Consider the following 51,018-nt stretch of genomic DNA (forward strand, 5'->3'; position numbering starts at 1 on the left):
CAGCCGTATCGAGCTGTCCGCATTCCAGTCCGACGGGTCGCTGCGGGGTTTCGTCGTCTCGGGCAGATGGCCCGCGACCACCCGTGAATGGGCCCAGGTGCTGGCGATGACGGTGCGGATCGCGTCGCTGCCGGGACTGCTGCCCACCTCGACCGTGTTCGGGGTGAAGGAGGAACTGCCCGAGAACCCCGAACCCGGGACCGTGGGTCTCGTCGTCGCAGAAGGTCCGGTGCTCGGTGAGCGCGCCGTCTCGGCCTCGAGCATCGCGCGGCGTGGGTCGAGGCCGAACCGGACGGCACGGTGACGGCGCTGGTCAGCAAGGTGGGAGTGGATCCGGGCAACGATCCCGACACCGCGATTCTGGCCATGCTGCTCGCTTCGTGAGGCCGCCCTGAAAATGAGAGTTCGGTTCTCCGAAAGTTAGCATTGCCTTTACAGAATTCGGTTTGCCGAGCTAACGTTGTCGTCGGCGAAGGGGAGTAGCCCCCAATCGCAGGGTCGACATACTGGCGGCGCCCGACACGGCGACGCCCGGCCCCGCGGACCGGACCATCTTCCGGTGGGCGAGACCTTCGGCCGCCCGACGCACCGTGCGTCCGGCGTCCGGAGGAAGCCCCGTTTCCTCCCTACGAAAGGAGGAGACACATATGTGGTCCGCACTCGTCCTGTCCTTCGCGGTCGTCTTCATCGCCGAACTCGGCGACAAATCCCAGCTCATGGCGATGACCTTCGCCCTGCGATATCGCTGGTGGGTCGTCCTGTCCGGGATCCTGTTCGCCACCACCGCGGTCCATCTCGTCTCGGTGGCCGTCGGGCACTATCTGGGCGTGGCGATCCCCGCGACCGCCATCGCGATCGTCGGCGGCCTCGCCTTCCTGATCTTCGGTGCGTGGACGCTGCGCGGCGACTCTCTCGACGACGACGAGCAGTCGAAGGCCGGACGCGTCGCGCGGTCCGCCTTCCTCGCGGTGACCTCGGCGTTCTTCCTCGCCGAACTCGGCGACAAGACGATGCTCGCCACCATCACCCTCGCGACCGACAACAACTGGGCCGGGGTGTGGATCGGATCGACGGTCGGCATGGTCGCCGCCGACGCGCTGGCCATCATCGCCGGCGCCGTGCTGGGCCGGCACCTGCCCGAGAATGCCATCCGTTTCGGCGCTGCCGCACTGTTCTTCGGCTTCGGTGCGTGGATGCTCGGCGACGGACTGTTCCCGGAGACCGGCGCCGTGGGACCGATCGCCGGAGCGGTGGCCCTGCTGCTGTCCGTCGGCGTGATCGCGGCGATGCGCCTGCGGGCTCGTCGCGCTGCCGAGGACGAGTCCCCCGCCCTGATGCGGCCCTGATCACCCCCTCCGAACAGTGTTCTTCCTCCCCGTACAGGAGTATGCTTGCCGATAGGCAAATAAATTCGGAGGTGGTTCCATGTCTGATCTCTCAGGCAGCGCCCCTCGATCCGGAACTCTCCCGTTCGACGCGGAAGACGTCCACCGTCTGCGTATCGCGATCGGACGGATCTCCCGCCGCATGGGCATGTTCGCCTCGGAGGAAGGGCTGACGCGCTCGCAGTCGACCCTCCTCACGACCGTCGCCCGCCACGAGACGATCGGAGTCCGCGACCTCGCGGAGATCGAAGGGCTCAACCCCACCATGTGCTCGCGCATGGTGGGCAAACTCGAAGACGACGGGTTGCTCACCCGGTCCCCCGACGCCGACGACAAGCGCGTCGTCCGCGTCCACATCACTCCCGCCGGTGCCGCACTCTCGGCGGAACTGCGCGACCGCCGCACCGCCCTGTTCGCCCGTCACCTCGCCGAACTGGACGACCGGCACCTCGCTGCTCTGCACGGCGCGCTGCCCGCCCTCGAGGCACTCTCGCAGCGCGTCGCCGATTCACCGCGCCCCTCCGCCGAGGGGGGTCGCCCGTGACGGTGCTCGCCGACATCAGAGGACAGACCTTCGCCGCCCTGCGCGGGCCCAACTTCCGCCTCTACATCAGCGGCCAGGCGATCTCGCTCGTCGGCACGTGGATGCAGACGGTCGCGCAGTCGTGGCTCGTCCTGCAGCTCACCGGCTCCGCGACCGCCATCGGCATCGTGCTCGCGCTGCAGACCGTGCCGATGCTGCTGCTCGGCCCCTACGGCGGCGTGGTCGCCGACCGATCCGACAAACGCCGGCTCATGATCGGGTTGCAGACCCTCATGGGTGTGCAGGCCCTGATCCTGGGGTTGCTCGTCGTCACCGACACCATCGCCCTGTGGCACGTCTACGTCCTGGCGGTCGCGCTCGGCCTCAACCAGTGCTTCGAGAACCCCGCCCGACAGTCGTTCATGCTCGAACTGGTCGGTCCGGAGGATCTGCGCAACGCCGTGAGCCTGCAGTCGGTCCTCGCCTCGTGCTCCCGCATGATCGGCCCGGCCGTCGCCGGCCTGGTCATCGCCGCGGGCGGACTCGGCGTGTGCTTCCTGCTCAACGCCGCGAGCTTCGTCGCCGTCGTCACCTCGTTGCTGCGACTCGACGTCTCCCGGCTCCAGCGCTCCCCCGCCGCCGCCCGCGCGAAGGGACAGCTGCGCGAGGGTTTCGCCTACGTCCGCAGCACGTCCGACCTGGCCGTCCCGCTGCTGATGATGGCGCTCGTCGGATGTCTGGCCTTCGAGTTCCAGGTGGTTCTGCCGGTCCTGGCCGACCACACCTTCGCTGCCGGTGCCGGGGCCTACGGCTTCCTCACCGCCGCAATGGGCGCCGGGTCCGTCGTGGGCGGGCTTGTCGTCGCCACTTGGGGCCGGACCGGAACCCGGCCACTCATCGTCACCTCACTCGCGTTCGGCATCGCCCTGGCGGTCGCCGCGGCGGCCCCGAACCTCACCACGCTCATCGTGGTCATGGTGATCGTGGGTGCCCTGAGCGTGACCTTCACATCCACCACCAACAGTTCGCTGCAGCTCGCCGCCGCTCCGACGATGCGCGGCCGGGTGATGGCCCTGTGGTCGGTCGCCTTCCTCGGCTCGACGGCCATCGGTGGTCCCATCGCCGGATGGGTCAGCGAGCAATGGGGTGGCCGGGCCGGACTGGTGCTCGGCGCCGTCGCCTGTCTGGTGGCCGCAGCGATGGGTATCGTCGCGCTGCGCCGCAGGGCCTCCACCCCCGCGGAGGTCACGACGGTCACCGGCTAGGGTTCGTGACGAAGGACACTGACGAGCCCTACAGCTCGAGACAGGAGATACGAACAGTGGAGATTCAGGGATCCGCCGCGCTGGTGACCGGTGCCGCATCCGGTCTCGGCGCCGCAACCGCGCGCCGCCTCGCCGACGCCGGAGCTACCGTCTTCGGCCTCGACCTGCAGCAGTCCATCGACCGCGTCGGCGATTCCGCCCCCGCGGGCGTCACGCTCCTCGCCACCGATGTGACGAGCGGCGACGAGGTCCAGGCGGCCGTCGATCGCATCGTCGAATCCGGTGTTCCGTTGCGCATCGTCGTCAACTGCGCCGGTGTCGGCTGGGCCGGCCGCATCCTGTCGAAGAACGGCCCGCACGACCTGGAGCTGTTCCGCACGGTCATCACCGTCAACCTGCTCGGCACGTTCAACGTCATGCGCCTGGCGGCCGACGCCATCTCCAAGACCGGGACGGTCGACGAGTCGGGTCAGCGCGGCGTCATCATCAACACCGCCTCGGTGGCGGCCTTCGAGGGCCAGATCGGCCAGATCGCGTACTCCGCGTCGAAGGGTGGCGTGCACGGTATGACCGTCCCCGCCGCGCGCGATCTCGCGCAGTTCGGCATCCGCGTCAACACGATCGCCCCCGGCATCGTCGACACCCCGATGCTCGCCGGGGTCACCGAGGAGTACCGCAAGGGCCTCGAGGCCGGCGTGCCGTTCCCCTCGCGGCTCGCTCAGCCCGCCGAGTACGCGCAGCTCGCGCAGATGATCGTCGAGCACGACTATCTCAACGGCGAGACCATCCGTATGGACGGCGCCCTGCGCATGGCGCCGCGCTAGGCGGCTTCGCCACCCGTGCGCGTTTCCGGTGGTTCCCGCTACCGGAAACGCGCACGTGCGCTGGACTGGTCACATGCGGATCGTTCTCGCCGTGCTGCTCGTCGGCGTGCTCGTCGGCGTCGCCGGGTGGGCGCTGCAACGACGCCTGATCTATCTGCCCGACACCACCGCTCCCCCGTCCGCCGCGACCGTCCTGCCGGGTGCCGAGGATGTCGTGCTCAGGACGTCGGACGGTCTCGAGCTCGACGCCTGGTTCGTGCCCGGCCGAAAACCCGAGGGTGCCGGGCACGAATTCACCGTCCTGCTCGCCGCCGGTAACGGCGGCAACCGCCTCGGTCGCGCCGATACCGCCGCCGACCTCGCCGCGGCGGGTTTCTCGACGCTGCTGCTCGATTACCGCGGTTACGGCGGCAACCCCGGCAGCCCGACCGAGGAGGGTCTCGCCGCCGATGCCCGCGCGGCACTGGACCATCTCCGCTCGCGCGACGACGTCGACCCCACCCGGCTGCTGTATTTCGGGGAGAGCCTCGGTTGCGCGGTCGTCACCGCACTCGCCGTCGACGAACCTCCGGCGGGAATGCTGCTGCGCTCGCCGTTCACCGATCTCGCCGCCGTGGCCCGGCACCACTATCCGTTCGTCCCCGCCGCCGTGCTGAAGGACGAGTTCCCGGTCGCCGAGCTCGCCGCCCGCATCGACGTGCCGATCACGGTCGTCTACGGCACCGCCGACACCATCGTCCCGCCGGCACAGAGCGCGGCGGTCGCCGATGCCGCCCGGCAGTTGTCCGAGCGGGTGCAGCTCGCCGGTCTCGAACACAACGACCCGCCGATGTTCGGCGCTCCCGTGGTGGAGGCGCTGATCCGGCTCACAGCAGGCCTGTGAGCCGCGCCGCGCCGGCGTGATCGCTCGTGCGCGGAGCGCCCCTACAGGTCCTCGAGGTACGGGATGTCGAGCACCGCACGATCACTCATCCACTCGCGCAGCACCTTCGTCGCGATCACGTCGTCCTCGTTGTACTCGAGCAACCGCAGGCGCTGCGCCGGATCGGGCTCGCCCGCCATGCCCACGGCTTCGCGGTACCAGCTCATCGACGCCTCTCCCCCGGCCTCGGCGTCGCGCCAGTGATGCCCCGCGATCGGCGCGATCTTCTTCAGTCCCTTGCCGTTCGGGCACACGAACTGGTCGGTGACGGCCTGGAAGATGTCGACCCACTCGTTCGAGCCGATGAACGCCTTGATCTCCGCGAGCTCCGGCACACCCGGGAAACCGTGGAACCGCCGTGCCGACGACAACAACCACTTGTCCTCCGCCGACCGCGAATAGCAGTAGGCCGCAAAGGTCTTCCCCCGCCGTTCGGCGGCGCGCCGCTGATCCGACAGCCAGCGCCAGAACTCGGCGAACGAACGTGCCTCGTCGTCGGTCGGCACGGGCTCCCACGTCGCGAACGGGATGTACTCGGACGACGAGCCCGCATTGAGCAGCGTGCCCCACAGATAGGCGCCGTGCTCGTGGTAGCTCTCCATGTCGATGTCGACCTCGACGTCGGCGCGGTGGACGTGCACGTGCCGGTACCGACGCACGAGCGGCGCACCGGCGAGCCAGGCCCGCGCCGTGACGATCGCGTCCTCGAACGAGCCCTGCGGCCACGCCTCGGGTTCCTCACCCTCCCACCGGGCGAGTCCGTCGATGGTGTGGACGTCGAGTTCACGCAGCACGGCGGCGCGTTGCCCCGGCGCGACCAGCGACACGTCGCGGCTCACCGTGAGTTCGGCGCGGCAGCGATCCCACCACGGGCAGGTCTTGCACTCGCCGATCTGCGACGGGGAGGTCGGGGTGCGGCCCCGGGCGATCTCGAGACGGTCGGTCAGACGGGCGTCGTAGTCGTCGAGGATCGGGTCGAGATCGTGCACGAGGATGCAGTCGCCGCCGTACCCGATCGCGCCGGCGACCTTCGCGGAGCTTGCGAGCCCGTGCCGCTCGAGCATGCGGTACAGGTGCGCGAGCCGCATCTGGTCGCGCACCTGACTGCGCACCTTGCGGGTCTCGTCCACAGCGGGTGCCCACGCGAACAGATCGGTGGTGAGCGCGCCGCGTCCGGGATCGGTGACCTTGTGGTTGACGACGATCACCGGGATGTACCCACCGTGCTCGGCGTCGCGCAGCAGGACCTCCGACCGTCCGCGGCGTCCGGTGTCAGGTTCGCTCGGTAGTACCGCACCCCAGATCCGGTCGGCGCCCGCGCGGCACGCATCGAGCGTGCGTTCGGCGCGCTGCCGCATCGGTCCTTCGGGAGCGACGAGCACCCACCCCTCCGGGTCGGCGTCGAACAGCTTCTGACGGATCGCCTCGCGGTGCGCAGCCGCTGCCTCCTGACGTTGCCGAGCACCGGGATTCTCGGGTGCACCTGCGAGTTCGTCGGGGAAGGTGGCGTCGAGATAGACCCGGTGGCGGCACCTCGTCAGCGCAGCGGCCTCGAGGGCGACGACTGTGCGCTGTGACACTCCGCGTTCGGGCCGCGGTAGTTCTCCGGTTGCGTCCACGACATTCCAGGGTATTCCCTGCACAGGCGACGGCTCGCAGCACCGTCACGTTAGGCTGACGCGGGGCGCCGGAGCGTCGTGTCGTACCGAATGGAGGGTGCTGTTCGATGGGGTTGTTCACACGGAAGCGTCGCGCGACTCGCAGGGCGGAAGCGAAGGCCTTGCGGACCAAGGCGAAGCTCGAGGCCAGACTGGTCGCGAAGAATCGGCTCAAGAACGACCGGCGGGCGGCGAAGGTCAGAACGAAGATCGACAAGAAACTTGCGAAGTCGCAGGTCAAGCTCGATCAGGAACTCGTGAAGTCGCAGGCCAAGCTCGAGAAGGAACAGATCGCGACGCTCAAGGCGCAGAAGAAGGCCGCCGAGAGCCAGGGTCTCACCGCGGCGAAGGTGCGCCGTTATCTCGGCGTCGCACGCCTGCTCGCGCCGGTGCTCGTCCCGATCGTCTACCAGGCCGTCACGGCGCTGCGCGGTCAGCTCGACGCTCGTCGCGCGCAGCAGCTCGGGGTGCCGATCGACGAGCTCGGTTCGTTCACCGGTCACGGTGCTCGTCTCAGTGCCCGCATCGCGGGGGCGGAGCACTCGCTCGCGAAGGTCGAGCAGCGCAACCCCAAGGACGCGGAGACGCAGAAGTTCGCCGCCGCGACCCGCGAACGGCTCACCGACCTGACCGCGGCGGTGCAGACGGCCGAGCAGATGCCGACCGCACGCCGGAAGTCGGCGCACGCGGCGATTGCCTCGGAACTCGACGGCATCGAAGCGGATCTCCTCGCACGCCTCGGCGTGCGCTGACCGAGCGGGATCGAGCACGACTGCAGTGACCAGGTACCCGACCGTTCTCGGCACCACCGCAGGCATCACCACCGCGGTGCTGGCGGTGGCCGCCCACGGCACCGCCGGCGGTGGTGTGCCGACGGGACCGGTCGCGGTACTGCTGGTCGCGGTCGCGGCGATCGTCGGGATCCTCGGCGCGCACCAGCCGTCGCTGCCTCCGCTGGTGCTCCTCGCCGGCGGACAGGCGGCCACACACGTCACGCTCACCGTGGTGGCTCCGGGCCACGAGCACATGTCGGTGTCCATGCTGGCCGCACACATGATCGCCGTGGTGGTGTGCGCCGTACTGCTCACCGCCGCGGTCCGCGTGTACGCGGCGTGCGGCACCGTGCTCCGGACGGTCCTGATGCGCGGTCCCGGTGTCGACGCGCCCGCCGTGCTCGCGCCGACCTCCTCGACCGACCGTCTCGTATGGGGACGCGCGCCTCCCGCCATCTCGAGGAGAGGACCACCGCTCGCCGCGACCGTGTCGTGACGATCGATCCTCTTACTACGAGAAAGACCCCATACATGTTCGAGTTCTCCCGTCGCGCCCTCGTGGGCGCGACAACGACCGCTGCGCTGATGGTCGTGGGCGCCGGCATCGCCTCCGCCCACGTCACCGTCGTCGCACCCGGCGCCGAGCAGGGCGGCTACTCCGTTCTGACCTTCCGGGTCCCCACCGAATCCGAGACCGCCGGCACCACGGCCGTCACCGTGGAACTTCCGGGCCTGCGCTCGGCGCGCACCGAGCCGCTGCCCGGCTGGACCGCGACCGTCGAGAAGGATCCCGAGTCGCAGCTCGCAACCTCCGTGACGTGGACGGCCGGACCCGACGTGCAGGTCGGGCCGGGGCAGTTCCAGCAGTTCGTCCTGTCCGCCGGTCCGCTGCCCGAGGAGGACGAGGTCGCCTTCCCCGCGATCCAGACCTACAGCGACGGTGAGGTCGTGACGTGGGACGAGATCGCGACCGGCGACGCGGAGCCCGAGCGCCCTGCTCCGACCCTGACCCTCGCCGCGAGCAGCGGTGACGGCCACGGCGGCGGCAGTGGTGACACGCACGCCACCGACACCGGGCAGACCGCCGGCGCAGCGGAGACCGGCAGCACCGACAGCACCGCGCGCTGGCTCGGTGGTATCGGCCTGGTGCTCGGCGCGCTCGGTGCCGCACTCGGCCTCGGCGCCGTGATCCGGGGGCGGCGGGCATGAAGCGCATCCTCGTTCTCCTCGCCGCGCTCACCGCGGCGCTGACCCTGTCCGTCGGTTCCGCGGCCGCCCATTCGGTGGTGCTGTCGAGTTCGCCCGAGGACGGCGAACAGATCGCCGAGGCACCCGATCGGGTGACCGTGACGTTCAACGAGAACCTGCAGGAGCAGTTCGCGGCCCTGACCGTCGTCGGGCCCGACGGCAACCTGTGGTCGAAGAGCGACCCGATCATCGAGGGTGCGACCGCGGCCGTCGAACTCGACGGTCTCGGACCCGTGGGCGAGTACACCATCGCCTACCGGGTGACCTCCGCCGACGGGCATCCCGTCAGCGGAACCCGCACCTTCACGCTCACCCGGGAAGGAAGCGGAACGCCCGGTGCTGCGGCGTCCGGTGACGCAGCGTCCGGCGAGACCGGCTCGGAGTCGGGCGAGGGCGACGGCAGCGGACCCGCCGTGTGGTGGTTCGTCGTCGCGGGTGCCGTGGTGGTCGCCGCAGGTCTCGCCTTCGCGTTGCGCAAGCCGAAGGCCTGACCCGCATGATCCCGGAACGCCGGCAGTGGCTCGTCGTGGCCGCTGCCGGCGTCGCTTTCGGAACCGTCGCGGGTATCGCCGTGGCGGGTTCCCTCGCCCTGCCCGCCCCCTCGAGTTCGGTCCGGGCCGTCGGACTGTGTGTCGGCTCCACCGTGCTCGGACTCGCGGTGCTCGCCGTCCTGGTGCAACGGCAACGTCGGCCCTCGGTCACCCCCGAGACACTGTGGCGGACGATCGCCGCGCTCGGCGGTGTCTGGCTCGCGCTCGCGAGCGTCGACCTCGCCTGGGCCGCAGCCGCGGCGGCCGACGTTCCTGCCGCGGAACTGGACGTGGGACGCTTCGGGCAGTTCCTCGGCACCCCCACGGGACGCGTGGATGCGGCGGCGTGGGTGTGTATCGCCGCGATCGTCGCCGTCGCCGCGGTGGCGTACCGCCGGTCGGCGTCGTGGTCCACCCTGCCGGTGCTCGTCGCCGCGGCGCTCGCGCTGATCGCCCGGCCCGTCACGGGCCACATGGCGCAGCAGCCGCTGGGGTCGCTGTTCAACGCGGTGCACGTGCTCGCCGCCGCGGTGTGGTTCGGGGTGCTCGTGGCGCTGGCCGTGACCGTCCGGGGCCGCGGAGCGTGGGCGGAGCTGCTGCCGCGCTACTCGCACCTGGCCCTGCGATGCGTGGTGGCGTTGGTGGTGACCGGCGTGATCGACGCGGCGGTGCGGCTCGGTTCCGTCTCGGCGCTGCTGGGCACCGGTTACGGACGCATCGTGCTCGCGAAGGCGATCGTGCTGTGCGCCCTGCTGGGACTCGCGTGGAACTGGCGACGGAACTGGATTCCCGCTGCCGCGTCCCACCGTCTCCCGGAGGAGGAGTCGCTGCGCAACGCCGTCCTCGAGGTGTGCGCGATGTCGGTCGCGCTCGGGCTCGCGGCCGGGCTCGCGACCACCGGCTGAGCCGTCACAATGTGGCCGCGCGTTCCAGATCGTGTACGAACGAGCGGAACATGTCGTCGCGTTGCGATTTCGCCCGCAGTACCGCCGACGGGTGCACGGTGACGACCACCGCCGGATCGCACGACCCGCACAGCTCCTCGGGCAGGTGCAGGACCTCCCCGCGGTGCTGTGTGAGCTTGAAATCCTTGCCGAGCAGCGACTGCGCCGCCGTGGCACCGAGACACACCACGACGTCGGGACGAACGGCGTCGAGTTCGGCCTCGAGCCACGGCCGGCACGCGGCGACCTGACCCCCCGACGGTTTCTTGTGGATCCGCCTGCGGCCGTTGGCGGATCGGTCGAAACGGAAGTGTTTGACGGCGTTGGTCACGTACACCGTCCCGCGGTCGATCCCTGCGCGTTCGAGAGCCTTGTCGAACAGATGCCCGGCCGGGCCGACGAACGGCTCTCCCGCGATGTCCTCCTCGTTGCCCGGTTGCTCGCCGACGAACAGGATGCGCGCGTCGCGCACTCCGGCGCCGAATACGGTGCGTTCGGCCGCCTTGTAGAGATCGCATCCCCGGCACCCCGCGGACGCGGCGGCGAGGTCGGCGAGGTCGCGGCTGTCGGGTACGTACTGCTGCGCGCCGGGATAGGTCACCATGGCTGTCGCATACCCGGCTTCACCGCTGTTGCACCAGTCGCGCGATCCAGGTGCGGCTGTCGGCGGGATCGATGACGTCGTCGAGTTCGAAGCTCGTCGCCGCCTGCAGCGCCTTTCCCTGCCGGTAGGCGAGGGCGACGAGCCGGTCGAACAGTTCCTCGCGTTCCCGGGGTGTCTCCGCGGCGTCGAGTTCCTTGCGGAATCCGAGCCGCACGGCCCCTTCGAGTCCCATCCCGCCGATCTCGCCCGTCGGCCAGGCGACGGTGAATTCGGGTGCGTGGAAGGATCCGCCGGCCATCGCCATCGCGCCGAGCCCGTAGCCCTTGCGGAGGATGATCATGCCGAACGGGACGGTCAGGCGTGCGCCGGCGACGAAGAAGCGCCCGAAGCGGCGCACGGTGGCGTCCTTCTCCGATTCGGGGCCGACCATGAATCCCGGTGTGTCGCACAGACTCACCACGGGAAGCCGGTGCGATTCGCACAGTTCCAGGAAGTCCGCGGCCTTGTCGGCGGCCTCCGCGTCGATCGCTCCGCCGAGATGGGCGCTACTGTTGGCGAGGACGCCGTAGGAAGCACCCTCCACTCGCATCAGGGCGGTGACGATGCCGACGCCGTAGTCCGGCCGCAGCTCCAGCACCGATCCGACATCGGCGATCGCGTCGATCGCCGACCGCACGTCGTAGGCGCGGAGACGGTTCTCCGGCACCACATGTCGCGCGAGACGCGGGTCGGGTGCCTGCCGGTCCTCGTGCGGCGCGGTGAAATAGGCGAGATATCTCCGGGCGACGTCCACGGCATGTGCCTCGTCGCGTGCTGCGACGTGCACGACGCCGTTGCGGCGTTGCACGTCGACGGGTCCGATGTCCTCGGGGCGGTGCACGCCGAGTCCTCCGCCCTCGATCATCGCGGGACCGCCCATGCCGATGTTGGCGTCGGGGGTCGCGACGAGCACGTCGCACACTCCGGCGAGCGCGGCGTTGCCCGCGAAGCAACGGCCGGAGACGACCGCGACGGTGGGCACGCGTCCGCGCAGCGACGCCATCGAGCGGAAGGTGGGCAGTTCGAGGCCCGCACCGGGACCGGCGTCGACGTCCCCGGGTCGTCCGCCGCCGCCCTCGGCGAACAGCACGAGCGGCACCCGCCGCCGGGCGGCGAGTTCGAGCAGCCGATCGGTCTTGCGGTGGTTGTTCCGGCCCTGGGTTCCCGCGAGAACGGTGTAGTCGTAGGACATCACGACCACCTCGGCCCCACCGATCCGCGCGGTGCCGCCGACGAGTCCGTCCGCCGGGGTGTTCGCGATCAGGTCCTCCTCGCTGCGGCGGCTGCGCTGGGCCGCGAGGACGAGTGGCCCGTACTCGACGAACGTGCCGTCGTCGACGAGATCGGCGATGTTCTCCCGTGCCGTGCGCCGGCCCTGCCGGTGCCGTCTCGCGATCACGTCCGGCCGCGCCGCGTCGGCAGTGGCCTCGTGACGGCGACGGATCTCGTCGAGATCGTCACGGTCGGTGCCGGGATCGACGGCGACACCGTCCGTCGCGGTGTCCGCGTCGAGTACGCGGACCACCGCGAGCACCGTGCCCGGGTCGACCGTGCGGCCCGGTTCGACGAGTACGCGTTCGACCACGGCGTTGCCCGGCGCCCGGATCTCGTGCTGCATCTTCATCGCATCGAGCACGGCGATCGGCGCACCCGCCGGAGTCGTGTCGCCGGTGCGGGCGATCTCCACGACGGTGCCGACCATCTCGGCGCGTACCGCGTGTTCGTCGGCGCGCAGATCCGTGTACCCCACCGGAGTTGTCGTGGTGGTGTCGACGAAATCCGGGAGTCGCTCCCCCAGCCACGTGGTGTGGACAGCATCGGACCGGAACTCCTTGTCGTCCACTATCTTCCGCAGAAGGTCGCGGTTGGTGCCGACACCGTCGACGACGAACTCGCCGAGCGCCGTCGACACCTTGCGCAGGACCGCCGCCCGATCGCCGGAGCGCACGTACGCCACGACCTTGGCGAGCAGCGAATCGTAGCGGCCGGTCACTTCGAGCCCGGGTCGCCCGTGGGTGTCGACGCGGATCCCCGGACCGGTGGGTGGCGTGAACGCGGTGAGCGTGCCCGCGGTGGGCAGGGCGATCCCGTCGGCGCGCGGCGTCTCGGCATTGACACGCACCTGCACCGCGATGCCGTGTGCCGCAGCGGGACACCCTGCGATGGTGTTGCTGTCGAGAGTGATTCCCGCCGGCAGACCGAGTTCCTCGAATGCCGCCCCACGGGCGATCGCCAGCTGGATCGCCACGAGGTCGACGCCCGTCACCTCCTCGGTAACGGTGTGCTCCACCTGGATTCGCGGGTTGACCTCGAGGAACACGAATCCGTCGTCGTGGACGAGGAATTCGACGGTGGACAGTCCGTGGCAGCCGACGTGCCCGATCAGCCTGACGGCCGCGCCGTGCAGCGCCTCGCGCAACGACTCCGGCAGGTCGGGCGCAGGCGCGATCTCCACCAGCTTCTGGTGCCGGCGCTGCACACTGCAGTCGCGGTCGCCGAGTGCGACCGCGCGAGTACCCGATTCCGATTCGGCGGCCACGACCTGCACCTCGACGTGCCGGGCACGCTCGACGAGCCCCTCCGCGTACAGCCTGTCGTCTCCGAAGGCAGCCAGTGCTTCGGCCGCGGCGAGCCGCAGCGCCTCGTCGAGGTCGGCGGCGTCGCGGACCACGCGCATGCCGCGACCGCCACCACCCGAGAGCGCCTTGACGACGATCCCGTTCGGATGGTCGAGCAGGAACGCCCGCACGGAATCCGGATCCCTGGCCTCGACGGCGGCGATCACCGGGATGCCGAGTTCGTCCGCCACCTCACGGGCGGCGCGCTTGTCGCCGAGGACGCGCAGCGCCTGCGGGGACGGTCCGACGAAGGTGAGCCCGGCATCCGCGCAGGTCTGCGCGAAGGCGGCGTTCTCGCTGAGGAATCCGTAACCCGGGTGCACGAGCGTGCACCCGGTCGCCCGGGCGACGCCGACGATCGCGTCGGGGTCGAGATAGGCGGAGGGACCGGTGCCCGGAAGGGCCTCGGCTCGCGTGGCGGCGCGAACGTGCGGAGCGTCGGCGTCGTCCGTGGCATGAACGGCGACCGTGTCGAGTCCGAGGTCTCCGGCGGTGCGGACGATCCGCAACGCGATCTCACCCCGGTTGGCTACGAGCAACATCGACGATCCTTCCCTCGGCAGCGGCTGCCTCCACAATTACTACCGAGTTCGGAAAGGGCAAGATCATCGATCGACGGTACTCGAGCCGGTGGCGCCGATACAGGCATTCAGCGACGGCCTTCTGCCCTTCGTCGGTACGATTCGAGCCGGTTCGTTGCGCGGGCCGAGGCGAGATCACGGTCAGCGGTGACAGATTCCGCATCTCACGTCCCACCTCGTCGTCGGAGAGCACCACGTGCCGGATCCAGTCGAGATCACCCGTTCGCGACAGGTGCACGACGATGCGTCTCACGCGACGACCACGGGACGGTACCGCAGGGCGCGGCCGAGACCGAGCGCCATCGATACGGACGTGATCGAGGCCGTCGCCATGATCGCGGCGAGCACCACCACTTGGAACCGTCCGGCCTCGACCGGTGACAGCCCGCCGAAGATCGCGCCGACGAAGGCTCCGGGCAGGGTCACCAGACCGGTGGTCCTCGTCTGATCGGTCGACGGGATCATCGCCGCGTGCACGGCGAACCGGGCGGGTGAGAGCGTCGCCTGCCGCATGGTCGCGCCGAGCGCGAGCCAGCCCTCCACCTCGGACCAGTGGTCGTCGACGGTGTCGTGGAAGCGGCGACCGGCGAGGGTCGCGACCGTCATCGTGTTGCCGATGATGATGCCGCCGAGCGCGAGCGCGTAACGCGGGGTGGCCTCCACCGCGCCGGTGGCGAAGACGACACCCGCCGAGACGAGCACGCCGGTCAGCATCGCGGCGGCCGTCACCCCGCGCACGACGGCGTCGCTCCCGATGCGTCGGCAGGCCGTCCACCACGCGACGGTGAACATCACCACGAGCACCACGGCGACCCAGCGGGCGTCGGCGATGACACCGGAGAGCACGACGCTGATGAGCGCGAGCTGGACCGCGCCGCGGGCGATGGCACCGACCGGCGCGAATCGGTGCGGGGCGCGGAACGCCCACAGGACCGCCGTCGAGATCGCAGCAAGGGCGAGGACACCGACGATCGTGCGGATCAGGACGGACGGGTCGATCACGGGGTCGACGTTAACGACCCCGTTCGCCGGATGCCGCCCTATCGACGCTCGGGCGCGGCGTGCGGAAGATCCGCGGCGGACGCCACCGGCCAGCGCCGCGGATCGGGACCGAGCTCCCGGAGCTGCTCGACCTGCTCGCGGCACCACACCGACACCTCACGGCGTCCCTCGACGACGTCCTCGGAGAACTCCCCCCAGTCGACCCATTCGGTGTCGTGCACCTCCGACGGCTCGGGGGTGGGCTCCGGTCCGTCGTACAGCACCCGGAAGACGGGGCAGATCTCGTTCTCCACGATGCCGTTGTCCATCACCGCCCGGTATCGGAAGGACGGCAGGACGACCTCGATGTCGTGCACCTCGAGTCCGAGTTCCTGACCCAGCCGGCGGCGCACGGCCTCGGTGAGCGGCTCGTCCGGAGCCGGGTGGCCGCAGCAGCTGTTCGTCAGGACACCGGGGAAGGTCGACTTGTCCAGGGCCCGCCGGGTGAGCAGAACGTGTCCGTGGGGATCGAAGACGTACGACGAGAAGGCGAGGTGCAGCGGGGTGTCGGTGGTGTGCACCGTCGCCTTCGGCTCGATTCCGACCGCGCGGCCTGCGTCGTCGAGCAGCACGACCTGTTCCATGTGATGTCCTGTTCTGTATTCGTGTCCGAATGCCGGCTCGGCCGGGCAGGTGTCACCGGTCCTGCGGCGCGGTGACCACTCCCAGTCTCGACCGTGTGCGCAGTGTGGTCCAACCGGCCGAGGCCAGCTGGGGTGCCGCCACCGACAGGCGCCGGCGCCGCGACACGCGTGCGCGCTGGTGGAGTACCCGGTATCCGCTCTCCTCCACCGCTCTCAGGATGTCGCCGTAGAGCACGAAGGCGGTGCGCATCGCGGGCCGCACCTCGGGGTCGAGCAGGTCGATGCCCGGTTCGGCCACACGGTAGATCGAGCGGGTGTGCGCGATCAGATGCGCCAGGGCGCGCTCGAGCCGCACGTCGCGCTGCCCCGTCCTGCGGCAGTGCCACAGCAGGTCCTCGTCCACGTCGAAGGCGGCGAGTGTGTCGGTGGGCAGGTAGATGCGGTCGCGGTCGAGGTCCTCCCCCATGTCGCGGATGAAATTGGTGAGCTGGAAGGCCTCACCGAGTGCGGCGGCGGGAGCCTCGGCCCGCTCGCGTTCCGTCTCGGTCCCCAGGATGGGCAGCATCTGCAGTCCGATGACGGCAGCCGAGCCGTACATGTACTCCGACAGCTCGTCCATCGTGCGGTACCGCGAACGGAACAGCTCGGTGCCGGGGATGTCCATCCGCATCGAGCGAAGGAAGGCGTAGTAGTACTCGTGCGGGATGTCGTACCGCTGCGTGGTGTCGACGAGCGCTCGTAATACGAGACCGAATTCGTCGTAGGTCGGCGGTCGGCCGCCGAGCGCATCGGTGAGCCGGCGTTCGAGCGCGTCGAGAACCGGTGCCGCGTCGACCGGTTTCACGTCGACGATGTCGTCGACCATCCGCGCGAATCCGTAGAGCGCATGCACCCCGGCACGTTTGGACGCCGGGAAGACACGGGTCGCGAGGAAGTAGGTCTTGCCGTGGCGCCGGTTGAGCTCACGGCACAGCCGGTACGCCTCGTGCAGGCCGGGATCGATTGCGTCGAGTTCACCCATGAGCCGTCGCACCCATTTCCATCGGGACCGGCACCGGCGTGGAACCGGTGGAGTTGCTACCCGAGATACGTTTCGCGGCAAGCCGACCCGAGATGATCACGGTCGGGACGCCGACTCCGGGCGTGGTGCCCGACCCGGCGAGAACGAGATTGTCGACCCCGGGCACGAGGTTGGGTCGGCGGAAGGGACCGGTCTGACGGAAGAGGTGTGCCGCCGAGAACGGGCTGCCGTCGAGCATCCCCTTGTCCGCCCAGGTCTGCGGGGTGTCGAGATGGTCGATGCGCATGGCACTCGTCAGATTCCGGTAGCCGCGACGCTCGAGGACCTGCTGGATCTCCCGCATGTACGGCCTTCCCAGACGGCCCCAGTCGAGAGGCGCGGACGCGAGATTCGGGCACGGCGCCAGCACCGAGACCGGCTCGCACTCGACGCCGCTCCGCACGACCCGCAGGGACGGATCGGTCACGGCGGGTCGCGTGATGAGCAGCGACGGATCCGCCATCAACCGGCCGTGACCGCGCGGCGCCGTGATCCGGGCGAAGGTCTCCGACCACTCGGCACCGAAATCGATGGTGTGGTGGGAGTCCGACGGCCAGGCCCGGGTCACGTCGGTGGGCACCGTGCCGTGGAAGACGACGGCGGACGGCGACGCGACCGTCGCGCTCCGGCTGCGTCGGCGTGGCAGGACCCCGGCACGGAGGAGCAGATCGTCCACCACGGGCAGATCCGCGGTGAGGACGAAGGCGTCGGCGGTGAAGTACCGGCCGTCCGCGGATCGCACGCTTTCCGCGTGGCCGTCCTCGACGCGCAGTTCCGCCACGTCGATCCCGGTGTGCACCGTGCCGCCGTTACGTATCAGGGCGTCCGCCATGGCAGCGGCGATGGCGGACATGCCGCCCTTCGGGAAGTAGACGCCGAGCGAGGTGTCCATGTGGGCGATGGCGCCGTAGACCGCGAGGGCCGTCGCCGGGGCGGTTCCCGCATAGAGCGCCTGGAAGGTGAAGATCCGCCGGAGCCGGTCGTCCTTCACGAAGGACCCGACGCGTGCTCCGAGGCGACCGAAGCCGCCGAGCCGGACCAGGTTCGCGGTGTCCCGCAGCGCCGCGGGCGTCGATACCAGGTCGAGCGGCGAGTCGAAGTTGGAGTCGATGTAGCGGTCGAACTCGGCGTCGAAGATCGACGCGAGCCAGCGGCGCAGCCGCCGGTATCCGCCGGCTTCGTCGGGGCCGCACACCCGCGCGATCTCGGCGGTCATCTCGTCCGGATCGGCGTACACGTTCAGGGCGGTGCCGTCGGCGAAGCGCGCGTGGTAGCCGGGTGCGAGCGGGGTGAGGGCGAGCGCCGGGGCGGTCGAGTCGAAGGATTCACCGACGGCGGCGAGCGCGTCGGCGATCAGGTCCGGCATCGTCAGGACACTGGCCCCGTTGTCGATGTCGTAGAGATGCCGGCCGTCCTCGAAGACCGGGTACGTACCGACGCGACCGCCCACCGTGTTCTCGCGTTCGAGGACGGTGACGCGCTTGCCGGCTCCGGTGAGATGGAGCGCTGCGGACAACCCCGCGAGGCCCGCCCCCACCACGACGACGGACTCGGCGGGGCCACTGACGGATCTCATGCCTTCCCTCCCTGTACGCGTGGCGTCACCTGCTCCACGCGGGTGCGCGCTTCCATGAACAACTGGAGAAAACCTACGGACGGATGCGGGTGCCGGTTGTCGTCGGGCCGGGCTTCGGATGGGTGCATGTCGGTGTTCCTCTGGTCGCCGCCGGAGCTGTTCGGGTGTCGTATCGGTTCTTCTCGGTCGGTTCGGGTGACGGCCCTCACGCCGCCTCGTCCCGTATTCGGAGCCGGGTGGCGGGCGGATGGGTTCGGTTCCCGGATCTCTGCTCGACCGGTCCGGTCCCTTCCTTCGAACGGCGCGATACGGTCGACATATGGCTGCCCGCAAGACCGCTGTGCTCCGACGCCCACCGGAGACCGACGACTATCTCTACGAACCCACCGAGCGCCGGATCAGGGGTGAGTGGTTCGGCCGGACCGTGGTCGACAGCAGCCGGGCCGTACTGGTGTGGGCACCGGGCAAACCCGTTCCGTTCTATGCCTTCCCCCGTGAGCACGTCCGGCTCGACCTGATCTCGGCCTCCGTGTCGCCCAGCCGATCCCGGCAGGACGTGTGGCAGTGGTACGACATCGTCGTCGGCGACCGGCGGGCCTATTCACCCGTCTGCCAGCTCGACGTCGACGGGCTCGACGACCGCCTCGTCTTCCAGTGGTTCCGGTGGGGTGAGACGGGGCCGGGCGAGGACCTCGACGAGGGCGAGCGGTGGTTCGAGGAGGAGACCGAAGTGTTCACCCATCCGCGCGATCCCTTTCACCGAGTCGACGCATTACGCAGCTCGCGCCACGTGCGCGTGACCATCGGCGACGTCGTGGTCGGCGAGACCCGCAATCCTGTGCTCGTGTTCGAGACCGGCCTGCCGACCCGCTACTACCTGCCGCCCGAGGACGTCGACTTCTCGGTGCTCGAGGAATCGGAATGGCGGACGAGCTGCCCCTACAAGGGCATCGCCCGGTACTGGTCGTTCTCCGGCACGCCGCCCGAGGACAACGTCGCATGGTCGTATCCCGAGCCGTTCCCCGGCATGGAGTTCATCGAGGGATACGTGTGCTTCTACGACGACGCCGCGGAGATCACGGTCGAGGAGTGAGTGCGTGAACAACCTCATCCGCGCAACAGGTGTGTGACCAGACGGCCACCTTCCTCGAGCGACATGTGCGGCAGATAGGCACGACCGACCGCGATCCCGATGGCCGGCAGCGCCGCCGGGTCCGGGAACACCATGTACAGCGGCCGGTAGCGGGGCTGGAACTTCGCCTTGAACGCGAGCAACGAGCGGAATCCGTAGACGGGTTCGAGAGTGCGGCCGAGCAGATCGAGCAGGGCGTCGAAGGCCCCACGGTCGAGTCCGGACGCACCGTCCACGCTCGCGAGCGGGGCACCCGACAAACTCAGGAATTCGAGGCCCTCCTCTGCGGCGGAGCGTGCCGCGGAGGCGATGAGGAATTCCATCGCGGGCCTGAACCCGTCCGAACGGCGCCGCATGAAGTCCAGTGTCAGACCCACAGCCTCCCCGTCCCGGTAGACCGGCATCCACGACGTGACGGCATGGACGTGCTCGTTCGCGTCGACCGCGAGCAGCAACCGGACTTCGGGGTCCCGCAGTTCGGCGAGTCCTCCGAGCGTGAATCCCATCTCCGGCAGTCCCTTGTCGGCCACCCATTCCTCGGAGATGTCGACGATCTGCTCGGTCACCGACAGCGGCGCGGTGGCGAAGGTGGTCCACTTCGCTTCGATCCCGTCCTTGGCGGCACGGTTGAGCGCGGTGCGTACGTCCTGGAACTTCTTGCCCTTGAAGGCGAGATCCGCGAGATCGACGACGGTCTCCTCGGCGACCTGCAGGCAGGTCCAGCCGTGCTCCCGGGCGATCGCTGCGGTGTCCTCGCCCACCGTGTAGAAGCAGGGGGTCCATCCATTGCCGAGGCAGTAGGCCGCGAACTCGTCGATCGCTCCGGTCAGCGACGAGCGCTCACCGATCGGATCGGTCGTGGTCAGCGCGACGCCCGAGTGCACCCGATACGCGACGGCGTGCCGGCCGTCGGCGCTGAACCAGTACCGGTTTCCCGCCCAGGTCGTCATCCACGCCATCGAGCCGCCGCCCGGACAGTGCAGGAGTTCTCGCACCCGCTGCTCGTCACCGAGGTCGACCCCGAGCGGCGGAACGAGGAAACTGCGCAGCATCAGGGCACAGAAGACGACCCAGACGATCACACCGGTCCACTCGAACAGCAGGGTGGCCGCGGTGTCGAGTGGCATCACGGGAGGCTCGAAGAGCTGGAGACAGACCGGTGGAAGGAGCCGGCGGGGAGCGTCGCGGAGCAAGGTGCCGACGCCCGGATCACGGTCGAATCCGTCGGCGGCCAGCGTGCCCGCCACCAGGTACGTCACGAGCGCGATGCCTGCGGCGGCCGCGGTTCCGGCCCAGACCCGGCGATAGGTTCCCCGCGGTGCGCGGACATCGAACAGGGTGCGGGTCAGCAGCAACACGATGAGCACGGTGACCAGAGCGAGGAGCGGCGCGAGTTCCATGGCTACGGAGCTGTGCCGATGGATCCCGTACAGCAGCGACCGGGTCTCGTCCTGTTCTGCCACGCGCACGATCGTGCTCGCGGCGGCCACGGCGATCAGCACGATGTGTCCTCCCACCGAGAGGAACCATGCCGCCCGTCGCCCGCGGCGCAGTCCTTCGGCACCGATCAGCAGCAGTATCGACGGCAGGAGATCGGCCACCAGGGGACCGATTCCCGACAGGCGCAGGGCCTGCTGCCCTTTCCGGCATTCGTCGTGGAGCGCCGGATCGGCGCAGACGTCCACCAGTTCTCGCGGGCTGTAGGGAACCTGCTCGAACAGTTCGCGTAGCGCGGACAGCGGACCGATCGAGTGTGGGGAGAACGCCGCGAAGATCGGGCCGAGCACGCTCGCCGCGACGACGAGCGCGACGAGCGTGCGGCGTTCCCGGATGGTGCCGCCGAGCGTCGGACGGCGCACACCGCGACCGAACAGGAGCGGGCCGACGAGCAACCCGGCGAGCGCGACCGTCACCCTGTTCACGTCCTGCAGGTGCCCGGCGAACAGAGCTGCGGTCACCAGGAACACCAGCAGAAGGGTTCGTATGCGGCGACGCCACAGGGCGCCCATCGCAGTGGTGGACGCGAGCAGGACGCCCAGCACCCAGGCCAGCGGGTCCTCGGTGAGGTGGGTGTGCAGTTCCCGCCCCCACAGGTTCGGCACGAGCGACGCGATCCGGGCCACGAGCAACGCCAGTGCCGCCCCCAGGCCCTGGGAGACGAGCGCGGCGAGCGTGAACCTGCGACTGCCGATGCGACGTTCGACCGGCACCGCGACGGCGAGGATCGCGATACTTCCGACCACGTATTCACCGAGGCCGGAGGCGAACAACCCCGAGGTCCACAATGTCCACAGGTGCCCGTCCGCGATGTTCGGGATCCCGAGCGAGACCTCGGACGCCGTCGCGCGCGACGGGCCGCTCCGCGTCGAGCCGGTGGTGACCGCCAGGAACCAGAGCAGTACGAGGAGTCCGCACGAGACGGGTGCCCGGAGCACCGCCGTCCCGATGCGGGACGTCAGTTGCCGAGCCCGAGTCGTTGTGCGAGCCATGGCAACTCCTTCTCGAGCGCTGCGGACCACAGGGCGAAGCTGTGGGTACCCGGCAGTTCGGTGAGGTGGACGTCCATCCCTGCCTCCCGGGCCGCCGCGGCGAGTTGTTCCACCCCGGCACGGTATTCGGAATCGTCGAGTCCCACTACGAAAGCACCGGCGGAGTCGGGATACCGGTTGCGTGCGAGCAGGTCGGCAGGATTGTTGCGGGCGAATGCTTCCGCATCGCCGCCGAACACGTCCCGGATCGTCGAGGCCCGATCACCGATGGTGGGTTCGGCCTGCCCCGACATGTCCAGGAAGGTCGGATAGACGTCGGGGCGGGTGGTGGCCAGTTGCAGTGCGCATGTTCCGCCGTACGACAATCCGCCGACGGCCCACGCCTTCGGATCGTCGTCGACCTGCAGGCCGTCCCGTGTCCAGGACGGCACGTCGACGGCGAGATAGGTTGCCGCATTGCCGAGATGCGAATCCGTGCACAGCGGGTTGTCGAACCGGCCTCCGGTACCGTCCGCGAGCACGACGACCGGTGCCAGGCCCCGGTGCTCGGCGGCGTAGGCATCCATGGTCTGTGCGAGACGCCCGCCGACGAGCCAGTCCTCCGGGCTTCCCGGTTGTCCGGCGAGCAGGACGAGCACGGGCAGTTCGGGTCTCGGATCCGAGAAGTATGCGGGCGGAAGGTAGACGCGTGCCTCTCGCGCACGGAATCCGGAGACCGTCCCGGGAATCGTCACCGAGGTGACCGCTCCGGTCGCGGGCAGGTCGGCCGGCGCCGACCAGTTCTCCAGGGGTACGGTCCGCGACGCCCGGACGGACGGATCGTCGAAGGGGACGCTTCGGTAGTCGCTGATGCCGAGTGCCGCCCGCACGGTCGGATAGGCGTCGTAGACCGCGTTGATCCGGCCCGCGGCCGCGACCACGACGAGCACCGCCACCACCACGAGTGTCACCGCGACGAAGGACCGACGCCGATCGCGCCGCCGTACGAACCATCGTCCGATCAGCAGTGAGACGGCGAGCAGTGCCGCCGCCACCCAGCCGTACACCACCCATGGCAAACGGTCCGGGAAGGGTTTCCACACCTTCTCGACCAGGAGTGCTGCCACGGCGGTGAGGGCGACAGCCGTGAGCGCTGCGACGGGGGCGCCGCGCACGAACCACGAGCGATGCCTGCGGGTGAGCAGCACGACCAGGCCTGTCACCACGAGAACGGCGAAGATCGCGACCGCTGGTCGCGTGGTCAGCGGTGCGCCCAGCACCGACTCCTCGATCCCGGCCCAGGACATGACGATCAGTATGCGCGACGCCCCGGGTCGATCGATCGGATCTCTAGCGCCCCGGCAGCCACTGCATCGACTCGACGAAGGGGGCGAGCATCTTCGCCCACACCCGCCGCGGGAGCCCGCGCGGACCGTCGAGGTTGAGCAGCCGTGTCGTCGCGATCGTCTGTGCCTCGGTGTACTTGTACAGGCCTTCCGCGCCGTGGCGGCGGCCCATGCCGGAGATACCCATGCCGCCCATCGGGGCATCGGTGCTCCCCCACGCCGGTGCGTACCCCTCGTCGACGTTCACCGTGCCGGCACGCACCCGCGCCGCCACGGCCTCGCCCTGCGCCTTCGTCGCGGCCCACACCGACGCGTTGAGTCCGTACTCGGTGTCGTTGGCCTCGCGGATCGCTTCCTCGACGTTCTCCACCGGGTAGATCGACACCACCGGCCCGAACGTCTCGCCCCGGTAGCACTCGGCGTCCTCGGGTACGTCGGTCAGCACCGTGGGTTCGAAGAACAGCGGGCCGAGATCGGGCCGTGCCTTTCCGCCCGCGACGACGGTCGCGCCCTTGGCGACGGCGTCCTCGACGTGCCGGGTCACGGTCTCGACCTGGCTCTCGCTGATGAGGCATCCCATCTCGGTGCCGAAGTCGTAGTCGGCACCGAGCGCCATCTCGCGCACCCGGGCACCGAACATCCGGACGAACTCCGGCGCGACGGACTTCTCGACGTAGATCCGCTCGATCGAGATGCACAGCTGGCCGGAATTGGAGAAGCACGCCCGCACCGCGGCGTTCGTGACCTCGCGCAGGTTCGCCCCGGCCGTGACGATCATGGGGTTCTTGCCACCGAGTTCGGCGGAGAACCCGATCAGGCGCCGGCCGGCCTGCTCGGCGAGCAGACGTCCCGTCTCCGACGAACCTGTGAACATCAGGTAGTCGGCGTTCTCGACGATCGCGGTGCCCACCACGGTTCCGGGACCGGTGACCACGGCGAAGACGTCGCGGGGAACGCCGGCCTCGTAGAGGAGTTCGACGACGGCGAGCGCACAGTACGGGGTCTGGCTGTCGGGCTTGAGCACCACGCTGTTGCCGGCGAGCAGGGCTGGGATCGCGTCCGACACCGCCAGCGTCATCGGGTAGTTCCAGGGCGCGATCACGCCGACGACGCCCTTGGGATGGTGCAGGACGGTGGTCTTCGTCAGGACCGGCAGCATGCCCGTCGCCTTGCGGGGACGCAGCAGCTTCGGCGCGACGCGCGCGTAGAACCGCGCGGTCATCGAGATGTCGAGCACCTCTTCCTGCGCGGAGACACGGGACTTGCCGGTCTCGGCCTGCGCCATGTCCATGAGCTGCTCGCGCCGGGAGAGCACGAGCTCGCGGTACCGGTGCATGATCGCGGCGCGCTCGTCCACGGGCAGCTTCGCCCAGGCGACCTGCGCGGTGCGGGCCCGGTCGATCGCGGCCTTCGCGTCCTCGGCCGTGCCGACCGGCACGGTGGCCAGCTCCCGGCCGGTGAAGGCCTCGACGACGGGGCGGGTGGTCCGCTCGGCGGCGTCGGGGATCGCGATGAGGTCGGCAAGACGCTGGAAGGTCGCAGCGCTCGGAGCTGGCATGTTGCACCCCTACCGGTGAGTAGTACTTGCAGTTTCACCAAACCTACCCGGGTGGGTGTGTGCTGTCACACAGACGTGGCGTCGAGGCCCGTCTCCCGATCGTCGCGTCGCTCGGGACCCGCTTCGACGATCCCCTGGGCGACCTCCGCGAGGGGGACGTTGCTGTCCTGCGAGAGCCGGCGCAACAGTTCGAAGGCCGCGACGGCATCGACCCCGAAACGCTCCATGATCATGCCCTTGGCCTGCCCGATGATGTCGCGGGTCGCCAAGGCGGACGCGAACTGTCCCCGGCTGCGGGCCGCGCTCATCGCCATCGCGGCGTGAGCGGCCAGGACCTCGGCGGTCGCCTCCGCCAGAGGACCGAATGCCTCGGCTCTCGCAGAGAACATGTTCAGCGCTCCCATGCTCTCCTGATCGAGATACAGCTGGAACGACAAGGCACTGAGCACACCCGCGTCCACCGCGGCCTTCGCGAAACGCGGCCAGCGGGTCTCCGTCCGCAGGTCTTCGGAGCGCACCACGAGGTACTTGAAGCTCGCATCGAGGCACGGACCCTCCCCGAACTGCTCCTGGACGTCGTCGAGGTGCTCGGCGAGTTCCGACGTCGCGGCGAGAGAGCGGAAATGCTTCCCTCCGGTCACGATGAGGATGTCGGCACAATCGGCCCCCTCCACCAGTTCGACCGCGGCCGCGGTCACACCGCGCAGGGTCTCGTCGAGATCGGCCGGATGGTAGAAGCCGCGCGCGAGCTGCGCTATGCGGCGTCCGATATCCCCCGCTTCCGACGAACGTGTCATAGGAACATCCTCTCTCCCGCGGAACCCGTCACCCGACGGATCCGACGACCGGATCACCCGGTACCGCGAGTCTTGCACGGCCGCCCCACCTTCGGAACACGACCTCTTCCGTTTCACCCCGTTAGGCTGTACGAGTGGATCCACCGGTCACCCGGTACCTGCCCCGCGACGGTCACAACCTGGCCTACGGGGTGGTCGGCGCCGGTCCCGCCGACGTCGTGTGGTTCTTCGAGGTCCAGATGCACCTGGATCTGCTGTGGACCGATCCGTACATGCACTCGCTCTTCGAACGCCTCGCGACCTACTCGCGCGCCGTCTACTTCCAGCGCCGCGGTTTCGGGCTCTCCGATCCCGTCGATCACGTGCCCACGATCGAACAGCAGGCGGAGGACGTCCTCGCCGTCATGGACGCCGAGCAGATCCGGCACGCCACACTCGTCGGGATCCACAGCACGTGCGGACCGCAGGTACTCGTCGCGGCGACCGCTCCCGACCGTGTCCACGCGTTGATGCTCGTCGCGCCGTACTGCGAACCACTGCTCGACTACGACCGGCCGCCGCACGGGTGGACGGGGCCCGAGATCACCGATTTCGTCGAGTCGTGGCGCGACGCCGTCCGGCATTGGGGTGAGGGACTCACGGTGCCGTTGACCGACGCGCACGTCGACAGTCCCTACAACCGCCGGTTGATGGCCATGCTCGAGCGGTGCTCGGCGTCGCCGAGCACGATGAGCGCGCACCTCGAGGCGAGTCTGCGGATCGACTATTCGCACGCCCTCGGGTCGGTGCAGTGCCCCACGAGGGTGGTGCTGGTGTCCGGGGGTTCGATCCCGGTGGCCCCGGCGAGATATCTGGCCGGTCTGGTGCCGCACGGAGAGCTGGTGATCACCCGGCCGTCCCCGCGCGGCGCCGCGCTCGGCGAAGCGTGGTCGCAGGTCCAGACCATGGTCGAGGAACTCGTCCGCGGGTCCGTCCCACCCGTCGACGCCGGCCGGCGTTTCGCGGCAACCCTGTTCACCGACATCGTCGGGTCGACCAAGCTCCTCGCACGCATCGGCGACACGTCCTACCGGGCCCTGCTCGCACGTCACGAACGCGACGTCCGGTTCGCGGTGACCGAAGCGGGCGGGCGGCTGGTGAGCACCGTCGGGGACGGCACCTTCAGCCTGTTCGACGGGCCCGTGGCCGCCGTGCAGTGCGCGGCACGGATCGTCGAGGAGGCGCACCGTCTCGGATTCGAGGTGCGTGCCGGGGTACACGCCGGCATCGTCGAGCCGACCGGCACGGACGTCACAGGCATGACAGTGCACGTGGGCGCGCGGATCGGCGCCGCCGCCCGCCCGGGGGAAGTGCTCGTCTCTCGCCACGCGCGCGAGCGGGCCGGCGGATCGGGCCTGCGGTTCGCCGACCGGGGGTCGCATCGGCTCGCCGGCGTGCCGGGCAAGGTCCGTCTCTTCGCCCTCGTCGGCGGGCAGCCGGCCCTGGAGGCGCCCCGCAGACGCGTCTCGCTCAACCCCTTCGACCGTGCCGTCCTGCGGGCGGCGCGACGCACCCCGCAGGTGTTGCGTTCGGCTGCCGCGCTTGCCAACGCCCGGCAGCGGCGTCGCTCGGAGGAGAACTGAAGGGCCGGCCGGCCCGTCAGCCGCCGGTGTAGAACGCGCTCGTCCGGCCGGCGGCAGCGCGTGCCTGTTCGGGGTCCTCGCCGGCGGCGATGTCGGCCTCGCACCAGGCCGCGCTGCTGTCTCGGGCGAACTGCAGTCCCTCCTCCGACATCGACCAGGATTCGAACTCCTTCGGATTCACCGATTCTCCCGATTCGAGGTGCAGGCCGAGTCCGAGAAGTGCCAGATCCCAACCGATACCGACCGCACCCGGACCGTACTGCTCCCAGTGCTCGTCGGGGCGGGCGATGTGTGAGAGTTCCAGGCGCGCACGCTCTCCCGGTTCGGGGAGGATCGACACCTCGATCCAGCTGACCTGTCCCGCGAATTCCCAAGTGGCCGTGAACATCCGCGGCGGCTCGCAGGTGAGGATCTCGCCGGCGGCGTTGCCTTCGAGCCGGTACCGGCCACCGACCTCGAGGTCGCCCTCGACAGGCAGGAACCAGCGGGGGATGCGCTGCGGATCGGTGCATGCCTCCCACAGGTCCTCGGCGCTCGTGCGGTAGCTGCGCGAGACCGTGACGACCTTGGCTTCGCGCCCCTCGACCGTGCGACGCCCGACCGTGCGGCGATTCGTCTCGTTGCTCGTGATCACGTTCTTCATGAGGATCTCCTTCTCTCGTCGGGTCGGCGGATCGTGGGCGGGACCACATCCCGGCTCCGCCGCTCGCGCTTGCCGCGCGCGATCTCGGTCTCCAGGGCCTCGAGCGCCGCAAGGACCGGCGGATGCAGGCCCGCGAGCCAGCCCTCGAGTTCCACGAGGACCGCGGGATCGAGTTCGTAGTAGCGCCGGGTGCCGTCCTTGTGGACCACGGTGAACCGCTGGTCGCGCAGGATCTTGAGATGTTGCGAGACTGCAGGCTGGGAGATCGAGAATTCCCGGCCGATCACCGCGACGATCTCACCCGCCGTCTGCGCACCGCCCGCGAGCAGTTCGAGAATGCGGCGCCGGACCGGATCTGCGAGAACCTCGAACCCGTGCATGAAGCCCACTATATAAGTTTCTACTTATATTTACCAGAAGCACGGTTTTGCTCCCTAAACTTCGAGGCATGCCGACAACGACGCGCGTCTCCGAGGAAAAGGTCGACCGAGCGGTCATCGACAACCGCGCCCCCTCGGTCGCCCGTCTGCTGCTCGACCGAGTGTCCGCCACCCCCGACGAGGAGGCCTTCCGCTTCCCCGACGGGGCCGACGGATGGACGTCGGTCACCTGGGAACAGACCGGAGACCGGGTGCGGCTGCTCGCGGCCGGCCTGATCTCCCTGGGCATCGAATCCGAGGACCGCGTGGCCCTCGCCTCGTCCACCCGGTACGAATGGGTGCTCTCCGATCTCGCCGTCATGTGCGCGGGCGCGGCGACGACCACCGTCTACCCCACAACCCACGCCACGGATGTCGCGTTCATCGTCGCCGATTCCGGCAGCCGTATCGTCATCGCCGAGGACGCAGCGCAGGTGGAGAAGCTCGTCGGTCACCGTGGGGATCTCCCCGAGGTCATGAAGGTCGTCGTTCTCGACGGCCCCGGCGACGGCGACTGGGTGATCGGCTTCGACGAACTCGCCGAGCTGGGCCGCGGCCTGCTCGCCGAGGACGCCGGAACCGTGCTCGACCGGATCCACAGCATCCGGGCCGAGCACCTGGCGACCCTCATCTACACCTCGGGCACCACCGGCAAGCCCAAGGGCGTGCGCCTGCCGCACTCGGCGTGGACCTACGAGGCTGCCGCCATCGACGCGCTGCACATGCTCACCTCCGACGACCTGCAGTATCTGTGGCTGCCGTTGTCGCACGTCTTCGGGAAGGTGCTGCTCACCCTCCCCCTGCAGATCGGCTTCCCCACCGCGGTGGACGGCCGTGTCGACAAGATCGTCGAGAACCTCGCGGTCGTTCGCCCGACCTTCATGGGCGCGGCCCCGCGCATCTTCGAGAAGGCGCACGCACGCGTCGAGGGGATGATGGAGGAGGAAGGCGGCGCCAAGAAGAAGATCTTCGACTGGGCCGTGGGTGTGGGCCGGAAGGTGTCGAAGGCACGACAGGCCGGCAGGTCGCCCGGCCTGCTCGACAATCTGCAGCACGGTCTCGCCGACAAGCTGGTCTTTTCCACCGTTCGCGAACGTTTCGGCGGCAGGCTGCGGTTCTTCATCTCCGGTTCGGCGGCACTCAACCCGGACGTCGGCGAATGGTTCGACGCCGTCGGCATCCCCGTCCTCGAGGGTTACGGTCTCACCGAGACCTCGGCGGCGACGTTCGTCAACCGTCCCTACGCCAACCGGATCGGCACGGTGGGCTGGCCCGTCCCGGGTACCGAGGTCCGCATCGCGGAGGACGGTGAGGTGCTCGTTCGCGGTCCCGGTGTGATGACCGGATACCACAACCGGCCCGACGCGACCGCGGAGTCGCTCTCCGAGGACGGGTGGTTCCGCACCGGCGACATCGGCAGCCTCGACGACGAGGGCTACCTGCGCATCACCGACCGCAAGAAGGACATGTTCAAGACGTCGCAGGGCAAGTACGTCGCGCCGTCGTCGCTGGCAGCGACGTTCAAGGGCATGTGCCCCTACGCCTCGGAGATCGTCGTCTACGGCGAGGGCAAGCCCTACTGCGTGGCGCTCGTGGCCCTGGATCCGGAGTCCGTCGGTGAGTGGGCGAACAGGAACGATGCGGGCGGTTCGTTCGAGGAGATCGCGCGGCACGAGAAGACCCACGGGCTGATCTCCGGGTACATCGACGAGCTGAACCTGCAGCTCAACCGGTGGGAGCAGATCAAGAAGTTCACGATCATCGAACGCGAACTGTCGGTCGAGTCGGGCGATCTGACGCCGAGTATGAAGCTGCGCCGGAAAGTCGTCGTCGACAACTTCGCGGACAGGCTGACCGGCCTGTACGAGAGGTGACGGCCTATCCTGGATCTCATGATGAGTAGTGCACGACCGAATTTCCCGCGGCGGATCGGCTACATGTTCGGTCGCACGCTACCGCCCGAGATGCGGGAGTGGGTACGCGACGACATCCTGGGCCCCGGCGGATCACGCCGGTACCTGCTGCGATGGAATCTTCCGGCGATCCCCCTGCTCCTGCTGTTCCTGCTGATCCCGGGACCGGTGTGGATCCCGATCTCGATGATGCTGTTGCTGCTGCTGCCGTGGACGTACTTCTCGGTGGCGTTGATGCCCATCTGGCAACGGCACCGGCTCCAGCAGCACGGCCTCGACCCGGAGCTGCTCAGCGCGAAGGCACGCGCACGCGCCGACCGCGAACGAGAGGACTACGAGCGCCGTTTCGGTCGCGCGTCCTGACCGGGCCTCCCACCGTACGGGGCACCGCGTCCGCCTATCCTCACACCATGAGCGACGCCACTGCCTTCACAGCCACCGCCGACCTCGCCGACGAGATCGGCCCGGACATCCGCAGCTGCGACACGCAGTTCATCCAGTTCGGCGGCCGCACCGAGTTCGTCGGCCCCATCACCACCATCCGCTGCTTCCAGGACAACCTGCTCGTCAAGCAGACCCTTTCCGAGCCGGGCAACGGCGGCGTGCTCGTCGTCGACGGCGGCGGCAGCATCCACACCGCGCTCGTCGGCGACATCATCGCCGGTCGCGGTGTCGACAACGGCTGGGCCGGAGTCATCGTCAACGGCGCGGTCCGCGACTCCGCGATCCTGCGCACCCTCGACATCGGTATCAAGGCCCTCGGCACCAACCCGCGCAAGAGCACCCAGACCGGTTCGGGTGAGAAGAACGTGCCCGTCGAGATCGGCGGCGTGACGTTCAACCCCGGCGAGATCGTCTACAGCGACTCCGACGGCGTCGTCGTCCGCGCCGAGAACTGATCGCCGGGCGCGCGGGTCACCACATCATTCGTGCGCGACCCGCGCGCTCGCACCGGCGATCTCCACCACGTCGCCCACCTTCAGCTGACGGCCGCGACGCTCCTCCACCTCACCGTTGACCGACACGAGGCCGTCGGCGATCACTTCCTTGGCTTCTGCACCCGATTCGATGAGGCTCGCGAGCTTGAGGAACTGACCGAGCCGGATCGACTCGTCACGGATCGGTACATCGAATGCATCGGACATGGCACCCATTGTCCCCGACACTGGATCCATGGCCCGCCCCAGCATCATCTGGTTCCGTCGTGATCTCCGGCTGAACGATCTGCCCACTCTGCTCACCGCCACCGAGGCCGCCGACGAGGCCCTCGCCCTGTTCGTCCTCGACGACGCACTGCTCCGGCCCTCCGGGGCGCGTCGTCGCGACTTCCTCACGGGTTGCCTGCGAGCACTCGACCGGGATCTCGGTGGGCGCCTGCTCGTCGTCCGGGGGGACCCCGCGACGGTCGTGCCGTCGGTGGCCGCCGAGTTCGACGCGACCGCAGTCCACATCAGTTCCGACCACGGCCCGTACGGCACGCGACGCGACCGCGCGGTCGCCGATGCCCTCGGCGACGTTCCGTTGGTGGCCACCGGCTCCCCCTACGCCGTCACCCCGGGCCGCGTGAAGAAACCCGACGGCACTCCCTACAAGGTGTTCTCGGCCTTCCGGCGCGCCTGGAACGACCACGGCTGGCACACGCCCGCAGCGACCGGCCCGGGCACCGCCGACTGGGTGGACCCGACCGGCTGCTCCGCACGTGTCCCGATTCCGGACGAGGGTGACGAGCCCACGCCGCCCGCCGGTGAAGCAGCTGCGGTGGAGCGGTGGCAGGAATTCCTCGACGGCGGTCTCGAACGGTATGCCACCGACCGCGACCGGCCGGCCTTCGACGGCACCAGCGGACTCTCCCCCTATCTGAAGTTCGGCTGCATCCATCCGCGGACCCTGTTGCACGACCTGCGGAACCGCTCGGACGAGGGTGCCGCCACCTTCCGCAGCGAACTGGCCTGGCGCGACTTCTACGCCGACGTCCTGTTCCACCGCCCCGAGACCGCACGCACCAACTACAACGGCGACTTCGACGCCATCACCTACGATTCCGGGCCCGACGCCGACGCCCTGTTCACCGCGTGGTGCGAGGGCCGCACGGGATTCCCGATCGTGGATGCCGGGATGCGGCAGCTCCTCGCCGAGGGAGTCATGCACAACCGGGTACGGATGATCGTCGCGTCGTTCCTCACGAAGGACCTTCACCTTCCGTGGTGGCGCGGGGCACGACATTTCATGGAACATCTGGTGGACGGCGATCTGGCATCCAATCAACACAACTGGCAGTGGACGGCGGGCAGCGGCACCGACGCCGCCCCGTACTTCCGGGTGTTCAACCCGACGCGGCAGGGCGAGAAGTTCGATCCGACGGGTGAATACGTGCGCAGATGGGTACCCGAACTGCGGAGCGTCGACGGCGCTCGTGTGCACAGTCTGCCCGACGGCCCTCCGGACGGATATCCCGAACCGGTCGTCGATCACGCACACGAACGTCGGGTCGCTCTGGACAGATACGAGCGAATTCGCTCACCCCGATGAGAAAGACGGCGAAGCGACCCATCCGATCGTATCGGTGCTCCGAACACCTTCTGGACGGACACCGTGTTCGCCGTAGAACCAACGAAAGGACACCGCAGTGCGCGCACTCGTCGAAACCGCTTTCATGGCCATCCACACCCCGCTCGTCGAGGCATACACCTTCCTGATCAGCGTCCTTCCTGCTTGAGTGGATACGGCGCCGGAGCCCGCTCCGGCGCCGTGACCACAGGGACGGCATCGGCAACGGGAGGCACAGTATGGGGATCGAGTTCTCGAGTGTCGTCGACGCACCGCGCGACGACGTGTTCGACTGGCACTCCCGTCCCGGCGCCATACTCCGCCTGATCCCACCCTGGCAACCCATGAACGTCATCGCCGAGGCCGATTCCCTCGAATCCGGCACGGCCGTCCTCGGTCTCCCCGGTGGACTGCGGTGGATCTCCCGGCACAATCCCGAGGATTACGATCCGCCCGCACGTTTCGTCGACGAACTCTCGCACGACGGTCTGCTGTCGCGTCCCGCCACCGCGATCGGTTCGTGGCGGCACGAACACCGCTTCGACGCCGTCGGCGAGTTCCGTACCCGCGTCACCGATCACGTCGTCACACCGGTGCCGGGTCGTTTCCTCACTCAGACCTTCCGTTACCGCCACCGCCAGCTCGCCGATGACCTTGCGAGCCACCGCTGGTCGCACGCGCAGGGCATCCGGCCGGCGACCGTCGCGGTGACCGGGTCGAGCGGACTCGTGGGCACCGCCCTGACGGCCTTCCTGTCCACGGGCGGATACCACGTGATCCGGCTCGTCCGCCGGCCGTCGCGGCGACCGGACGATCGACACTGGGACCCCCACGATCCGGCGCCCGACCTGCTCGAAGGTGTCGACGCCGTCGTCCATCTCGCGGGTGCCTCGATCGCCGGGCGATTCACCGACTCGCACAAGGCCGCGGTCCGCGACAGCCGGATCGAGCCGACACGACGGCTCGCCGAACTCGCCGCGGGAACACCCAACGGCCCCGCGACCTTCGTCTCCGCGTCCGCCATCGGCCTCTACGGCTACGATCGCGGCGACACCCCGCTCGACGAGCACGCCTCCCGCGGAACCGGTTTCCTCGCCGACGTCGTCGCCGACTGGGAGGCCGCCACGCGTCCCGCGCAGAAGAAGGGCCTGCGGGTCGTGCACGTACGCACCGGCATCGTCCAGACACCCCGCGGCGGCACACTGCAATTGATGCGGCCGCTGTTCGCGAGCGGTCTCGGAGGCCGGCTCGGCGACGGCCGGCAATGGTTCTCCTGGATCGACATCGACGACCTCGTCGACGTCTACCACCGCGCGCTCACCGATCCCGCCCTGACCGGACCGGTGAACGCCGTTGCACCGCAACCGGTGCGCAACGAGGAGTACACGCGGGTGCTGGCATCGGTGCTGCACCGTCCGGCCCTGCTGCCCGTCCCCGGTTTCGGACCCCGATTGCTGCTCGGCGAGGAGGGCGCGCGCGAGGTCGCCCGGGCCGACCAGTTCGTCGTCCCGAAGGCCTTGCTCGACATCGGGTATCGATTCCGGCGCCCCGATCTCGAAGCATCGCTGCGCCATCAACTCGGCCACATCCTGGAGGAGACGTGATCCCAACCCGCATCCTCGTCACCGGAGCGACCGGTTACATCGGTGGCAGGCTCGTTCCGCGACTGCTCGAGGCGGGTTACCGCGTACGGGTCTTCGTCCGCAGCCCCGACAAGTTGCGCGACGTACCGTGGGCGAGCGACGTCGAGATCACCCGCGGCGACCTCGACGATCCCGAATCCCTGCATGAGGCCTGCCGCGATATCGACGTCGTGTACTACCTGGTGCATTCGATGGGCGGCCGCGACGAGTTCGTCGATGCGGAGAAACGGGCCGCGCAGAACGTCGCCGATGCCGCACGCGATTGCGATGTGTCCCGCATCGTGTACCTCGGCGGTTTACACCCCGATGCGACCGAACTCTCGCCACACCTGTACTCACGCGCTCAGGTCGGACGCATCCTGACGGAGTCCGGAGTGCCCACACTCGTGCTGCAGGCCGGTGTCGTGATCGGTTCGGGTTCTGCGTCGTTCGAGATGGTCCGGCACCTGAGCAATCGACTGCCGGTGATGACGACCCCACGGTGGGTGAACAACCGGATCCAGCCCATCGCGGTACGCGACGTCCTGCACTATCTGGTCGCCGCCGCCGAGGCTCCTCTTCCCCGCAGCGGCGCCTACGACATCGGTGGGCCCGACGTCCTGCGGTACGGCGAGATGATGCAGCAGTACGCGGAGGTCGCCGGGTTGACGAAGCGACGGATCCTCGTCCTTCCGGTTCTCACACCGAAACTCGCCGGGCTGTGGATCGGCCTGGTCACGCCCATCCCTCCCGCGCTCGGGCGCGCACTCCTCGAATCGCTGTCCACCGACGCGGTGATGCGCAACCACGATATCGATACGATCATCCCCCCACCGGAGTCCGGCCCGACCGGTTACCGCGACGCAGTCCGTCTCGCTCTCGGCCGCCTCGAACGGGGTGAGGTGGAGACGACGTGGACGAACGCGTCCCCGGTCGGTGCACCCGCCGACCCGCTGCCCTCCGACCCCGAGTGGGCCGGAGAGGTCGTCTTCACCGACGAACGTTCGCTCGAGTCCGATTCCCCACCGGAGAAGGTGTTCGCCGTCGTGGAGAGCATCGGAGGCGAGAACGGTTGGTACTCCTTCCCGTTGGCATGGACGATCCGCGGCTGGCTCGACCGGTTCGTCGGTGGTGTCGGACCCGACCGGGGACGCCGGCACCCGAAGACGTTGCATACCGGTGACGCCCTGGACTTCTGGCGCGTCGAACGCATCGAGCGCCCGACGCTGCTGCGCCTGCGCGCCGAGATGCGGGCACCCGGCGGGGCCTGGCTCGAATGGCGGGTCGAACCCCTGGAGTCGGGTCGCTCCCGAGTGCACCAGCGCGCGATCTTCTTCCCGCGCGGACTCGCAGGACGGCTCTACTGGTACGCGCTGGTTCCGTTCCACGGCATCATCTTCCGGGGCATGCTCGAGAACATCGCCGGTACCGCCGGTCGCTAGAGCGATCTGCTCATTCTTCGCCATTCGCTGCAGCACATTGCCGTCGCAGATGGCTGATTCGTGAGCGGATGGTACAGATACGACGAATCGGGGTGGTGTGCGGATCTTCCTCTGGATCCGCACACCACCCCGATCCGTCCCGAGAGTCACACAGTGCAGAGCGGTCTGATCTCCTGCAGTCCCTCGGTGGTGGGTGAGGTGAGCATCAGGCACGAGTTGTACCCACTCGCCTCGACGACACCCCGGATCTCGCGCCACGCGTCGGCGCTGACGACGGGCGAGCGCGACAGGACGAATCCGGAGATGCGTGTCGGGTCCCCGACCAATGCCCACGAGTAATCGTCCGCGAGATACGTGACGATGTAGTTGCTCGGCCCGTCGAGCGAATCCTGGAACGGGACACCGGGGAACGCCACGTGCAGCGAGGCAGTCTCGTTCACACGGGCGTTCCCGACGATACCGCGGCGGTCCCCGGTGATCGTGGTGCACGAGTTCTCCACGCGCACATTGCGTTCGTCGAGCAGTGTGTAGAACGCGATCGTGTCGCGCACGCAGTCGATATTGTAGGGGGCAGGATTGGCGGCGAGCTGATACCACTGCCCCACATACCGATTCACATCCAGCTGCGGAACCGGGGCGAGAGGCGCTGCGGCGGCGGGCGTGGCGAACAGGAACGCACCTGCGGCGGCGATGAACGCCGCCGCAAGCCCCCGACCGCCGTGTCGGGACCAACGCATGTCTTCTACCTTTCCGTCGACCGGGTAGTGGTGGTTACTGGGGCTGGAGGACGCCGTCGATCAGGTACACGGTGGCGTTCTCGGTCTCGATACCACCGCAGATGACGTTGGCGTCGTTGACCTTCAGCATGTCGCCTTCACCGGAGACCTCGACGGTACCGCCCTGCACGGTGGTCTGTGTGCCGACGACATCGGCCGGGGCCAGCTCACCCGGAACCACGTGGTAAGTGAGGATGTCAGTGAGCAGGGCCGAATCGGTCTGGAGGGTCTGGACGGTCTCGGGCGGCAGGGCCGCGAAAGCATCGTCGACCGGCGCGAATACGGTGAACTCGCCACCGTTGAGAGTCTCGACCAGGTTCACGTCGGGATTGAGCTGCCCGGAGACGGCCTGCGTGAGAGTGGTCAGGATCGGAACATTTCCGGCGGCTTCGGCGACCGGCTGGTTCGCGAGTTCTTCGACGGAGGAGGGCCCGCTCGGATTCGCGGCGACGTAGTCGGCACACCCCGGGCCGACCGGGCCGGCAGCGGGGGCCGCGGTTCCGGTTGCAGCCGTGGTGGTTTCATCCATGGTTTCCTGCGTGGTCTGCATGGTGGTGGTGTCGGTGGTTTCCGTGCCCGAATCATCCGAACACGCCGCGACACCCAGCAGGGAGATCGCACCGATTCCGACGGCGGCCAGACTCTTGCGCGCAGTGATGTTCATGACTGTGATTCCCTTCGTAGGCCGTGGCCGGAAACGGCCACGTCGATCAGGTGTGTCACCGGTCATTCGAACCTCGGGGCCGCGCGGATGGGTCGGGATCGAAAGAATTTTTTCCGGATCGGTATCCGCCGGGAACCCATCCGCATCGCCCTTCGCTCCGAATGCCGGTCATGGACAAGTTCTCGGATCCCCGACCGGCACACGTGCTCGTGCTGCCCGACGGGTGTCCGGTCGGCGCCACCCCGCCACGGCCGTGGCATCTGTCGCAGATTCGCATGCGTCTGTTCGCCGACGCACTGCGCCTGCGACTGGGTCGGTACGACATCGCGGTCGATCTCGTCGACTACCGCTGTCGCGGATGGAACGGCGATCACATGAGCCCGGTCCGCGACGGCCTGCGGGCGATCGAGTCGGTGACGCGGCGCCGTGGGGACGTCCGATTCGGACTGGTCGGGCACGCGATGGGTGCGCGGGCGATCGCGCATCTCGCGGCCCAGCACGGAGTGGAGGCCCTCGTCGCCCTGGCGCCGTGGTGGCCGGCCGACGACGCCGATCTGATTCCCGCCGGTCGGCACCTGCTGGTCGCGCACGGCACGGAGGACACCCGGACCGATCCCCGGATGGCGCAGAGCCAGGCGATGGCGGCCGGAGACCGCGGTGTGCGCGCACGATGGCGGCCTCTGCCCGGAGCCGGACATTTCCTCCTCACCGACCCTCGGTGGTGGGCCGACACCACGGCCGATTTCCTCGCGTGCACACTGTCGGGGAAACCGACCACGTGCCCCGGAGACGACCATGCATCCTGACCTTCCCCGCGCAGTCGCGATGATCGGAGACGATGTCGAGTTCCCGGGTGGCCGGGTCGTGGTCACGCCGGCGATCTACCGCACCTTCGTGCGCCACGCGCGGGGATCGTCCGAGCGCCCGTCGCTCGAATATCGCGGCTTCAGCTGGGTCATGGACGTCGACGAGACACCGTCGTCGCCGTGGTGGCTGCGCATGCTGACGCGGTTCGATCCGTGGGATCACTTCGTCGCGAGTGATTCCGACACCTTCCGCGGACGCGTCGAGGACCACCTCGTCGCCGACGGAGTGAGGGTGCCGGGAGGACGGATCACGGCGCTGCTGAACATCCGGCGTCTCGGCCGCGGATCGGATCCGCTGAATCTGTTCTGGTGCCACGATCCGAGCGGCTCGCTGGCCTGCGTCGTCGCGGAGATCCACACGCGCCGGAGCGGACGGCACTGCTACACGCTGCGCTCGGACGAGATCGACATCGTCACCCGCGCCGGCGACATGTTCGCCCTCTCGGTCGCCCTGCGGCGGCCCGGCGTGCCGATGTTCACCGCGACCGTCAGTGGCGAACGGATGCCCGCCGACCTCGCGACGGTCCTGCGCGCACGGATGTGGATGGGGTGACGCTCGTGGTCGACACGGTTGCCTTGAGCGGAGGAAAGGTCCCGGCTAGGCTTTCCCCCGATGAGCGGACTGAGCCGATGACCGGCGTCGGAGGCCATACCGATACCCTCGGCGCACTGCTCGAGCGGGTGGCCCGGCAAGACCCCACGGCGTTCGCCGAACTGTACGACGCGACGCGTTCCCGAGTCTTCGGCATGGTGCTGCGGGTCCTCCGGGATCCCGGCTACAGCGAGGAGACCACCCAGGAGGTCTACCTCCAGGTGTGGAGGTCGGCGGACAAGTACGACCCGCATCAGGGCTCCGCACTGTCGTGGATCATCACGCTCGCCCATCGGCGCGCCGTCGACCGGGTCCGCAGCGAACAGTCCGGAGCCGACCGCGAGGCGCACTACGGTTCGACGAACGTCGACGCGGCATTCGACTCGGTGAGCGAGGAGGTCGCGCAGCGCGACGACCGCCGCCGGGTGAACGAGTGCCTGGGTTCGCTCACCGAACTGCAGCGACGCTCGGTTGAGCTCGCCTACTACAGAGGCTTTACATATACCGAAGTGGCAGAAGAACTTTCGTCCCCGTTGCCGACCGTCAAGTCGCGCATCCGGGACGGCCTGAAACGACTGAAGAATTGTCTGGGGGTGACCGTCGATGGCGAATGAGGCGAACGATTCCTCGCGCGATCTGCTCGACATGGCACCCGGATTCGCATTGGATGCCGTGACGCCCGGCGAGCGCCGGGAGATCGCCGAGCAACTCGCGGAAGCCGATGCGGAGGTGGTCTCGCGATTCACCGCCGAGGTCCGCGAGATCCACGAGACTCTCGCGGCGATGTCGGCCGGCACCGCGACCGAGCCGCCGCCCGCGCTCAGGGTGCGACTGCTCGATCTGGTTCACGCCGAACTCGCCGCGAAGACTTCCGTCGAGGAATCCGGGGCACCGGAGGCGACCGAGGCACCGGAGACGGTGGAGGACGACGTCCTTCCCCCGCCGGTGTCCCTCGACGAGCGTCGCCGGGCGCGCCGCCGGAACTTCCTGCTCGCCGCAGCGGCCGCAGTGATCGTCGCGGTCGGCGGTGTCGTGGTGGCCGGTCAGTGGTCGGCACCGTCCGGACCGGCCACGAGCGAGCGGGTGTTCGCGGCCGAGGACGTACGGACCTCGTCGGGCTCGCTCGAGGGTGGCGGTACCGCGACCGTGGTGTTCTCCAAGGAGGAGGACGCGGGCGTCCTGGTGATGAACAACGTCGCCCCGCCGGCCGAGGGCAGTGTCTATCAGATGTGGCTGGTCGGCCCCGAGGGCATGGAACCCGCGGGCACGATGACGCCCGCCGATGTCGCGCCGTCCACGACGGCGGTGCTCGAGGACATCTCCGGCGCTACCGCACTGGCCTTCAGCGTCGAGCCGACAGGCGGGTCGACCCAGCCGACCGCGATCTTCGCCCAGCTCCCACTCGACTGACATGGCCGCGGCAGCGATCACGTCATCGGCGGGTGCCGATGACGACCGTCGCATCGAATTCCTCCGACCTTCGTGCGGCCGGGTCGAGACCGGCGCGGGCGATGAGGCCCTCCACCACGGGTGCCTGCGCCGCGGCCGACTCGACGAGCAGCGACCCGCCGCCGGTGAGCCATCGGATCGCGCCCGCGACGAGTCGGCGATGGACGTCCAGGCCGTCGGGCCCGCCGTCCAGCGCGCGACGCGGCTCGCTGCAGCGTGCCTCCCGCGGCATCGATCCGATCACCCCGGACGGCACGTAGGGCGCATTGGCGACGAGCACGTCGACGCGTCCGCGCAGCGTCGCGGGCAGGGCGTCGAACAGATCACCGTCGAACACCCGGTAGGACGGCAGGTTCAGGCGTGCGCAGGCCGTGGCGACGGGATCGATGTCCGCCGCGTAGATCTCGGCGGCTCCCACTGCGGTGGCGACCGCAGAGCCGACCGCGCCGCACCCGCAACACATGTCGACGATCACGGCGCCGGGCCGCGCGAGTTCGATCGCGCAGTCCACCAGGTACTCGGTGCGTCGACGAGGGACGAACACCCCGGGCCGCACCGCGATGCGCCGGCCGTGGAAGAAGACGTGTCCCAGCACCTGTTCGAGAGGCTCGCCGGAGACCCGCCGCGCGACCAGCCGCTCCAGATCCGAGGGCGTGCGAGCGGCTTCCACCAGGAGCTGCGCCTCCTCCTCGGCGAACACACAACCGGCTGCTCGCAATGCGGACACGACGTCGGCGTGGGTCCGGTGGGCGGAGACCATGCGGCACCTTACCGCGCGCTCATCGGGCGAATCTCTCCGTTTTCCGTGGCGGAGGGCGACTCACACCCCGTGAAGGGGTGGGATCTCCCGATCATGGGTATTCCCCGGGCCGGCACGAAGAGCACTGTGGGAACGAACGATCTCGGGCAGGAGCCTGCCCGGGGTCGCCGGGTCCGAGACCGCTCATACGAGGAGGAATCTTGAGCACTGCTACCGCGCCCCCACGCAGAACCGGCCGATGGCGGTGGCTGCTGCCCGCCCTGTTGCTCATCGCGTGGCTCGTGGCCGCCGGTGGCGGCGGTCCGTTCGCAGGCAAGCTCAACGAGGTCGCCTCCAACGATGCGAGCACCTTCCTCCCGGCCTCCGCCGAATCCACTCGCGCCGACGAGCTGTACGCGCAGTTCACCGAGAGCGAGTTCATCCCCGCGATCGTCGTCGCCGAACGCGAGGGTGGAATCACCGACGAGGATCTCGCCTTCCTCGCCACCGAATCGGCCGGCCCGCCGCCGATCCCGTCGGAGGACGGTGAAGCGGCGCAGATGATCGTTCCGCTCGACGCCTCCGGGGAGGTCCAGGACGCCGTCGAGGAACTCCGGACCTCGCTCGAGGGAGCACCGGACGGGCTGACCGTCTACGTCACCGGACCGGCCGGTCAGGCCGCCGACCTGTCGTCGGCCTTCGGTGGAATCGACGGACTGCTGCTGCTCGTCGCGGGCGGTGTCGTCCTCGTGATCCTCGTGGTGGTCTACCGCAGCCCGATCCTGCCGTTCGTCGTCATCATCTCGGCAGTATTCGCACTCGCCCTCGCGAGCCTGCTCGTCTACGTGCTCGCCGACGCCGGGGTGATCGCACTCAACGGGCAGAGCCAGGGCATCATGTTCATCCTGGTGTTCGGCGCCGCCACCGACTACGCACTGCTGCTGGTCTCCCGGTACCGCGAGGAGCTGCGGCTGCAGCAGGACAAGTACGCCGCGATGCGCAGCGCGCTCCGCGGCTCGATCGAACCGATCGCAGCCTCGGCCGGCACCGTCATCCTCGGTGTGCTGTGCCTGCTGCTGTCGGACCTGAACTCCAACCGTGGGCTCGGCCCCGTCGCCGCCATCGGGATCGCCACCTCGTTCCTCGCCTCGGTGACCTTCCTGCCCGCGGCCCTCGTGCTGCTCGGCCGCGTGGCCTTCTGGCCCACGCGTCCCGCCTACGACGCGAACGCCGACGTGGACGACATACAGAAGTCCCACAAGGTGTGGGGCCGCGTCGCCGCCTTCGTCGGTTCGAAGCCGCGCCCGATCTGGATCGTGTGCAGCCTCGTCCTCATCGCCTTCGCACTGCTGGCACCGCAGTTCAAGGCGAGCGGTGTCGCGTCGTCGGATCTGTTCCTGCTACAGACGGATTCGAAGTCCGGGCAGGAGGTGCTCGGTGATCACTTCGACGCCGGCACCGGCTCGCCCACCATCGTCGTCGCCCGGGAAGGCGCGCTCGACGATGTCGTCCGGACCACCGAAGGTGTGGACGGCGTGACGACCGCTCGACCTGTCCCCGGCCCGGGCGGTGCACCCCGCGTGGTCGACGGACTCGTCGCCGTGCAGGCGACCCTGTCGGATCCGGCCGACTCCCTCGCCGCAGAGGAGACCGTCGAGCGCATCCGCGAGGCGGTACGCGCGGTACCCGACGCGGAGGCCCTCGTCGGCGGGCCCACGGCCGTCGACCTCGACACGAAGGACACCGCAACCCGCGACCGCACCGTCATCATCCCGGTGGTGACTCTCGTGGTGCTGCTCGTGCTCATCGCACTGCTCCGTGCGGTCGTCGCGCCGGTCCTGCTGATGCTCACCGTGATCGTGTCGTTCGCGGCGACGCTCGGTGTGTCGTCGCTGCTGTTCAACCACGTGTTCGGATTCCCCGGCGCCGACCCGGTGGTGCCGCTGTTCGGATTCGTCTTCCTCGTGGCGCTGGGCATCGACTACAACATCTTCCTCATGACCCGCGTCCGTGAGGAGACGAAGAAGGTCGGTACCCGCGCGGGCACGCTGCGGGCACTGACCGTCACCGGTGGTGTCATCACGTCCGCCGGTGTGGTGCTCGCGGCGACGTTCTCGGCGCTGGCGGTGATCCCGCTGCTGTTCCTGGCCCAGCTCGCGTTCATCGTCGCCTTCGGTGTCCTGCTCGACGCACTGCTCGTGCGGTCGCTGGTGGTGCCGGCGCTGACCATCGACATCGGCAGGAAGATCTGGTGGCCGAGCGCGCTTGCCCGGACCGAGCCGTCCGAACCGGATCCGACCGAGGACGTGGCGATCGCAGGAGCACCGCGCTCGTGAGCGCGCAGGGTGCGCAGCGCTCGTGAGTGCGCAGGGTGCGCAGCGCTCATGACAGGTTCGTAGCTGCAGGAACGACGGTCGCGGGACCGGAGATGTGATCCGGCCCGCGGCCGTTCGTCCCACGGCTGCCGCGTCTGCCCGTTACCGTCTTGTTCCATGTCTGCGGATCCCACCGCCCCTGTCGAGCGCCCGCGTCCGGTGGAGGACACCCGGCCACCCTCCCGGCCTTCGCTGACCGACCGCATCGGCGGACGTCTGTCCGCCGTGCCGCACATCGTCGGCCTGGCCTTGGGCATCTACGCGTTCGTGGTGGCGCTGTGGTCGATCTCCCCGACCGTGCGGTACTGGATCCACACTCCTCGCGAGTACCTCGACGAGTACTACTTCGACGCTCCCGACACGAGCCTATCGTTCGCTCTCGTCATCGGCCTGCTCGCCGGTGCGATCGCCGGTCGCAAGCGCATCGCGTGGTGGATCCTGACGATCTATCTGGGCGGGTTCGCCATCACCAATCTCGTGATGAGCATCGTCGACCGCGACCCGAACCACCTCGTCGCATTGGTCGTCCACCTGGTGCTGGTCGCGATACTGCTGCTGTCCTATCCCGAGTTCTACACGCGGGTGCGGCGCGGAAACGTGTGGGCCGCACTCGGTGTGCTCGTGGGCGGTCTGGTCGTCGCGACGCTGATCGGCTGGGGCCTGGTGGAACTGTTCCCCGGCAGCCTGCCGGCTCCCGACCGGTTCCTGTGGGCGCTCAACCGTGTCACCGCACTGACGTTCATCGACAACGACCAGTTCGGCGGCCGGCCGAACGGGCTGGTCAACACACTGCTCGGCCTGCTCGGTGCGCTCGCCGTCCTCGCGGCCGCCGTGGTCCTGTTCCGGTCGCAGCGGGCGAGCAACGCGCTCACCGGCAGCGACGAATCCGCCATCCGCGGTCTGCTCGCCCACAGCGACGATTCGCTGGGCTACTTCGCAACCCGGCGAGACAAGGCCGTCGTGTTCGCACCCAGCGGGAAGGCCGCGGTGACCTACCGCGTCGAACTCGGGGTGTGCCTCGCGAGCGGTGATCCGATCGGCAACCCCGAGGCGTGGTCGCACGCCATCGACGAATGGCTCGATCTCGCCCGCGCCTACGGATGGACACCGGCGGTGATGGGAGCGAGCGAGGACGGTGCGACCGCCTACCACCGTGCGGGCCTGAACGCGCTGCAACTCGGCGACGAAGCCGTCCTGCACACCCGCGACTTCAGTCTCGGCGGACGCGACATGCGAGCGGTGCGGCAGGCCGTCAACCGTGCCCGCAAACACGGTGTGACCGCACGGATCATGCGCCACCGCGAACTGTCGCCCATCGAACTGTCGGCCACGATCCAGCGCGCCGACGCCTGGCGCGACACCGAGAACGAGCGCGGATTCTCGATGGCCCTCGGCCGGCTCGGTGATCCGCTCGACGGCGACTGCCTGCTCGTCGAAGCGGTCTCGGACGGCAAGGTCGTCGCGATGCTCTCGCTCGTGCCGTGGGGAGCGGACGGGGTGTCGCTCGACCTCATGCGCCGCGACCCGCAGGCCCCCAACGGGGTCGTCGAACTCATGGTGTCCGAACTCGCCTCACGGGGCACCGAGTTCGACATCGAGCGGATCTCGTTGAATTTCGCGGTCTTCCGATCGGTGTTCGAGGAGGGCGCGAGGATCGGCGCCGGGCCGATCCTGCGGTTGTGGCGGTCGATCCTGTTGTTCTTCTCCCGGTGGTGGCAGCTCGAGGCGCTGTACCGGTCCAACGTCAAGTACCACCCCGAGTGGGTGCCGCGCTTCCTGTGTTTCCGCGACAACCGGCTCATCCCGCGGGTCGCGCTCGCCTCGGCGATCGCCGAGGGCTTCCTCACCCTTCCCACCTTCGGCCGCCGGAACACCCGGCAACACACGGGAACACATTCGGCGTTCCCCGAGGACCAGGAGGTCGCGGCCGCACTGCACGACGACGGCAGCGCACCCGACGGCGGGCTCGGCGACGGTACGCCGGTCGTCGCGCACGGGCGGCGCCGTCCCGAGCAGGTCCAGGTGCGTATGGACACCCTGCAGCGGATCGTCGAGCACGGGGTCGATCCCTACCCGGTCGCACATCCTCCGACCCACACCGCGGCCGAGGCCCGGGTCACGAAGTCCGGCACCGCCGTGACCGTGGCGGGACGGCTCCTGCGCATCCGCAACTTCGGCGGTGTGCTGTTCGCTGTACTGCGCGACTGGTCGGGCGACATCCAGATCCTCGTCGACCGGCACCGTGTTGCCGGGCAACGCTTCCTGTTCGACCTCGGCGACCTCGTGGAGGTCTCCGGGGAGATGGGACGCAGCCGCACCGGGGAGATCTCGGTGCTCGCCGATTCGTGGCGCATCGACGGCAAGTGCCTGCACCCGCTGCCCGACAAGTACCACGGCCTCGTCGACCCCGAGGCCCGCGTACGGCAGCGCTATCTGCACCTCGCGATCGACCGCGGGGCACGCGATCATCTCGCGGCCCGCAGCGCCGTCGTGCGATCGTTGCGCGACGAACTGCAGACACGTGGTTATCTGGAGGTCGAGACCCCCATCCTGCAGTCGGTGCACGGCGGCGCGAACGCGGCACCGTTCGTCACGCACATCAACGCCTACGACGCCGACCTGTACCTGCGGATCGCCCCGGAGCTGTACCTGAAACGACTGTGCGTCGCCGGCATGGCGAAGGTCTTCGAGATCGGCCGGGTGTTCCGCAACGAAGGTGCGGATTTCAAGCACAACCCGGAGTTCACGATCCTCGAGGCATACGAGGCGCACAGCGACTACGAGAAGATGCGGGTCCTCGCGCGGGAACTGATCCAGGCGGCGGCACGCGCGGCGCACGGGCGCGAGATCATCCTGCGGCCCGGACCCGACGGCACGCCGGTCGAGATCGACATCTCCGGCGAATGGCCGGTCGAGACCTTCCACGATGCGATCTCCGAGGCACTCGGGACGTTCGTCGACGCGCAGACTCCCGTCGAGGTCCTGCGACGCCTGTGCGACGAGCACGAGATTCCCTACAACCCCGCCTGGGACGCCGGTGCCACCGCGCAGGAGATGTACGAGCACCTCGTGGAATCGAAGACGACCTTCCCCACCTTCTACACCGACTTCCCGATTTCGGTGTCGCCGCTGACCCGCCCCCATCCCCGCAAGCCGGGTGTCGCGGCGAAGTGGGATCTGGTGGCGTGGGGTGTCGAACTGGGGACCGCCTACAGCGAACTCACCGATCCGCTCGACCAGCGTGCCCGCCTCACCGAGCAGTCGCTGCTCGCCGCGGGCGGCGACGAGGAGGCGATGGAACTCGACGAGGAATTCCTCGGAGCACTCGAGTACGCGATGCCGCCCACCGGTGGCCTCGGTATGGGTGTCGACCGGATCGTGATGCTCGTACTCGGCGGCAGCATCCGCGAGTCGCTGGCGTTCCCCTTCACGAAGCCGAGACGCTCCTGACGGGTGGTTTCACGTGAAACCGGGACACCTGGCATCGTGAGGTCGTGCAGCTACTCCTGATCCGCCACGCCGAGCCGAACAACGCCCGCGCCGAGACCGGCGTCGCCGATCCGCCGCTCACCGAGGCCGGTCGCCTCCAGGCTTCGCGGTTGCCGGATGCGCTGTCGCCGTACGCCATCACGCGATTGTTCTCCAGCCCGCAGCTACGGGCCCTGCAGACCGCGGAACCCGTCGCCGACCACCGCGGCCTCGACGTGAAGACGACGGAGGACATCGCCGAGTACGACTACGGGCACGACCACTACTTCACCATCGACGCCGCGAAGGACGTCGCACCCGCCGCGTACAAGCGCATCCTCGCAGGTCACCTGCCCGACTTCGTCGATGCGGACGACTTCCGCACCCGCGTGCTGCGAGGGATCGACCACGTGGTGGACACGTGCGACCATTCCGAGACCGTGGCGCTGTTCGTCCACGGTGGGGTCGTGAACATCGTGCTGCAGCACCTGCTCGACCTGCCCCGGCCCCTGATGTTCCCCATCGAGTACGCGTCGGTGACGCGCATCCTCGTCTCACGCAGCGGAGCGCGCCGCGTCGCCTCGATCAACGAGACGGGCCACGTGCGCGACACCCTGCGGGTCTGATCGGGCAGGACCAGAACGCCGACGTGATCTTCGGCGTACAGGATTGATACGGTCACCGCCGGAGGTGGCACCGGATGGATGCGGACAGGATCGACGAGCTCGTGCAGGGCGGCATACGGACACAGGACGAGCTCGAAGCCGTCCTGGGCATTCCGCACCCGGCGATCGTCGACAAAGCACGACCCCACCTCACCCCGCTGATCAGGAATTTCCTGTCGCTGGCGCGGTTCTTCACGATCGCCACGGCCGACGCCGTCGGCAACTGCGACTGCTCTCCGCGCGGCGATCTCGAGTCGGCGGTACTCGTGCTCGACGACCACACCATCGCGTTGCCCGACCGGCCCGGCAACCGACGTGCCGATTCCTACCGGAACATCCTCGAGAACCCCCACGTCGGGCTGCTGTTCTTCGTCCCCGGCGACGAAGAGGTCCTGCGGATCAACGGCCGCGCCACCCTGTCGACGGACCCGGACCTGCTCGGGAAGCTGTCGCTGCAGAACAAGCCGGCGCAGCTGGCCGTGATCGTGCAGATCGACGAGGTCTTCCTGCACTGCGCCCGGGCACTGCTCCGCGCCAGGTTGTGGGATCCGTCGACCTATCCCGACCGCGCGGCGGTGCCCTCGATGCGCGACATGCACGCCGAACTCCACTCGATCGAGATTCCGGCCGACGCCGAGCAGGGCAAGCGCGAACACTATCGCGAGTTCCTGTACTGACTGCTCCCGTCATGCCCACACGCGCCGAGTGCGTCACGATGGTGTGGTGACCTCTCGGATCGCACAGATGCGCCGCTGGCGCGCCGGCGCTGCACTACGCAGCCGTCTGCGCGACCTGACCGGCACCCTCGTCGTCGTCACCGGCGGCGGTAGCGGGATCGGGCGGGCCTCCGCGCTGGCCTTCGCCGCCGAGGGTGCCATCGTCGTCGTCGCCGACAAGGATCTCGACAGCGCCCACGACACGGTGGCGCTGGTGAACGTCCCGGCTCCCGGCGCCGGAGGCTCGGAGGCCGTCTTCGGCGGTGGCGCTCACGCCTACGAACTCGACGTCTCCGACCAGCAGCAGGTCCGGGAGTTCGCACAGACCGTCCGCGAGCGGCACGGCGTGGCGGACGTGCTCGTCAACAACGCCGGTGTCGGTGTCATCGGCGCGTTCGCCGACACCCCGCAGAGCGTTTTCGAGCACGTGATGGACGTGAACTTCTGGGGCGTGGTCTACGGCTGCCGCGCCTTCGCGGAACAGATGACCGAACGCGGTACCGGGGGGCACATCGTGAACGTCTCGTCGGCGGCGGCGTTCATGCCGCAACGCAATCTCGCCGCCTACTCGACGAGCAAGGCCGCAGTGTTCATGTTGTCGGAGTGCCTGCGCGCCGAGTTGCTCGAACACGGCATCGGCGTGACCGTGGTGTGCCCCGACCTGGTCGACACCGACCTCGTCCGGACGGCCGAGTACGTCGCACCGAACCGGGACGTGCGGGCCGCGCGTCGCACCCGCACGCTCGCGATGTACCGGCGCCTGCATATCGCGCCGGAGAAGGTGGCCGAGGAGATCGTCGGGGCGGTCCGTCACAATCGGCCCGTGGTGACCGTCGCTCCGGGTGCGAAGGTCCGTAAGTGGCTGATGCGCTTCGCACCCCGAGTCATGCGCGTGGGCGCCCGATTCGACATCGACTGATTGTTCGATGTCGACCGGGCGGCCGATGGTCAGGCCTTCGAAGCGATCCAGTCGCGCAGCCACCGCGTGGCGGTGGTTCCGCGATCGTCGACCACGTAGTTGGAATAGTCCTGGTGGATCTGCGATTCGTAGAAGGTGCGGATCTTCGTCTCGCGCAACTCGTTCGCCTCGGGTGTGAGCTGCAGCTGCAGCATCGGGATACCGCCGGCGGTCATGATGTCGTCGTAGAGGGTGCTCGCCTCGTCGCGGTAATTCTCGAGCTGCTCGAACGGGCTTCCCGCCGACATGGCGAGGAAGCCGGCCATACGCGTGACGAAGTCCTCCGGCGGAGTCGAGCAGTAGAGGTCGCCCACCGCACAGATGGTGCGCACGTTGGGCGTGACGAATCCGAAACCTCCTGCGCGGGCGCCTCCCGCACCGGCGCCGGCGGCGGGCGGGCCGACGAACGGGTCGAGTTCGGAGCGACGCGGGTCGGACAGCAGGCCCACCGCGACGAGCCGGTGCGGACCGACCACTCCCAGGCCGGTGCCGATCTCGGCGGCGAGATCGCCTGCGGCGTCGGCACCCTGGCTGTACCCGACGAGGGCGAAGTTCGTGAGCGGGCACCGCTCGGCCGTCGCCGCGATGATTCCGCGGGCGTTGTCGACGGCGCGGTTGCGGGAGGCCGCGTACACGTCGCCTTCCCACGGGAAGGCCGTGGCCGGATACACGACGTAGTCGACGCGGGACCCGGCGGGCAGCCCGGACGTGACCTGGGCGAGCATGCCGTTTCCGCGAGCGGGATCGGGAGTATTCGAGGTCTCCCAGGTTCCCGGTACCGCGATCACGTTCAACGTCGGACAGCCCGGCGGATTCGCTTGCGCCGCAGGCATTGCCACGCACACTGCTGCGCACGCCGCCACTGCGGCCACCGTTGCCGCCCACGCTCTTCTCATAGCCATGTCCCCGCCCCGCTACTGTCCTGGTGCCGAACCCTCCCCGGCAGTATCGAGTAGAAGGATGACATACTCGTGAGCTACGTGTGATGTATCCGAGTCCGGAACGTTGTGATGACGATCCGAGCGGTGTCAGCCGCGGACGACGGTCACCTGTCCCCCGCCGATGTTCGTCACGAAGACGTTGCCCGTCCCGTAGTCGATCGCGGTTCCCGGCACGGGACGCTCGACCACGCTCCCACCGGCGGTCGGCACGGGTTCCGCAACGACGAGGTCGGGCCCGAAGAGGTTTGTCACATAGATGTTTCCGCTGAACGGATCGGTGATCACCGCACCCGGTGGAGGCGGCGGGGGCGCCGGAAGCTCCGGAGGCGCCACCGCACGGTCGACGACCGTGACGCCTCCCGTCCCGACGTTGGTGACGAACACGCCGTCGGTTCCCGCGTCGAGGATCATCTCGGGCACACCGGGGACCGGCGCCGGTGCGGCGGCCTCGGTGGGCCCGGGCGTGACCTCCGTCCGGTGCACCGTGACCGCGCCGGTACCGACGTTGGTGACCGCGACGTTGCCGAGACCGCCGTCGACCCGCATCTCGACGATCGCGGTGGAGACCTCCGTGCGGCCCGGGACACGTCCCTCGGGATGCGTGACGGTCACCGTGCCGGGGCCGACATTGGTGATGCACGCGTTGCCGGCGCCGCCCTGCAACCCGAGGAGCCGGGGGCCGTCGAAGCCGAACACCGGTGGGACGGGCTCGGCTCCGTCGACGGAGACGAGGCCGCCGCCGTTCCGGATGCATGCGCCCGCAGGGTCGGCGGCCGCAGCAGGAGCCGCCGTGACGGCGGCAACGGCGGCACCCACACCCATCACGACCGTCGCCAGTGCACGTCTCGTAGCCGTCATGCGCAGAACCATAACGGTTGAGGCGTCCGGCGACACGGAAATGTCACAAGCGCAGCGCGTCCTCCGGTCCATCGGCCCCTCGTCGACGCCCGGCCCGGTGCGAATCTCTCGCGACTCCTCGAACCGGAACCGACCCTCGCGCACCAGCGCAGACACCACACGGGGCGCGATCGGCCGGAAACATCTCCGGAAAATCGCGCCCCGCGTCAGCAGATACGAGCGCTCAGCGCTGTGACACCCGAGCGCTCAGCGCTGCGGAACAGTGCT

Annotated in this window: 47 protein-coding genes and 1 pseudogene; 28 read left to right on the top strand and 20 right to left on the bottom strand. The window is 69.0% G+C overall.

Annotated elements, in window-relative coordinates:
• Positions 1-7 precede the first annotated feature (7 nt).
• The 6 genes and pseudogenes from A8G18_RS12800 to A8G18_RS12825 all read left to right on the top strand — a co-directional run bounded on the left by A8G18_RS12800 (position 8) and on the right by A8G18_RS12825 (position 4,880).
• Positions 8-384, top strand: a pseudogene (locus tag A8G18_RS12800) (peptidase).
• 263 nt (positions 385-647) lie between these two features.
• Positions 648-1,346, top strand: coding sequence for a TMEM165/GDT1 family protein (locus A8G18_RS12805; RefSeq protein WP_064064181.1), 699 nt, complete (start codon positions 648-650; stop codon positions 1,344-1,346).
• 79 nt (positions 1,347-1,425) lie between these two features.
• Positions 1,426-1,929: a MarR family winged helix-turn-helix transcriptional regulator gene (locus A8G18_RS12810; RefSeq protein WP_172506070.1), complete on the top strand. Its 504-nt coding sequence runs from the start codon at positions 1,426-1,428 to the stop codon at positions 1,927-1,929.
• Positions 1,926-3,173 (top strand): MFS transporter, encoded by a 1,248-nt coding sequence (locus A8G18_RS12815; RefSeq protein ID WP_064064182.1) that lies wholly within the window; start codon positions 1,926-1,928, stop codon positions 3,171-3,173. Before A8G18_RS12810 ends, A8G18_RS12815 begins: the two co-directional genes overlap by 4 nt.
• A 56-nt stretch (positions 3,174-3,229) precedes the next feature.
• Positions 3,230-3,997 carry an SDR family NAD(P)-dependent oxidoreductase gene (locus A8G18_RS12820; protein ID WP_064064183.1) on the top strand — a complete coding sequence of 256 codons (768 nt, stop codon included), beginning with the start codon at positions 3,230-3,232 and terminating at the stop codon, positions 3,995-3,997.
• Positions 3,998-4,070: 73 nt separating this feature from the next.
• Positions 4,071-4,880: an alpha/beta hydrolase gene (locus A8G18_RS12825; protein WP_064064184.1), complete on the top strand. Its 810-nt coding sequence runs from the start codon at positions 4,071-4,073 to the stop codon at positions 4,878-4,880.
• Between the two features lie 41 nt (positions 4,881-4,921).
• On the opposite strand, the gene A8G18_RS12830 is transcribed toward A8G18_RS12825, so the two are convergent.
• Positions 4,922-6,499 carry a TM0106 family RecB-like putative nuclease gene (locus tag A8G18_RS12830; RefSeq protein WP_064064185.1) on the bottom strand — a complete coding sequence of 526 codons (1,578 nt, stop codon included), beginning with the start codon at positions 6,497-6,499 and terminating at the stop codon, positions 4,922-4,924.
• Between the two features lie 146 nt (positions 6,500-6,645).
• Between A8G18_RS12830 and A8G18_RS12835 the strand changes: the two genes are divergently transcribed.
• The 5 genes from A8G18_RS12835 to A8G18_RS12855 are packed head-to-tail and all read left to right on the top strand — an operon-like array spanning position 6,646 to position 10,033.
• Positions 6,646-7,329: a DUF6474 family protein gene (locus A8G18_RS12835; protein WP_016933497.1), complete on the top strand. Its 684-nt coding sequence runs from the start codon at positions 6,646-6,648 to the stop codon at positions 7,327-7,329.
• Between the two features lie 25 nt (positions 7,330-7,354).
• The gene (locus tag A8G18_RS12840) at positions 7,355-7,846 is read left to right on the top strand and encodes a hypothetical protein (RefSeq protein WP_064064186.1); all 492 of its coding nucleotides are present in this window, start codon (positions 7,355-7,357) and stop codon (positions 7,844-7,846) included.
• 35 nt (positions 7,847-7,881) lie between these two features.
• Entirely contained in the window at positions 7,882-8,559 is a 678-nt protein-coding gene (locus A8G18_RS12845) for a YcnI family copper-binding membrane protein (protein WP_064064187.1), read from the top strand.
• Entirely contained in the window at positions 8,556-9,089 is a 534-nt protein-coding gene (locus tag A8G18_RS12850) for a copper resistance CopC family protein (RefSeq protein ID WP_064064188.1), read from the top strand. The genes A8G18_RS12845 and A8G18_RS12850 overlap by 4 nt, the downstream gene beginning before the upstream one ends.
• A 5-nt stretch (positions 9,090-9,094) precedes the next feature.
• Entirely contained in the window at positions 9,095-10,033 is a 939-nt protein-coding gene (locus tag A8G18_RS12855; protein WP_064064189.1) for a copper resistance D family protein, read from the top strand.
• Positions 10,034-10,037: 4 nt separating this feature from the next.
• Here A8G18_RS12855 and A8G18_RS12860 read toward each other — a convergent pair whose 3' ends face one another.
• The 7 genes from A8G18_RS12860 to A8G18_RS23595 form a co-directional block, all read right to left on the bottom strand.
• Positions 10,038-10,676 carry a UdgX family uracil-DNA binding protein gene (locus A8G18_RS12860; protein ID WP_016933502.1) on the bottom strand — a complete coding sequence of 213 codons (639 nt, stop codon included), beginning with the start codon at positions 10,674-10,676 and terminating at the stop codon, positions 10,038-10,040.
• 19 nt (positions 10,677-10,695) lie between these two features.
• Positions 10,696-13,875, bottom strand: coding sequence for an acetyl-CoA carboxylase family protein (locus A8G18_RS12865; protein ID WP_064064190.1), 3,180 nt, complete (start codon positions 13,873-13,875; stop codon positions 10,696-10,698).
• 288 nt (positions 13,876-14,163) lie between these two features.
• Positions 14,164-14,916 (bottom strand): ABC transporter permease, encoded by a 753-nt coding sequence (locus A8G18_RS12875; protein ID WP_064064192.1) that lies wholly within the window; start codon positions 14,914-14,916, stop codon positions 14,164-14,166.
• Between the two features lie 38 nt (positions 14,917-14,954).
• Complete coding sequence (idi, locus tag A8G18_RS12880) at positions 14,955-15,539, bottom strand: isopentenyl-diphosphate Delta-isomerase (RefSeq protein WP_016933828.1); 585 nt, start codon at positions 15,537-15,539, stop codon at positions 14,955-14,957.
• Between the two features lie 52 nt (positions 15,540-15,591).
• Entirely contained in the window at positions 15,592-16,560 is a 969-nt protein-coding gene (locus tag A8G18_RS12885) for a phytoene/squalene synthase family protein (RefSeq protein ID WP_016933829.1), read from the bottom strand.
• Positions 16,553-18,175 (bottom strand): phytoene desaturase family protein, encoded by a 1,623-nt coding sequence (gene crtI / locus A8G18_RS12890; RefSeq protein WP_064064193.1) that lies wholly within the window; start codon positions 18,173-18,175, stop codon positions 16,553-16,555. Before crtI ends, A8G18_RS12885 begins: the two co-directional genes overlap by 8 nt.
• Positions 18,172-18,303, bottom strand: coding sequence for a hypothetical protein (locus A8G18_RS23595; RefSeq protein ID WP_269726633.1), 132 nt, complete (start codon positions 18,301-18,303; stop codon positions 18,172-18,174). The genes crtI and A8G18_RS23595 overlap by 4 nt, the downstream gene beginning before the upstream one ends.
• Before the next feature lie 191 nt (positions 18,304-18,494).
• Between A8G18_RS23595 and A8G18_RS12895 the strand changes: the two genes are divergently transcribed.
• Positions 18,495-19,268 (top strand): DUF427 domain-containing protein, encoded by a 774-nt coding sequence (locus A8G18_RS12895; protein WP_064064194.1) that lies wholly within the window; start codon positions 18,495-18,497, stop codon positions 19,266-19,268.
• Between the two features lie 14 nt (positions 19,269-19,282).
• On the opposite strand, the gene A8G18_RS12900 is transcribed toward A8G18_RS12895, so the two are convergent.
• The 4 genes from A8G18_RS12900 to A8G18_RS12915 form a co-directional block, all read right to left on the bottom strand.
• Positions 19,283-21,796 carry a bifunctional lysylphosphatidylglycerol flippase/synthetase MprF gene (locus A8G18_RS12900; protein WP_245207871.1) on the bottom strand — a complete coding sequence of 838 codons (2,514 nt, stop codon included), beginning with the start codon at positions 21,794-21,796 and terminating at the stop codon, positions 19,283-19,285.
• A complete protein-coding gene (locus A8G18_RS12905; RefSeq protein ID WP_064064195.1) occupies positions 21,763-23,082 on the bottom strand; it encodes an alpha/beta hydrolase in 1,320 nt (439 codons plus the stop codon). Before A8G18_RS12905 ends, A8G18_RS12900 begins: the two co-directional genes overlap by 34 nt.
• A 43-nt stretch (positions 23,083-23,125) precedes the next feature.
• On the bottom strand, positions 23,126-24,679 hold the full coding sequence (locus A8G18_RS12910; protein ID WP_064064196.1) for a succinic semialdehyde dehydrogenase: 1,554 nt from the start codon (positions 24,677-24,679) through the stop codon (positions 23,126-23,128).
• Between the two features lie 65 nt (positions 24,680-24,744).
• Positions 24,745-25,476, bottom strand: a complete 732-nt coding sequence (locus tag A8G18_RS12915; RefSeq protein ID WP_064064197.1) for a GAF and ANTAR domain-containing protein — start codon at positions 25,474-25,476, stop codon at positions 24,745-24,747.
• Between the two features lie 134 nt (positions 25,477-25,610).
• Here A8G18_RS12915 and A8G18_RS12920 point away from each other — a divergent pair, with 134 nt between their 5' ends.
• Positions 25,611-27,098 carry an adenylate/guanylate cyclase domain-containing protein gene (locus A8G18_RS12920; protein ID WP_064064198.1) on the top strand — a complete coding sequence of 496 codons (1,488 nt, stop codon included), beginning with the start codon at positions 25,611-25,613 and terminating at the stop codon, positions 27,096-27,098.
• A 16-nt stretch (positions 27,099-27,114) separates the two neighbouring features.
• Here the strand turns inward: A8G18_RS12920 and A8G18_RS12925 are convergent, their stop codons facing one another.
• Both A8G18_RS12925 and A8G18_RS12930 read right to left on the bottom strand, forming a co-directional pair.
• A complete protein-coding gene (locus A8G18_RS12925) occupies positions 27,115-27,741 on the bottom strand; it encodes an SRPBCC domain-containing protein (RefSeq protein ID WP_064064199.1) in 627 nt (208 codons plus the stop codon).
• A complete protein-coding gene (locus tag A8G18_RS12930) occupies positions 27,738-28,121 on the bottom strand; it encodes a metalloregulator ArsR/SmtB family transcription factor (protein ID WP_064064211.1) in 384 nt (127 codons plus the stop codon). The genes A8G18_RS12925 and A8G18_RS12930 overlap by 4 nt, the downstream gene beginning before the upstream one ends.
• 68 nt (positions 28,122-28,189) lie before the next feature.
• Here A8G18_RS12930 and A8G18_RS12935 point away from each other — a divergent pair, with 68 nt between their 5' ends.
• Genes A8G18_RS12935 through rraA form a run of 3 tightly spaced genes read left to right on the top strand, consistent with a single transcriptional unit; the run spans position 28,190 to position 30,972 of the window.
• Complete coding sequence (locus tag A8G18_RS12935) at positions 28,190-30,034, top strand: AMP-dependent synthetase/ligase (RefSeq protein ID WP_064064200.1); 1,845 nt, start codon at positions 28,190-28,192, stop codon at positions 30,032-30,034.
• An 18-nt stretch (positions 30,035-30,052) separates the two neighbouring features.
• Entirely contained in the window at positions 30,053-30,436 is a 384-nt protein-coding gene (locus A8G18_RS12940) for a DUF5313 family protein (RefSeq protein ID WP_026003270.1), read from the top strand.
• 47 nt (positions 30,437-30,483) lie between these two features.
• Positions 30,484-30,972 (top strand): ribonuclease E activity regulator RraA, encoded by a 489-nt coding sequence (rraA, locus tag A8G18_RS12945; RefSeq protein WP_016934073.1) that lies wholly within the window; start codon positions 30,484-30,486, stop codon positions 30,970-30,972.
• Positions 30,973-30,996: 24 nt separating this feature from the next.
• On the opposite strand, the gene A8G18_RS12950 is transcribed toward rraA, so the two are convergent.
• Positions 30,997-31,218, bottom strand: a complete 222-nt coding sequence (locus tag A8G18_RS12950; protein WP_064064212.1) for an RNA-binding S4 domain-containing protein — start codon at positions 31,216-31,218, stop codon at positions 30,997-30,999.
• Positions 31,219-31,246: 28 nt separating this feature from the next.
• On the opposite strand from A8G18_RS12950, the gene A8G18_RS12955 reads away from it, so the two are divergent.
• The 3 genes from A8G18_RS12955 to A8G18_RS12965 all read left to right on the top strand — a co-directional run bounded on the left by A8G18_RS12955 (position 31,247) and on the right by A8G18_RS12965 (position 35,684).
• Positions 31,247-32,602, top strand: a complete 1,356-nt coding sequence (locus tag A8G18_RS12955) for a cryptochrome/photolyase family protein (RefSeq protein ID WP_064064201.1) — start codon at positions 31,247-31,249, stop codon at positions 32,600-32,602.
• Positions 32,603-32,859: 257 nt separating this feature from the next.
• Positions 32,860-34,224: a TIGR01777 family oxidoreductase gene (locus A8G18_RS12960; RefSeq protein ID WP_064064202.1), complete on the top strand. Its 1,365-nt coding sequence runs from the start codon at positions 32,860-32,862 to the stop codon at positions 34,222-34,224.
• Positions 34,221-35,684 carry an SDR family oxidoreductase gene (locus A8G18_RS12965; RefSeq protein WP_064064203.1) on the top strand — a complete coding sequence of 488 codons (1,464 nt, stop codon included), beginning with the start codon at positions 34,221-34,223 and terminating at the stop codon, positions 35,682-35,684. Before A8G18_RS12960 ends, A8G18_RS12965 begins: the two co-directional genes overlap by 4 nt.
• Positions 35,685-35,830: 146 nt before the next feature.
• Here A8G18_RS12965 and A8G18_RS12970 read toward each other — a convergent pair whose 3' ends face one another.
• Positions 35,831-36,421: a lipocalin family protein gene (locus A8G18_RS12970; protein ID WP_016932298.1), complete on the bottom strand. Its 591-nt coding sequence runs from the start codon at positions 36,419-36,421 to the stop codon at positions 35,831-35,833.
• 34 nt (positions 36,422-36,455) lie between these two features.
• On the bottom strand, positions 36,456-37,124 hold the full coding sequence (locus A8G18_RS12975; protein WP_016932297.1) for a fasciclin domain-containing protein: 669 nt from the start codon (positions 37,122-37,124) through the stop codon (positions 36,456-36,458).
• Positions 37,125-37,294: 170 nt separating this feature from the next.
• Between A8G18_RS12975 and A8G18_RS12980 the strand changes: the two genes are divergently transcribed.
• The 4 genes from A8G18_RS12980 (at position 37,295) to A8G18_RS12995 (ending at position 39,992) form a co-directional block, all read left to right on the top strand.
• Positions 37,295-37,930, top strand: coding sequence for an alpha/beta hydrolase family protein (locus tag A8G18_RS12980; RefSeq protein WP_016932296.1), 636 nt, complete (start codon positions 37,295-37,297; stop codon positions 37,928-37,930).
• Positions 37,920-38,543: a DUF1365 family protein gene (locus tag A8G18_RS12985; protein WP_016932295.1), complete on the top strand. Its 624-nt coding sequence runs from the start codon at positions 37,920-37,922 to the stop codon at positions 38,541-38,543. The genes A8G18_RS12980 and A8G18_RS12985 overlap by 11 nt, the downstream gene beginning before the upstream one ends.
• A gap of 77 nt (positions 38,544-38,620) precedes the next feature.
• On the top strand, positions 38,621-39,196 hold the full coding sequence (locus A8G18_RS12990; RefSeq protein WP_016932294.1) for a sigma-70 family RNA polymerase sigma factor: 576 nt from the start codon (positions 38,621-38,623) through the stop codon (positions 39,194-39,196).
• Entirely contained in the window at positions 39,186-39,992 is an 807-nt protein-coding gene (locus tag A8G18_RS12995) for an anti-sigma factor (protein WP_016932293.1), read from the top strand. Before A8G18_RS12990 ends, A8G18_RS12995 begins: the two co-directional genes overlap by 11 nt.
• 22 nt (positions 39,993-40,014) lie before the next feature.
• On the opposite strand, the gene A8G18_RS13000 is transcribed toward A8G18_RS12995, so the two are convergent.
• Positions 40,015-40,791 carry a putative protein N(5)-glutamine methyltransferase gene (locus A8G18_RS13000; protein WP_016932292.1) on the bottom strand — a complete coding sequence of 259 codons (777 nt, stop codon included), beginning with the start codon at positions 40,789-40,791 and terminating at the stop codon, positions 40,015-40,017.
• 200 nt (positions 40,792-40,991) lie between these two features.
• Between A8G18_RS13000 and A8G18_RS13005 the strand changes: the two genes are divergently transcribed.
• From A8G18_RS13005 to A8G18_RS13025, 5 genes are all read left to right on the top strand, one after another.
• Positions 40,992-43,106: an MMPL family transporter gene (locus A8G18_RS13005; RefSeq protein WP_026002869.1), complete on the top strand. Its 2,115-nt coding sequence runs from the start codon at positions 40,992-40,994 to the stop codon at positions 43,104-43,106.
• A gap of 156 nt (positions 43,107-43,262) precedes the next feature.
• A complete protein-coding gene (gene lysX, locus A8G18_RS13010; RefSeq protein ID WP_425337699.1) occupies positions 43,263-46,595 on the top strand; it encodes a bifunctional lysylphosphatidylglycerol synthetase/lysine--tRNA ligase LysX in 3,333 nt (1,110 codons plus the stop codon).
• Positions 46,596-46,639: 44 nt separating this feature from the next.
• The gene (locus A8G18_RS13015; protein WP_064064205.1) at positions 46,640-47,239 is read left to right on the top strand and encodes a histidine phosphatase family protein; all 600 of its coding nucleotides are present in this window, start codon (positions 46,640-46,642) and stop codon (positions 47,237-47,239) included.
• A gap of 74 nt (positions 47,240-47,313) precedes the next feature.
• Complete coding sequence (locus tag A8G18_RS13020) at positions 47,314-47,955, top strand: pyridoxamine 5'-phosphate oxidase family protein (RefSeq protein WP_064064206.1); 642 nt, start codon at positions 47,314-47,316, stop codon at positions 47,953-47,955.
• A 46-nt stretch (positions 47,956-48,001) separates the two neighbouring features.
• On the top strand, positions 48,002-48,913 hold the full coding sequence (locus A8G18_RS13025; protein WP_084421777.1) for an SDR family NAD(P)-dependent oxidoreductase: 912 nt from the start codon (positions 48,002-48,004) through the stop codon (positions 48,911-48,913).
• A gap of 29 nt (positions 48,914-48,942) precedes the next feature.
• Here A8G18_RS13025 and A8G18_RS13030 read toward each other — a convergent pair whose 3' ends face one another.
• Together A8G18_RS13030 and A8G18_RS13035 are read right to left on the bottom strand one after the other, a co-directional pair.
• Complete coding sequence (locus A8G18_RS13030) at positions 48,943-49,785, bottom strand: cutinase family protein (protein ID WP_084421773.1); 843 nt, start codon at positions 49,783-49,785, stop codon at positions 48,943-48,945.
• Positions 49,786-49,980: 195 nt separating this feature from the next.
• Positions 49,981-50,751 carry a YncE family protein gene (locus A8G18_RS13035; protein WP_245207872.1) on the bottom strand — a complete coding sequence of 257 codons (771 nt, stop codon included), beginning with the start codon at positions 50,749-50,751 and terminating at the stop codon, positions 49,981-49,983.
• Between the last annotated feature and the right edge of the window lie 267 nt (positions 50,752-51,018).

It is taken from the genome of Rhodococcus gordoniae, assembly GCF_001646655.1.
In the GTDB taxonomy this organism is placed as follows: domain Bacteria; phylum Actinomycetota; class Actinomycetes; order Mycobacteriales; family Mycobacteriaceae; genus Rhodococcus; species Rhodococcus gordoniae.

Excerpts from the sequence above, each read along its gene's own strand:
- A8G18_RS12805 (WP_064064181.1), top strand. The coding sequence starts at position 648 with ATGTGGTCCGCACTCGTCCTGTCCTTCGCGGTCGTCTTCATCGCCGAA.
- A8G18_RS12810 (WP_172506070.1), top strand. The coding sequence starts at position 1,426 with ATGTCTGATCTCTCAGGCAGCGCCCCTCGATCCGGAACTCTCCCGTTC.
- A8G18_RS12825 (WP_064064184.1), top strand. The coding sequence starts at position 4,071 with ATGCGGATCGTTCTCGCCGTGCTGCTCGTCGGCGTGCTCGTCGGCGTC.
- A8G18_RS12835 (WP_016933497.1), top strand. The coding sequence starts at position 6,646 with ATGGGGTTGTTCACACGGAAGCGTCGCGCGACTCGCAGGGCGGAAGCG.
- A8G18_RS12845 (WP_064064187.1), top strand. The coding sequence starts at position 7,882 with ATGTTCGAGTTCTCCCGTCGCGCCCTCGTGGGCGCGACAACGACCGCT.
- A8G18_RS12850 (WP_064064188.1), top strand. The coding sequence starts at position 8,556 with ATGAAGCGCATCCTCGTTCTCCTCGCCGCGCTCACCGCGGCGCTGACC.
- A8G18_RS12855 (WP_064064189.1), top strand. The coding sequence starts at position 9,095 with ATGATCCCGGAACGCCGGCAGTGGCTCGTCGTGGCCGCTGCCGGCGTC.
- A8G18_RS12860 (WP_016933502.1), bottom strand. The coding sequence starts at position 10,676 with ATGGTGACCTATCCCGGCGCGCAGCAGTACGTACCCGACAGCCGCGAC.
- A8G18_RS12865 (WP_064064190.1), bottom strand. The coding sequence starts at position 13,875 with ATGTTGCTCGTAGCCAACCGGGGTGAGATCGCGTTGCGGATCGTCCGC.
- idi (WP_016933828.1), bottom strand. The coding sequence starts at position 15,539 with ATGGAACAGGTCGTGCTGCTCGACGACGCAGGCCGCGCGGTCGGAATC.
- A8G18_RS12885 (WP_016933829.1), bottom strand. The coding sequence starts at position 16,560 with ATGGGTGAACTCGACGCAATCGATCCCGGCCTGCACGAGGCGTACCGG.
- crtI (WP_064064193.1), bottom strand. The coding sequence starts at position 18,175 with ATGAGATCCGTCAGTGGCCCCGCCGAGTCCGTCGTCGTGGTGGGGGCG.
- A8G18_RS23595 (WP_269726633.1), bottom strand. The coding sequence starts at position 18,303 with ATGCACCCATCCGAAGCCCGGCCCGACGACAACCGGCACCCGCATCCG.
- A8G18_RS12895 (WP_064064194.1), top strand. The coding sequence starts at position 18,495 with ATGGCTGCCCGCAAGACCGCTGTGCTCCGACGCCCACCGGAGACCGAC.
- A8G18_RS12900 (WP_245207871.1), bottom strand. The coding sequence starts at position 21,796 with ATGGCTCGCACAACGACTCGGGCTCGGCAACTGACGTCCCGCATCGGG.
- A8G18_RS12905 (WP_064064195.1), bottom strand. The coding sequence starts at position 23,082 with ATGTCCTGGGCCGGGATCGAGGAGTCGGTGCTGGGCGCACCGCTGACC.
- A8G18_RS12910 (WP_064064196.1), bottom strand. The coding sequence starts at position 24,679 with ATGCCAGCTCCGAGCGCTGCGACCTTCCAGCGTCTTGCCGACCTCATC.
- A8G18_RS12915 (WP_064064197.1), bottom strand. The coding sequence starts at position 25,476 with ATGACACGTTCGTCGGAAGCGGGGGATATCGGACGCCGCATAGCGCAG.
- A8G18_RS12925 (WP_064064199.1), bottom strand. The coding sequence starts at position 27,741 with ATGAAGAACGTGATCACGAGCAACGAGACGAATCGCCGCACGGTCGGG.
- A8G18_RS12930 (WP_064064211.1), bottom strand. The coding sequence starts at position 28,121 with ATGCACGGGTTCGAGGTTCTCGCAGATCCGGTCCGGCGCCGCATTCTC.
- A8G18_RS12935 (WP_064064200.1), top strand. The coding sequence starts at position 28,190 with ATGCCGACAACGACGCGCGTCTCCGAGGAAAAGGTCGACCGAGCGGTC.
- A8G18_RS12940 (WP_026003270.1), top strand. The coding sequence starts at position 30,053 with ATGATGAGTAGTGCACGACCGAATTTCCCGCGGCGGATCGGCTACATG.
- rraA (WP_016934073.1), top strand. The coding sequence starts at position 30,484 with ATGAGCGACGCCACTGCCTTCACAGCCACCGCCGACCTCGCCGACGAG.
- A8G18_RS12950 (WP_064064212.1), bottom strand. The coding sequence starts at position 31,218 with ATGTCCGATGCATTCGATGTACCGATCCGTGACGAGTCGATCCGGCTC.
- A8G18_RS12955 (WP_064064201.1), top strand. The coding sequence starts at position 31,247 with ATGGCCCGCCCCAGCATCATCTGGTTCCGTCGTGATCTCCGGCTGAAC.
- A8G18_RS12960 (WP_064064202.1), top strand. The coding sequence starts at position 32,860 with ATGGGGATCGAGTTCTCGAGTGTCGTCGACGCACCGCGCGACGACGTG.
- A8G18_RS12970 (WP_016932298.1), bottom strand. The coding sequence starts at position 36,421 with ATGCGTTGGTCCCGACACGGCGGTCGGGGGCTTGCGGCGGCGTTCATC.
- A8G18_RS12975 (WP_016932297.1), bottom strand. The coding sequence starts at position 37,124 with ATGAACATCACTGCGCGCAAGAGTCTGGCCGCCGTCGGAATCGGTGCG.
- A8G18_RS12980 (WP_016932296.1), top strand. The coding sequence starts at position 37,295 with ATGGACAAGTTCTCGGATCCCCGACCGGCACACGTGCTCGTGCTGCCC.
- A8G18_RS12985 (WP_016932295.1), top strand. The coding sequence starts at position 37,920 with ATGCATCCTGACCTTCCCCGCGCAGTCGCGATGATCGGAGACGATGTC.
- A8G18_RS12990 (WP_016932294.1), top strand. The coding sequence starts at position 38,621 with ATGACCGGCGTCGGAGGCCATACCGATACCCTCGGCGCACTGCTCGAG.
- A8G18_RS12995 (WP_016932293.1), top strand. The coding sequence starts at position 39,186 with ATGGCGAATGAGGCGAACGATTCCTCGCGCGATCTGCTCGACATGGCA.
- A8G18_RS13000 (WP_016932292.1), bottom strand. The coding sequence starts at position 40,791 with ATGGTCTCCGCCCACCGGACCCACGCCGACGTCGTGTCCGCATTGCGA.
- lysX (WP_425337699.1), top strand. The coding sequence starts at position 43,263 with ATGTCTGCGGATCCCACCGCCCCTGTCGAGCGCCCGCGTCCGGTGGAG.
- A8G18_RS13020 (WP_064064206.1), top strand. The coding sequence starts at position 47,314 with ATGGATGCGGACAGGATCGACGAGCTCGTGCAGGGCGGCATACGGACA.
- A8G18_RS13030 (WP_084421773.1), bottom strand. The coding sequence starts at position 49,785 with ATGCCTGCGGCGCAAGCGAATCCGCCGGGCTGTCCGACGTTGAACGTG.
- A8G18_RS13035 (WP_245207872.1), bottom strand. The coding sequence starts at position 50,751 with ATGACGGCTACGAGACGTGCACTGGCGACGGTCGTGATGGGTGTGGGT.